This is a genomic window from Rahnella sp. CJA17(1/100) (genome assembly GCF_963881615.1).
Classification (GTDB): domain Bacteria; phylum Pseudomonadota; class Gammaproteobacteria; order Enterobacterales; family Enterobacteriaceae; genus Rahnella; species Rahnella aceris.
This window is the reverse complement of record NZ_CAWOJA010000022.1, coordinates 401,992-459,662: the sequence shown is the minus strand read 5'-3', so window position 1 is coordinate 459,662 and position 57,671 is coordinate 401,992. Positions and strand designations below refer to the sequence as shown.

Sequence of the window (57,671 nt, the reverse complement as noted above, 5' to 3'; positions counted from 1 at the left end):
CGCCCCATGGCGCTTATCCAGACGTCGATCGACAAAGGTGTTGTTGCTTCATTACTCATTTCAACCTCGATATCGAATGCTTCTGGTTTATTCCCGTCCTGTCCGCGCCTTACAGCATCGGGATGGTGTCACCTGTTTGTTTGTGTCTGTCGATGCCTAACATATCGACCAGATTGTCCACGGCGGCGGCGTAGCGCACCGTCGCATCCCAGCCGTCATACAGCGCGCCAATGCGCGACGTATCGGCCTGAAAAACGTCCTGCTCAACGCTGAGCAAATCGTTCAGGCTGCGCTTGCTGAGTTTGTATTCATCCTGATAAACGCTGCGGGTATGCGTCGCGCTGCCGAACTGTTCCTCACCCGCCAGTTGCCGCTGCTGACCGCCGATCATATCGGCATAAGCTGCCGACGCTTTCTGGTTGATGTCCAGCTTGGCTTTTTCGACTTCGGCCTGTGCAGCCTGCCGCTGGCCTTCTGCCGCGCGGACTTTGGCGCTGACCGCCCCGCCCTGATACACCGGCGCATCCACCGCCAGCTGTACCTGATCGTCCCAGTAAGAACCGCCACCGCCGCTGTTTTCATAGCGCGTACGTCCTGCCTGCACTTTCAGGGTCGGCCAGTGCTGAGCTTCGGTCTGATTAACTTCCTCAATCGCCGCCTGCTGTTTAGCCTGTGCGGCACGCACCAGCGTGCTGTTTTCATAAGGGATTTTGTCGAGGGTCACTTTCTGGTCCAGCAGACTTTGCGGCAGATCCGGCAAATTATCGGACACCACGCCGGTCAGCACCGTCAGTTGTGCCTGCGCAGAACGTTGCTGCGCGCGGTATTGCTCAACGGTGGCTCTCATTCCGGCGATACGCGTTTCTGCCTGCAACACGTCAGACTGTGAACTCAGTCCGGCGTCTGCCCGCAGTCTGGCGGTGTCCCGCACACGTTCGAGAGAAGCGATATTGTCGCGCGCCGCCAGGCTCAGCGCCTGATAGCGTTTGACCGAGAGATAGGCTTGCAGGGTACTGAGCGCCACATCAGTCATTGTGCTGTAAAGCGAATAACGATAGGCGTCAGACAGGTATTCCTGCTGACTGATGCTGCCGCCGGTACGACCAAAGTCATACAGCAGCTGGCTGAGCTGGACGCCCGCCGATGCGTTATTACTCAGGCTACCTGCCGAGTCAGTCTGATGTGATTTTCCGGCAGTTCCCTGTAAGGAAATCTGCGGATACCAGGCGCTTTTTGCCTCATCAAGGTTGCCTTTGCCGACGCGAATTTGCGCCGCTGCTTCTGAAATTTGCGGATTACGCGCAAATGCCCGCAGGATGGCATCCTGCAACGTCAGGCTGGCACGCATCTCCTCGGTCGGCGCAGCCTGCCAGTTAAATTCCGGCTGTTTAACCGCCGCCGTCACCCCCGTATTCCCTGTTAAACCGGTCAGGCACAAGGTGCCCAACATCACGGTCAGTGACCGCATCACTCTCTTATTTTTCATTACCGACACCACTTAATTACGCCGATTTATATTTTTGGTACTGCGCCTTCCCCTCTCACGAGGGGAAGGTCGGGATGGGGTATTAATGGCATCGCAGTCGCCAGCAAAACCCCCTCCCCGCCCCCCCCCTTCGCAGGGGGAGGCGCACTCATCAACTTTGCTGAACGTGCAGACCGTGCTGCACCAGAACGTCTCCCAGCGTATTCGAGGCTTCTATTGAGGTATTGTGGTAAACGTCGAACGTCAGGCCATCCACCGTGCGTTGCCCGGTTTCGTTCCACGCACCGTCGGTGCCGATGTGCAGATTCACCAGACTGCCCTCGCCGCCTTTGATGATCACTTCATCGGTCGGGTTATCCTTCACGCTCAGCGCCTCATGCAGGTTCAGCGAGATACTGTTGGTGCCGGAATTGCCCAAATCGAAGATGTCGATATGCTCAACTTTCAGCCCGAGCAGGGTCAGATCCAGATGCTGATTGGTGCCCGCCAGCAGCAAGGTATCGACACCGGTACCGCCGTCGATCAGACCGAAGTCCAGCGTGTGAACTGCAATCACGTCATCGCCGGTGCCACCCAGTGCGACACCGTCCGTTGCCGTCAGATCGATAGTGACTCCGCCAATCGAGAAGGCAGTATCAGCATGCGCGGTGGTTTCTGATGTCGTGCTGGCAGTAGACTCCGTAGTCGCCAGCGATGAGACCAGTGTGCTGGTGGCGTGCGTGGTGTCTGTGGGTTCCGATGTGGAAGTGGTCGTAGAATCGGCTACCACACTGGCGGCCAGCGTATGCGTGTCGGTATCTTCGGCAGACAAAGAGGTCGCCATCAGCGTGGCGGTTTCTGGCGGTAATGATGAACCGACAGTCAGCCCGACATGGGCATCAAATCCGTTACCGGCGGCATCGACGGCTTTCAGTTCAACCACCGATCCCAGTAATGCCGACAGCAGGCCCACCAGTCCGTAGCTGCTCAGCAGCGCACTGCTGAATTTCACCGTCCACGAACCGTCTGCCTGCACGGTACCCGCCAGCGTATTCCCCAGCAGGGTTACGCTGACCAGACCGCCCTGCGCGATATTGCGGCTGGTGCCGCTCAGCGTCAGCCCCTGCCCCCCGAGGATATTGCTCACCAGACCGAGCGTCAGCCCGAGAACCGGATTCAGCGCCACCAGCGGCAGATCATGCGTCAGGACGTTCAGCAGGTTGGAAGACGTCGCGGTGTTACCCACACTGTCTCTCACCACCACGGAGACCTGTGTGGAACCGTCCGCCAGTCCTTGCAATTCAGCAGAGGTGAACGGCACGCTCCAGACGCCATTAGTGACAGTACCGGTGTGTGTAACGGTGCCCACCGTGACAGATACCGTGCCGTTGAGCAGATTAGATGTACCGGTAATATTGGTATTCGCACCGGCTTCTGCGGCATTGAGATACTGGTCTCCGCCAAACAGGGTATTAACCAGCAGCGTCGGCAAGGTATGGATCCCCACCGTTGCTGTAGCACTGCCGCTGACGGCGTTACCGGCGGCGTTAGTCACCGAGGCACCGACGTTCAGCGTACCGTCAAGCAAGCCCGCCAGAGTGAGCTGCGGAATCGCCACACTGAAGGTGCCGTCGGCTTTCACCAGCGCCGTCAGGGTATTTCCGCCCACGTTCAGGGTCACCGTTGAGCCCTGCGCGTTAGTCGTGGTACCGCTGATGGTTTGGGTCAGCAGCGCATCTGCCGCGTTCAGCAGACCATCGCCAAACAGCGGATTCAGCGTGATGGTTGGCAGTGACTGCGATACCACACTCAGCAGGCCGGTGACCGACGCCGCGTTACCGGATCCGTCCGTCAGGCTGGCGACCACCGACTGCGTGCCGTTGAGGATGGCGGTCAGATCGGTCACCGGCACGGTGACACTGAAGACACCGCCCGCACCGACCGTCGCCAGATAATTTTTGCCATTCAGGGAAACCTGCACCTGCGTGCCCTGCGCCACGTTGGTCGCGACACCGCTGATGGTTTGTCCGGTCAGCAGGTCAACCACATTCAGCACGCCATCGCCAAACAGCGGGTTAAGCACAATCGACGGCAGATTGTTAATACCGACATTCAGGCCCACGGTACTTGAGGTCGTGTTACCCACCGCATCGGTGACTGAGGCGACGAGGGTGAGGTTGCCGTCAAGCAGGCCGGATAATTGCAGCGGCGTCAGCGACGCTGAGAATTTGCCGTCGCTGTCTACGGTAGCGGTCAGGTTAATCAGACCGCCGCCGACATTGATATTGACGATTTGCCCGACCTGGCCGTTGGTGACCGTGCCGCTGATGGTCTGAGTCAGCAGCGCTTCAGCGGCGTTAAGAATACCGTCAGCACCAAAGACCGGATCCAGCACAATTTTCGGTACCGCATTGATAATAGCGTTCAGCGTTCCGCTGGTAGTAGCGGTATTGCCTACACTGTCGGTCACAGAAACCCCGACCGTGAAGGTGCCATCCCCCAGCGCGTTCAGGTCACCCGGTTGCAGGGTGATGCTGAACGCACCGCTGGCATCGGTCGCCCCGAGGAAAGTTTTCCCGCCCAGCGTGACCTGTACCTGCGTACCCGTCGCCACACCGGTGACCGTACCGCCAATCACCTGCGTAGTCAGCGCGTCAGCCGCGTTCAGCAAGCCGTCGCCCAGAACTGAGGTCAGGTTAATGACCGGCCTGACCAGATCCAGCACCGCGTTCACGGCCGCGCTGCCAACGTTACCCGCCGCATCCGTTACCGTCACGCTGACCGCAGCGGTCGTGCCGCTCAGCAAACCAAGAACAGACGGCGGGACGGTAACCAGGAAATGCCCCGTCGCATCGACCACGCCATCAATGGTTTGCGTTCCGACCTGCACTGCGATTGCTGTCCCCGCAGCCACGTTAGAGACCGTGCCGCTGATGGTCTGATTCACCAGCAGATCGGCGATATTCAGCACGCCGTCGCCAAACACGGTGTCGAGCACCACCTGCGGCAGATTGTGGATCGCAATCCCCACCGGAATATTCGTTGTAGACGAGTTGCCTGCCGGGTCAGTCAGGGTGATGCCCAGATTCAGGTTGCCATCCAGCAACGCGCCCAGATCACCCGGCTGGATCTGCAGATCCCAGGTACCCGCCGTCACGGTAGTGTTGTAGGTTTTACCGCCAAGCGTCACGGTCACCAGAGTGCCGTCAACCGCTGTCGCGACGCCGCCAATGGTTTGTGCCAGCAGAGATTCCGCCGCATTCAGCAGACCGTTGCCACCAAACAGAGGATCCAGATCGCCCAGAACAGGAAGCGTTTTAATGACGTCCAGATTCAGCACAGACGCTTTCACGTTCCCTGCCGCATCGGTGAGGTTCAGGTTGAGCACCTGCTGACCTTCACCCAGCGCACCGAGCAAGGCCGCCGGAATGTTCAGTGACCACGCACCGTTAGCCCCGACAATCGCCGAGAGCGGCGTGCCGTTGATAACCGTCGAGACCACTGAACCCACGCCCGCACCAATCGCCGTTCCGCTGAGGGTTTGCGCTACCTGCGATTCCGCCAGATTGAGGAAACCATCTGTCAGCCCCAGCCCGCTGGTGACATTCAGATTAAGCAGTTTGTTAAAGAAGATATCCAGACCGGTGCTGACGCTGGTGGTGTTACCCGCCGCATCGGTCACGGAGGCCGCCAGTGTCAGGGTGCCATCGTTGAGTAAAATCAGTTGTTCAGGTGTCAGGTTGAGCGACCATGCCCCGCCCGGCTGGATAACCGCCGTACCGATTGATGCACCACCCAGTGTGACGTTGACGGTCTGACCGTCCGCGCCGCTGGAGGTCCCGCCCACCAGTACGTTGAGCAGTGATTCCGCCAGATTGATGACGTTGTTACCGGCCACCGCATCCAGCGCCAGCAACGGCGCAGACGTATCGACGTTCACCGTATGCGGAACCGCCGTCCCCACGTTACCTGCCGCATCCGTCAGGGTGGCGGAGATCACGTTGGTCGCACCATTCCCTTGCGGTAATGCCTGCAAATCGGCGGCGGGCACGCTGACAGACCAGGTACCGCCTGCCTGCACGGTGCCGCTGTAAGTTTTGCCATTCAGCGTGACCGTAACCACCCGGCCCACCTCGCTGGTATCCGCCGTCCCTGAAATCAGTTGTGCGGATTTGGACTCGGTATTATTCAGAATATCGTCGCCGGTAAAGGCGCTGATAGTCAGGGTCGGTGCGGTGGTATCCACCAGCACGCTTTGTGTGGCATTGGTCAACGGAATAAGCGTTGATGCGGTCACCGTGGTGGTCGTGCCATTCACAAATTCAGTGGCAGAAACAGCCACAGACCAGGTTCCCGCAGTGACAGTCGCCAGATGCGGAACGCCTCCCACGGTGATGTTGACCAATGTGCCATCCGGCACATTCACTGTTTTACCGGAAAGGGTAATGTTCGCCGGATTGCCATCCGCCACGTTAATGATGTTGTCACCGGTGACCGGATCAATGGTGATGGCGAATGTTGGCGGCGTCAGGTTGACCGTGATGGCCTGTGGCGCCAGCAGGTTTGCCGTGTTACCCGCCAGATCATTAACAGAAGCGGTGATGGTGTCCGCACTGTTCAGCGTAGCCAGCTCAGTCGGTGTCAGCGTCACACTCCATGAGCCATCGCCCAGCACCGTTGCCTGATGGCTGATGCTGCCGACAGTGACCGTTACCTGCTGTCCCGCCTGTACATTCACCGTTGTACCGGTGATGGTTTGCGTGCTCTGGCTCTCGGCGTAGGTCAGATCAAAACCGGCACCGGCAAAGGACGTTACTGCTACGGCTGGCAGTTGGGTCACAGCAATGCCAACGTCAGCCGAGGCCGAACCGGTGTTGCCGCCGCCGTCCGTGACCGTCACGGAGATTTGCTGTGCGCCCTGCGGCAGATCGGCGATTTCGCCCGCCGTCACAGGCACCGTCCAGTTACCGTCCGCATCCACCGTGACACCCGGAAGAGGTATTCCGGCAATAGTGACCACCACGGTTTGCCCCGCCCCTGTAATCCCCGTCGTCCCGCTCAGGGTTAGCGGTGTGGCGGCTTCCGCAGCGCTCAGATAGCCATCGCCAAACGGCGTGTTGATGGTGACATCCGGCGCGGTGAGATAGCTGGTGAATGGCAATGCCGCTGGCGTGCTGTTGCCTGCGGCATCGGTCACGGTGACGTTAATGTCATGCAGACCGCTGCCCAGAGAGTTCAGCACGCCTGCAGGCAGACTTACCGACCAGTCGCCGGTCAGCGGATCGACGGTGGCGTTATAGGTGGTGCCGTTCACATCAATGGTCAGTTTAACGTTCTGGTTGTTGCCGGTAATCCCGGTGTTACCCGTGATGACGTTCACACCGGCCGCTTCGGTAATATTCAGGCTACCGTCGCCAAATGGCGTGTCGATAACCGGCACCGGCCCGGACAGATGTGCAGTGAAGCTGATGGTCGTATCGTTATGGTTACCAACAGAATCGGTCGCCGTGACGGTAATGTCGTGGGACGCAGTCAATGGCCCCAGCGTTGCCAGCTGCGCTGGCGTCAAGTTCAGGGTCCAGTTTCCGGTATCCGGATCGACGGCTGCCGCAAACGGACTGCCGGTCATGCCCGCGATCGCCACGCTGACGGTTTGTCCTGCGCCAGTTACGCCGGTGGAACCGGTGAGCGTCTGGCCGCCAACAGCTGCGGATTCCGCAATGTTCAGCGTGCCGTCACCGAATGGCAAATCAATCGTAGGTTGCGGAATGTTATGGATCCGCACATCAACCGATGCCGTCAGCGGCGAGGTGTTGCCCGCACTGTCGGTCACGGTCACGACGACCGGCCATGTGCCATCCTGCAAGCCCAGCAACTGCGCTGGCGTCAGGGTAACCGTCCAGGTTCCGGCAGCAGAATCCACCACCACCGGCACGGCGTTACCATTAATGACCACAGTCACGGTCTGACCCGGCGAGGTGATACCGGTCGTGCCGGTAATGCTGCCGCCCGCGGTCGCTTCATCCAGATTCAGGATGCCATCACCAAACGGCGTATTGATTCCAGCCTGCGGCAGAACCTGCGTTACCGACGTGAAATCAAGGGTACCGGCTGCGCTGCTCGGGTTACCTGCACTGTCGGTTGCCGTCACCGAAATAGTGTGTGTGTCATCCGTCAGCCCCTGCAAGACAGAAGCAGGGACGGTGGCGGTCCAGTTGCCATCCGCGCCGACGGTCGCGGTGACCGCCGTGCCATCTATCGTCACCGTCACGGTCTGACCTGCGCCGGTAATGCCGGTGGTGCCGGTAATCAGCTGCGTTGCGCCCGCTTCAGCGGCATTCAGCACGCCATCGGTAAACGGCGTATTAATGGTTGGCACACCCGGTTGGGTCAGCACCACATTCAGACTGGCACTGGAAGACGCCGGGTTAAGCGCGGTATCCGTCGCGGAGACGCTGACCTGAACCGGCCCGTTGTCCAGCCCGCTGAGCAGACCCGGTGCCACGACGGCTGTCCAGCCTGTTCCGAGGCCGTTCACGGTACCGGTGATCGGATCCGCCAGCCCCGGAATAGTGACCAGCACCGTGGTGCCCGCAACCAGCCCGGTACTGGTACCGCTCAGGGTAAATCCTGCGGCGGCTTCAGCAATATTCAGCACGCCGTCGCCTGCAATAGCACCGACGGTCAGGGTTGGCAGCGAATGGGTTGCCAGCGTGAAACTGCCTGAAGCAGTCACAATGTTACCGGCCGCATCACTGACGCTCACGCCGAGGGTTTTGCTGCCATCGGTGGCGAGTGCCTGCACATCAACGCCCGGTAAGGTCAGCGACCAGACTCCCTGATCGTTGGCCGTGGTCAGGTAATCTTTACCATTGAAGGTCACTTTGACCGTCAGATTAGGATCCGTCGTCCCGCTCACCGGCACACCCAGTGCGGCTTCTGCCAGATTGATGATGCCGTCACCGCCGGTATCCACCTCGACAGTCAGCAGCGGAGGAGTTGTATCAACCGTGGCATCATGGGTGCTGGTTGCTACGTTTTGCGCCACATCATCCGCTGTTGCTGTGAAGGTATTGTTCCCGGCGGGCATCGCCTGAACCTGCGCCGCCGTCATCGGGAAGCTCCAGCTCCCGTCAGCCTGCACGGTAGCGGTATAGGTCGCCGTGTAGTTTTCGCCGGTAATGACCACGGTCACCGTACCGCCCACGGGCACATGCGTGGAGGTTCCGCTCACGATCATGCCCTGATTGTGTTCAGTGCTATTGATGTAATCATCGCCGGAAATGGCGTTGATGGTCAGGGTTGGCAGGTCGCCCGGCTGGGTGATAACAGTGGCGTTGTGCGATGCGGATGCCGGGTTACCCGCCACATCGCTGGCGGTCGCTGTAACGGTAACCGGTCCGTCAGACAAGGTGCCCAGATCAGCCAGCGGCACGGTTGCCGTCCAGTCGCCATTCGCACCGACGACGGCGTTGTAGGTTTTACCGTTAAAGCTCACCACCACCGTCTGCCCGACTTCAAGATTGGTGGATGTCCCGGTGATCGGAATATCCGCGCCTTTCTCCGCCGCATTAATGTAATCATCGCCGGACACGGCTGTAATCGTCAGCGTCGGCAAATTAGCGACATTCGCATCCACACTGAAGGTCTGCGTGGCTGTCGTGCTGTTGCCTGCCGCATCGGTGATCGTGGCGGTCAGCGTATAAGTGGTATCCGTCAGCGACTGCACGACGGTACTTGGCAGCGTGAAGCTCCAGGTGCCATCGGGCTGCACGGTTGCCGTGTAGCTGACGTTGTTGAAACTCAGCACTACAGACACCGTACGTCCGGTATCGTCCAGACCGGCAGTACCGCTGATCACCACCGGTTGCAGGGACTCAGCCGCGTTGATGATGTTGTCGGTCGCCACGTCATTAATACTGAGAACCGGCACCGTGCGATCAACCGTGATTTGCGAGCTGGTGGTGCCAGTGTTACCGGCGGCGTCCGTGACCGTCACGCTCAGCGGCAGACTGCCATTGTCCAGCGCCCCTAAATCAGCCGCCGGAATCGTGACACTCCAGGTGCCGTTCGGGTTCAGCGTCGCCGGATAGTCTTCACCGCCTAAGGAAACCACGACCGTCTGGCCGTCAGCCGTCGCACCAATGCTGCCGGTGATGGTTTGCGACTGGCCGGACTCGGTCAGGTTGAGATAGGTATCGCCAAACGGTGTATCAATGTCCGGCACAGGGACGTTATTGGTCGCGATCCCGATATTGACCGGTGGCAGCGTGGTGGTATTACCCGCTGCATCCGTCAGTGTGGTGGTCAGCGGATAGCTGCCATCCGCCAGACCGTTGAGGGTATTCGCCGGAATGGTGGTGCTCCAGCTACCGTCTGGCTGCACCTCTGCGGTATAGGTTTGTCCGTTAAAAGTCAGTGTCACTGACTGTCCTGCATCGGCCGGATCACTGGTCCCGCTGAGGGTGATCGGTGCCCCAGCTTCAGCAGCGTTAATCACATTGTCCGTCGCCACGTTATCCAGCGTCAGCGGAGGCGGTGTGAAGTCTACATCCACGGAACCCGGTAAGGTTGCGGTGTTACCCGCCGCGTCTGTCACATCAACAGTGATGGTCTTCGTGCCTTCACCGAGGCCCTGCAAATCCGCGGCAGGAATGGTCACGGTCCAGCTACCGTCGGTGGCAACCGTGCCGGTATAAGGGACGCCGTCAAGGGTAACCGTCACCGTCTGACCGTCGCCGGTCAGTCCGGTTTTACCGGTCAGTGTCTGATCGGTGGCGGCTTCCGCGCTGCTCAGCAAACCATCGCCAAACGGGGTGTTGAGCGTTGGCTCCGGCAATGTGGCGTAGATGCCCAAATCCTGGGTGGTGGTCACCGGCCCCTGATCCGTGGTGACAGTCGAGGCAATCACGTGACTGGTGCCATCCGCCAGACTGGCAACGTCAGACGCCGGAACGTTGACTGTCCAGTTACCGTCAGCATCGGTCTGCGTGGTGTAGGTCACCGTACCCAGTTTAACGGTTACCGGCGTTCCTTCCGGTACGTTGGCGGTTTTACCGCTGATATCAAAACCCGCAGCCGCTTCCGTAGCGTCGATTTTGTTATCGCCGGTGATCGGATTGATGGTCACACCGCCCAGCGCGCTGTTAACGGTGAAGTCTTCGCTGTTGTTCGCCGGATTACCGGCTTTATCGGCGACAGAAACCTCAATGGTTGCCGCGCCATTTTGCAGGGTCTGCAAGGTGGCAGCCGGTACGCTGACGCTCCATGCACCGCTGGCCAGCACTGTAGCCTGATAATCAATGCCGCCGATGGTCACGGTGACGATTTGTCCGGCTTCCACATGGGTGGTCGTTCCGCTGACGGTTTGCGGGTTCATACGTTCCGCGCCGTCGAGGGTGCCGTCTCCGGCAAAGAGGTCAATGTCGATTGTCGGCAGCAATGCCGGATCCGCTGTCACAGTGACCGGTGCGGTTGCAGTGCCTGCGTTACCGGCGGCATCGGTCACCGTGGCGGTCAGGGTATAGGTGCCGTTCGCCACGTTTGCCAGCGCATCGGCCGGAATGTTGACTGTCCAGCCGCCGCCTGCTGCCACAGTGCCGGTATAAGTGTGTCCGCCAAGGCTGATGGTGACGGTATCGCCCGCCTCACCCGCTCCTGCCGTGCCGCTGACCGGAATAATCGCCCCGGCTTCTGCGGCATTGATGGTGCCGTCGCCCGCAACCGGCGTGGTGATGGTCACCACTGGCGCCACGGTATCAATAGTTACCGGCGTACTGAGATTGCTGGTATTGCCCGCCGCATCCGTGACAGCCACCAGCACCGCCCCGGGTCCCTGAGGAAGGGTTTGCAAATCTCCGGCAGGGACGGTGGCGCTCCAGTTCCCGCTGGCATCCACCGTGGCGGTGTAATCTGTCCCGCCGACGGTGACGATGACAGTCTGTCCGTCGCCGCTGACCCCGGTGCTGCCGGTCAGCGTCTGGCCTGCTGCCGCTTCACTGGCATTGAGCTGCGTATCGCCAAACGGCGTGTTGAGCGTCGCGTCAGGGAGGGAATGGATGATCACACCGAAGTCACTGCTGCCGGACACCGGATTGCCTGCCGCATCAGTCGCGCTGACTTTCACGGTGTTAGTGCCGTCACTGAGCAGCGCCAGATCGGCGGCCGGGATCTGCGCACTCCAGGCACCGCCGGTGCCGACGGTTGCCGTATAAATTTTACCGTTCAGCGTGATGGTCACCACGCCATTTACCGGCACGTTGCTGGAGGTGCCGCTGAGGGTAATTCCTGCGGCAGCTTCACCGGCATTGAGCTGGTTATCGCCCGCCACCGGATTCACCGCCAGCCCGCTGAGCAGGTTGTTGACGATCAGGGTTTCGCTGCCTGTCGCCACATTTCCCGCTTTATCCGCCACTGACACGCTAATTTGTGTGGTGCCGTTGGCGATGGTCGCCAGATCCGCCGCCGGAACGCTGACGCTCCAGCTTCCGCTTGGCTGCACCACTGCCGTATAAGAATGGCCATTCAGCAGGATCAGGACTGTCTGACCCGCTTCAACACGGGAGGTTGAACCGCTGAGCTGCTGCGCGGTTTGTTGTTCTGCTCCATCCAGCACATTATTACCCGCAAAGGTATTAACGGTGATGGTCGGGCCGTTCGCCGCATCGGCTGCAAGCTGCACGCCGGAGTTAACCGTTGTGCTGTTGCCCGCCGCATCGGACAACTGGACGCTCACCGGATAGCTGCCGTCTTCCACACCATTGAATGCGGTGGCTGGCACGGCAACATTCCACTGGCCGTTTGGCTGCACAATGCCGGTATAGGTTTCACCGTTGAGGGTGACGGTGACGGTGCGTCCGGCTTCCGAAATCGAGGCAGTTCCGGTGATCGTCACCCCCTCAGCTGCTTCAGAGGCGTTGATGTATCCGTCGCCGGAAACCGGGTTAACAGTCAGAAGCGGCGCGGTGAAATCAGCCGTAGCGTTACTGTTTAACGTGGCGGTATTGCCAGCGCCGTCAGTGGCAGTGACGGCAATCGCCACATTGCCCTGTGGCAACGCCTGCAAATCTGCTGCCGGAACCTGAACTGACCAGTTGCCGTCTGCGGCCACTGTCGCGTTATAGGTTTTCCCGCCTAATGTGACGGTGACGGTTTGACCATCACCCGATTTTCCAGTGGTACCGCTGAGAGTCTGCCCGGCGGCGGCTTCAGTCGCATTGAGCAGACTATCGCCAAACGGGGTATTGAGAGTGGGAAGAGGATTGGTGTTATCGATACCGATATTAATACTGTTCGATAAAATTATTCCACCAGGCCCTTCGACAGTGGCAGAAATGCTGTTGAGATCTGGATTGCTCCCTTGAATGTCCTCGATCTCGCCCGTGCTTAACAGCATGAACCATCTGCCGTTCGCCCCTACCGTGGCTGTTTTAAACAGCGAGCCGAATTGCACGGTGACTATGGCGTTTTCCGCTACCCCCAGGGTGGTACCACTGATTTCAATGCCGTTTGCGGTTTCCACTGCGTTGATGACGTTATCACCCGTTACCGGGTCAATCGCAATACCGTTCTGAGAGGTATCAACCTCGAAAGTATCAGTGCCGGTCGCCGGATTACCGGCTTTATCAGACACGCTGACATTGATGGTTTTTGTGCCGTCGGTCAGCGTGACCATATCGGCTGCCGGAATGATCACACTCCAGTTGCCGCTGGCCTGCACCGTGGCTTCATAGGTATTGCCGTTGAACGTAATGGTGACGATCTGACCCGCTTCGACGCGGGTAGTGGTCCCGCTCAGCACCTGCGCCGTCTGGACTTCCGCGCCGTCAACGGCGTCATCGCCGCCAAATGCATTCACTGAAATGCCCGGCTGAAGAGTGGAATCGGCTGCAACATGCAGCGCACTGGTGCTGGTGGTGGTGTTGCCCGCCGCATCCGTCAGGGTGGCGCTGATCGGGAAATCACCGTTCAGACCAGTCAGCGTGCCAGCCGGGATTTGTGTGCTCCATGCGCCGTCATCACCGACAACGGCGGTAAATGTCTGGCCGTCAATGGTGATGGTAACCGTTCTGCCTGCATCTGCTGCCGAGGCGGTACCTGACAGGGTCAGTGCGCCTGCAGCTTCGGCCAGACTGATTTGGCCGTCGCCCGCCAGCGGATTGATAGCAAGGGTTGGGGCGACAGTATCGATGCTGACTGGCGTGGTAATGGTGTTGTGGTTGCCCGCCGGGTCCGTCACGGTGACCACGATATTATTGCTGCCCTGCGGCAGGTTACCGAGTACTGAAGGCGGAACCGTCACGGTGAAGATACCGTCTGTCGTAACCGTGCCGGTAATTTGCTGGCCACCAAGGGTGACAGTCACGGTCTGACCATCGCCGGTGAGACCCGTGTTCCCCGTCAATGTCTGGCTGGTGATGGATTCACTGCCATTGAGCGTATTGTCACCGCCGAAAGCCGGATCAAGCGTCGGCGGAACGCCATGGATGGCAACATTCAGATCTGTCGTCTGACTGATGGTATTGCCCTGACTATCGACCAGGCTGACGGTTACGGTCGTCGGGCCATCAGTCAGCGCCTGCAACTGGGCAGGAGAAAGACTCAGGTTCCAGCCCCCCTCCGCTGTTGTTGTGGTCTGATATGCCACGCCGCCGATTGTCACCGTGATCTGCGTGCCCGCAGGGACATTGGACGTCGTACCGGTGATCACCAGCGCGCTTTGCGCTTCACTGGCATTGAGCTGACCATCACCTGAGATCGGGTTGACCATCAAAATACCGGCGCTGTCGCTGATAACGAAACTTTCCGGCGTAGTGGTCGAGTTTCCTGCGGCATCGGTCAGTGACGCGGTCAGCGTATAATTGCCTTCAGCCAGCGCGGAAACCGTGCTGGCGGGTATTGTCACCGACCAGGTGCCATCAGCACCGACCGTCGTGTTGTATTGCGTGCCATTGAGGGTAACGACCAGTGTGCGCCCGGCTTCAGAGACAGAAGCTGTGCCGGTCACCGTCAGCGGTTGCTGATGCTCAACGGCGTCAAGAATGTTGTCACTGGCGACAGGATCGAGCGAGACCACTGGCGGGGTTTTATCGACGACAACGGTGATCCCCTGAGTGACCGATTTGCCATCAGTACCGGTGACAGTGACGGACACCACGTAAGTACCATCTGCCAGATTTTGTAAATCTACCGTCGGCAGATTGATGTTCCATTTGCCGTCAGTGCCTACGGTACTGGTGTAGGTTTTACCGTTGATGGTCAGGGTAATGGTCTCGCCTGCGGCCACGTTGCTTGCGGTGCCTGAAAAGATTTGTGCTAAACGCGATTCCGCGGCGTTAAGGGTGTTGTCACCGGCAAATGCGCCCAGCGATAACGTTGCGGTCTGGCCGGTGTTTCCGCCACCGGTATTCCCACCGTCAGTGTTTCCGCCGCCATCGCTGCCACCGTTATTACTGCTGCTGCCACCGCCACCACCACCGCCGCCACCTGCGGCAATGGCAATACCGGCACCCAGCGCAACAACGCCCAGAATGGCACCTAAAACAGCGGGATCAAAATTAGAGGAGTCGATGACCAGCGCACCGACGTCAGGAATGGTTTCATAAGCGGGAACAATGGGTACGGCGGCTGCCGTCGCGCCGGTATCGACAAACGCGGCATGTTCGATCGGGTGTACACCGTCGTCAAAAATCAGTTCGCTGTGGTGCCCTTTGCCATCGGTATCAAAGAAGCTGTGGTAGCGGACTGTGCGGCCATCTTTCATGTGGATGACCAGATCGTTGCCGACACGCTCATAGCTGGTGACGGCGTCGCGCGTCGCGTGGACGCGTACTATGCTGATTTGATTAAGAGTTACGTCCTGACTGGCGTTTGAAACCTGGGAGATTACTGCACCATTAGTACGAGAAAGAATATCAATAACAACGCTACCGTTCTGAGCCATGTTGTACCCCTGTTACGCCAGTTGTTGTCCATACACGCTAAACACCGCTCTTCCTTTTCAGGTAAAAGCGGTTGAGCGGGTAATAAAGACCATTAAGAAAAATGGATAAACTTCCAACTGGTGTGAGGTATTGCCACAGGCTACAAAACAAACAAAAACGGCTGTTATTAAATTTATATATTTTTTAAGGGCTTTGGTTAACCATCATTTCGGTATTTCTTCCCGAAACTCCATAAGTTATATGCATGATTTGAGTTAATCGCCATAAAAAAACATAATCATTAAGATTGAAATAATTCATTAAAAAAAGTCAAATCATCAGTTTGACAGATGTTAATTTTTGGTTTAACGCTATGCAGATAATTTTATTTTTATAAAAAACAACAAATTAATAAATTATCCACATAATATACATGGTGTTATTGTTAACAAAATTAAGCAACAGACAGTCAGATAATCGATCAAATTAACTTATCAATTGTGTGATCGCCTTGTAGATTTTATGGCAAAAGGGTATTTGGCAAACACATAATTAGGACTATGCGCAATCACAGCACTTATGCTTTCTGATAAAGTGTCCGCCCAGTGCGTCTGTGGGCGGATAAAGGCTTAATTTTTTAAACGCAAAGGGATTTTCACAACATGTCTCACGGCCCGATAACTGCACCGCCCTCGCAGGAAATGTTCGCTGAACATATTTCGCAACCTGGCTTTAGCGGTTCCTGCGCTGACCGGTTTATCGCGCAGGTCAGCAGTTTATCTGTTGCATCAGGTTGCATTGCGGCAACGATGTTGTGTGCCACTGTTTGTGCAAAAACCGTCGTCCGCTAAAAGCGTCATTACAAGAATGAAGGAAAAAACTCATCATCATGGCTGGTAAATATTTATCGCTGACATCAACCAATATCACGCGATTCTTTTGGTTGTTCATTTTGTTGCTGGCTATGGGGCTCGGCCTTTACGGGTATAACTACACCAATGCTTATCTGAACGACAAACTGCGCACGGTGCAAAATACCGCTGACTTGCTGCAAAATCGCATCGATAAGTATCGCTACATGACCTACCAGATTTACGACAATTTCACCGGCCAGCCGATGGCGGCGGATGCCGTCAGTGCACAGGAAATCCGCCTGCGTCAGGATATGTATTTTGTCTCCAAGCCTCACAAGAAAACTGATGCGCTGATTTTCGGTGCACACGACAGTTCCACGCTGGATTTAACCCTGAAAATTTCATCCTTCCTGGATGACCAGTGGGGCTCAACAACTCACCCTTATTCGCTGTATTACCTGAACGGTCAGGATAACAGCATGTTGTTGATCACCACGGTGCCGCTGCAGTTGCAAGACTCCCGCCTGAAGGAAAACTATTTCACCAGCACGCTGCAATCACGCCGTGCCGAAATGTTGCAGCAGGCGAACACGCTGGACGAACGCGAAAGTTATTCTCCTCTGCGCAAATCGCGCCAGAGTAACGACTATTCCTTCTCCCTGCGCACCACCTTTAATAATCCGGGACATCTGGCGACCGTGATTGCCTTCGATTTACCGATGAGTGATCTCATCCCTTACAGTATGTCGAGAGATAATTTCCAGCTTAATGGCAACACCACGGCGGTCAATGAAGGTGATCCGGCCGATGATAATCCGGCGGCCAGCAGCATTGTGATGCAGGGATGGTCGCTGGTGTTTGATGTGCCGCTGAGAAATTCACCGCTGTCACTCACCTACCACGTTCCGCTGTTCAGCCTTGTGGTTGATCTTTCACGCAATAACTTCTGGCTGATCCTGATTAACCTGTTCCTGATCGGGCTGGCGATGACCAGCATCTATTTCATTCGCCATCAGTACATTCGCCCGAGCGAGAATATGGCGGCACAATTACAGATGCAGCAGGCGCTGAATCAGGAAATCATTTCGGGTCTGCCGCTCGGTTTACTGGTGTATAACTTCAGCAACCACAGCGTGATCCTCAGTAATAAAATTGCTGACCAGTTATTACCGCATCTGAGTCTGAACAAAATTGCCAATATGGCCGAGCAGCATCACGGCACGATACAGGCGACCGTCAATAACGAAGTTTATGAAATCCGCATGATCCGCAGCCAGATTTCGCCGGAAACTTACCTGTTTATGCTCCACGATCAGGATAAAGAAGTGATGGTGAACCGCACGCTGCAACAGGCCAAACGTGAGTTTGAGAAGAACCTGCAGGCACGCAAACTGATGCTGCATAATCTGGGCATTGAGCTGAATCAGCCATTGCAGGAACTGAACGGGCTGGCCGTGGCGTTAGTGGAAGAACAGAAACCGGAAGAACGCCAGGCGCTGGAAAGCAAACTCCTGAGTGAGTCGCGTAACGCGCTGACGCTGGTTGATAACATTACGCTGCTGACCCGTCTGGAAACTCAGGACTGGCAACCGGCGAACGATAAGTACGTGCTTTCAACCCTGGTAGATGAGCTGTTGCTTGAGGCCCTGCCCCGCCTGAATCAGAAAGGCCTTGGGTTGCTGAATCATTTCCAGATTGCCCCTGAAGCGGCCTTTGTCGGCGATATGCAGGCAGTGAAGAAAATTCTGTCCCTGCTGCTCGATTATGCCATTGTTACCACATCGCTGGGTAAGGTGACCCTGACCAGCGAACAGGACGAAGATCGCCCGGATCAGCTGATTTTCCACATAAACGATACAGGTAGCGGAATTTCCAAAGAAGAATTGAGTAATCTGAATTATCCTTTCCTTAGCCAGACGTTAGTCGATCGCTTTAACCACGGTTCCGGGCTGACATTCTTCCTGTGTAATCAGCTGTGCAAAAAACTGGGCGGTCAGCTGGAAATCCGCAGCAAGCTCAACATCGGCACACGCTATACTGTACGTGTTAAACAACGTCAGGAAGCGCAGGAAATCGAAGCGGAAGATGAGAAATTACTCAATGATGTGACGGTATTACTCGATATCACATCAGAGGAAGTTCGCGGTATTGTGACCCGGACCATGAACGCTTACGGCGCGGTGTGCATCGTGGCTGACGATCGTCAGGTCGCGCGGGAATATGATGTTTTACTGACAGATAACCCGCAAAACAGTGACAAATTTACCCTGCTGCTGACTGACGATGAGTCGGGATTCCAGCAGCTTGAAAAGCATTATATTCGCGTCAATTACAACATCAGCAATGCGCTGATAGACGCAACCTTACTGTTAATCGAACAGCAATTTTCTGTATCCGATGACAGTGTTTCACCCGAAGAGCCCGGCGAAGACTCTCTCGACCTTTATGAAAAGCAGCTAAAATCAAGCGATTACTATCAGCTTTTCGTCGAGACAGTACCGGAAGATCTTGAGAAACTGTATAATGAAAACCAACGTCGTGATTTCACATCACTTTCCCAAACAGCACATCGTCTCAAGGGAGTGTTCGCTATGCTGAACCTGACCCCAGGCAAGCAAATGTGTGAATCGTTAGAACAATACATCGCAGATGGCGATGCGTTACAGATTACTGAAACCATCAACCACATTGATTCTTTTGTCTCCAGACTGCTCCAGCAAGGTAGCTAATCACATGAATAATATGAACGTAATTATTGCTGATGACCATCCTATCGTCCTGTTTGGTATTCGTAAGTCCCTTGAACAAATTGAATGGGTGAATGTTGTAGGCGAGTTCGAAGACTCAACTGCACTGGTTAACAGCTTAAGCAAACTTGATGCTCATGTGCTGATCACTGACCTGTCCATGCCGGGCGATAAATTCGGCGATGGCATCACCCTGATCAAATACATCAAGCGCCACTACCCGCAGTTATCCATCATTGTTCTGACCATGAACAATAATCCGGCGATCCTGAGTTCTGTACTGGATCTGGATATCGAGGGGATTGTGCTCAAGCAAGGCGCGCCAACTGACCTGCCAAAAGCGCTGGCCGCATTGCAGAAAGGCAAAAAGTTCACGCCGGACAGCGTGGCAAAACTGCTGGAAAAAATCAGCGCCAACGGTTACGGCGACAAACGCCTGTCTCCGAAAGAAAGCGAAGTGCTGCGTCTGTTCGCAGAAGGTTTCCTGGTGACGGAGATTGCCAAAAAGCTGAACCGCAGCATTAAAACCATCAGCAGCCAGAAGAAATCTGCGATGCTGAAACTGGGCGTGGAAAACGATATCGCCCTGCTGAACTATCTGTCTTCCGTCAGCTCCCAGCCGGTGGATAAAGACTGACGTTTCAGGGTGTTATGTAGGTTAAGACGTGAAAAAGGCACCGGAAGGTGCCTTTTGTATTTTCCGACGTCGTCCGTCAGGATTGTCGCTTTCTGCGAACCAGCGCACTGTAATAACGCAGCGTATCGCGCAGGGTTTCCAGTGTGACTGGCTTGGATAAACAGTTATCCATTCCCGCTTCGAGACAGCGCTGCCGCTGTTCCGCCAGCGCGTTAGCGGTGACGCCGATCACCGGTAAGGTATGACCGAGTTCGCGCAGTTTTGCCGTCAGCCCGTACCCGTCGAGGCGCGGCATGTTGACGTCGCTGAGCACAATATCAATTTCATGCGCACGCATGGCATCCAGTGCGTCAATCCCGTCGTTCGCCGTCAACACGATATAGCCCATCGTGCCCAGTTGATCCGCCAGGAGACGGCGGTTAATCGGATGATCATCCACCACCAGCAAGGTAATATCGCTGTAATCCTGCGCCACAGCCGCTTCCGGCGTCGCTGAGCCGCCCTCTTCCGCTGTCGTCTCGAGACGGTAAATCCGGTTGAGCAGCGCAGTGATTTCCAGTGGTGTGGACGTACTATGAATCCAGTAACCCGGACGCGTTTCGACTGGCGGCCCGATATGGCCGATGGAAAATTCAATCTGTGCGGCCAGTTCGCCCTTATGGATCAGCGGCGTGTCAGTAATCAGCACATCTTCCCGCTGGCTTTGCAGTTCCGGCTCGCAGCGCTGAACATTCGCGCCGTGATAACGCATCAGTTGCATCAGGTAACTTTCCAGATAAGCATTGCGTACATCCAGCCAGACCGTTTTGTCCTGCCAGTTGTCCAGCGGCTCACCCGACGGGAAAGTGGCGTTGTAGAGCGGAATACGCACCGTAAACGAGCTGCCCAGCCCCGGTTCCGACTCCACCTCAATATCGCCATCCATCAGGTTAATCAGCTTTTCACAGATAGCCAGCCCCAGACCGGTGCCCTTGAAATGGCGCTGCACGCCGGTTCCGACCTGGAAGAACGGATCAAACAGGCGGGTGATTTCCCGCTCAGGGATCCCGACGCCGGTATCGCGCACCTGAAACTCAAGATAGTTTCCGCAGGTTCTGACATTCAGAACAATGCAGCCGGTGTCGGTAAATTTAATCGCATTGTTCAGGATGTTGGAGATGACCTGTTGCAGACGCACCGGATCGCCGTTGAATGATAACGGCACGTTGTGTTCGATAAAGCAGTAAAGTCCCAGATGTTTTTTCACTACCAGCGGCAAATAGTTACCGGCAATGTGAGTGATCACTTCGCGACAGGAGAATTCCTGCGGCTCGATTTTCAGCTGCTCGGATTCAATTTTGGAGAAGTCGAGAATGTCGCTGATGATTTTCAGCAGCAGTGCCGACGAGTTATTCATTGCCGTCACCAGACGGTCAACGCCCTGAGGCAACCCTTGCGTTTGCAGTAAATCCAGGTTGCCGATGATACCGTAAAGCGGCGTGCGCAATTCATGGCTGACGGTTGCCAGGAACATTGATTTCGACTGGCTGGCCTGCTCGGCCGCATTAGCCATTTCCTGCAAAGACTCTTCCATTTTCACGCGCGCACTGACGTCGATCAGCACACAAATCGCCACGTCTTCATTACGGTAGCGCGAATGCACGAAACTCAGCTGGATGTTGTTATTGTTCTTGGTGATGACATCGACGAAATTGGTCTGCTGATCGCAGATGATCCGCGTAATACGCTGCCGGTCTTCCTGCGTCAGCATGCTGATATAATTATGCGCCAGTTCATTACTCAGGATGTTAACGCCATCGCTGATACGCAAAATGGAAATACCGACCGGTGCTGAGGCCACGATTTTATGGTTAAACTGTTCATGTTCTTCAAGCCGGAATGCGTTTTCCTCGGCCGGTAAAAACATTTTGCGCTCAAAAACCCAGGCCAGAATAAACAATAACAGGCCGGAGAATATATTCAGTAAAACCGCATTAAAAATCAGGATCTTAAATCGCTCGATCACCGTATTAAACGGCATGGAATACACCACACTCAGCGAGGACGGTGTCAGCGGCTTTTTGTAGACCAAATCTTTATAACCATTTACATACCCGAAGAATGAACTGGCCTGCGGATAATCGCCCGGCGCGGCGCTGTAGTGCCCGTCCTCGGAAATCCCCAGCAGCGGCTGATCGTCTTCATCCAGCAACGTCACGGCGGTGTGCTGTGAATTCGGATTCAACAAATCTTCGGCGCGCAAATTTTGTTGAATACCCATCAGCGCTTCGAGTTTATTGCCGACATAAATCGGGGTCAGCACATACAAATTTCCGGAGTCTTTACTGCCGGACTGCGACACCCAGTACAGGCTGTTTTCTTTATCTGTGCTCTTACTGTTGCGATATTGCATAATTTTTTCATGCAATGATTTCAACTGTTCCTGGCTTTCGCGCTCGAACGGTTCGCTGCTGATACCAAAATCAACCAGACACAAACTCTCGCCACTGATGAGGAACACGCGATTGAGATCGTAGGCATCGGAAAAGTTGTCTTTCCAGTAATGGATCATGTTACCCAGCGAAGCCAGCGAATTACGGTAGCTATCATTAATCTGCGAGCAGTCGGACTCAGGGAACAATGAGAGATAAGACGGCGCCGTGTTTTTAGTGCTGATTATGCCGTTGATGATATCCAGCCCGTTCACTGAAGCGCTCAGGCGATTCTCAGCCATAAACTTAATGCTGTGCATCACATCATTGGAATTTTTGATGTAACTCTGCGCCAGATCGTAATTGAGATTATCCTCGTCGCGGATCTCGGATTCTTTGTTATGGAAAATATTCAGCACATAAAAGGTGGTCAGCAGCACACCCAGTGTCCACAACATAAGCGCCAGCACCCGGAAAAGATAACGGGAGATTTTTAGCGTTGTGCGAAACGAAGCAAGATATTTCAAGGATTAACCATTAGCAAAACGGCTCAGCGAGCGGAATGGGGATCAGGATACACTATTGCCAGACTTTCTAAAAAGCGCCGCATAATGCAGTGTAGGTGAAAGATTTGTTTTAAGACGAATCCAATAAAAAAGGGCATAACTATTGTTATGCCCTTTTGTCTGCTGACTAAGAAAACTTATTCTTCTTCGTCATCAGCTGGCTGATCGTCTTCACTTTCCGCGTCGTCTGGCAGATCGGCTGCTTGTGCCGCTTCCAGTTCGCCCGCTTCGGTGGCTACGCCATCCAGTTCTTCGTCTTCAACCGGTTCTGCAACACGCTGCAAGCCAACCACATTCTCATCGTCTGCGGTACGGATAAGCGTCACACCCTGGGTGTTACGGCCAACAGTACTCACTTCGGAAACACGGGTACGCACCAGCGTACCGGCATCGGTGATCATCATGATTTGATCCGCTTCATCAACCTGAATCGCACCAATAACCGGTCCGTTACGCTCACTCACTTTGATTGAGATAACGCCCTGGGTTGCGCGAGATTTAGTTGGGTACTCGGTCGATTCAGTACGTTTACCGAAACCGTTCTGCGTCACAGTCAGGATACAACCGTCACCGCGTGGGATGATAAGCGATACAACGCTGTCGCCTTCGCCCAGACGGATACCGCGAACCCCCGTCGCCGTACGGCCCATTGAGCGGACGGCTTCTTCAGAGAAGCGCACGACTTTACCGGCTGCAGAGAACAGCATGACTTCGTCTTTACCGTCAGTCAGGTCAACACCAATCAGCTCATCACCCTCGTTGAGGTTGATGGCGATAATGCCGGCGCTGCGTGGACGGCTGAAATCGGTCAGCGCAGTTTTCTTCACGGTACCGCTGGCGGTTGCCATGAACACATGACGACCTTCTTCGTACTCACGTACTGGCAGAATGGCGGTAATGCGTTCGTTCGGCTCAAGCGGCAACAGGTTGACGATAGGACGGCCACGGGCACCGCGGCTGGCTTCCGGCAACTGATAGACTTTCATCCAGTACAGACGCCCGCGACTTGAGAACATCAGAATAGTGTCGTGGGTATTGGCCACCAGCAGACGATCGATAAAGTCTTCTTCTTTAATGCGTGCTGCTGACTTCCCTTTACCGCCGCGACGCTGCGCTTCGTAATCAGTCAGAGGCTGATATTTCACGTAGCCCTGATGCGACAAGGTCACCACAACGTCTTCCTGATTGATCAGGTCTTCGATGTTGATGTCAGAGGTATTTGCCGTAATTTCGGTACGACGCGGATCGTTGTATTGATCACGGATCGCTTCCAGTTCTTCACGAATGACTTCCATCAGACGGTCAGGGTTGGACAGGATGAACAGCAGCTCAGCGATTTGCACCAGCAGCTCTTTGTATTCATCCAGCAGTTTTTCGTGCTCAAGACCGGTCAGTTTCTGCAGACGCAGATCCAGAATGGCCTGGGCTTGTTGCTCAGTCAGGAAGTATTTTCCATCATGAATACCAAACTGCGGCTCCAGCCATTCAGGACGGGCTGCATCGTCACCCGCACTTGCCAGCATTGCTGACACGTTGCCCAGATCCCATGAACGCGCGACCAGGCCAGCTTTCGCTTCAGCCGGCGTCGGTGCCGCACGGATCAGTTCAATGATCGGGTCGATGTTCGCCAGCGCGATAGCCAGTGCTTCGAGGATATGAGCACGGTCGCGGGCTTTACGCAGTTCGAAAATGGTACGACGCGTCACCACTTCACGGCGGTGGCGGACGAACGCTGACAGAATTTCTTTCAGACCGAGAATCTTCGGCTGACCCTGGTGCAGTGCCACCATGTTGATGCCGAAAGACGTCTGCAGTTGCGTCAGGGAATACAGGTTGTTCAGAACCACTTCACCGACAGCATCGCGTTTAATTTCAATCACGATACGCATGCCGTCTTTATCAGACTCATCGCGCAGCGCACTGATACCTTCGACGCGTTTTTCTTTCACCAGCTCGGCGATCTTTTCGATCAGACGGGCTTTGTTCACCTGATACGGGATCTCGTGAACAATGATGGTTTCGCGACCGGTTTTCGCATCGGCTTCTACTTCAGCACGGGCACGGATATAAATTTTGCCACGGCCGGTACGGTAAGCTTCTTCGATACCACGGCGACCGTTGATGATCGCAGCCGTCGGGAAGTCTGGCCCCGGGATGTGTTCCATCAGCCCTTCAATGCTGATGTTTTCATCTTCAATATACGCCAGACAGCCGTTGATCACCTCGGTGAGGTTATGCGGCGGAATGTTGGTTGCCATACCGACAGCGATACCCGACGAGCCGTTAACCAGCAGGTTGGGAATGCGCGTTGGCATAACAGAAGGAATTTGTTCTGTGCCGTCATAGTTTGGCACGAAATCGACAGTTTCTTTTTCTAAATCTGCCAGCAATTCGTGTGCAATTTTTGACATGCGGATTTCGGTATAACGCATGGCTGCTGCGGAGTCGCCATCCACTGACCCGAAGTTACCCTGCCCGTCCACCAGCATATAGCGAAGTGAGAAAGGCTGAGCCATACGAACGATGGTGTCATAAACCGCGGTATCACCGTGTGGGTGATATTTACCGATAACGTCACCGACCACACGGGCCGATTTTTTATAGGCTTTATTCCAGTCGTTACCGAGGACATTCATTGCGAAAAGTACGCGGCGGTGCACCGGTTTCAAACCATCGCGCACATCTGGTAACGCACGTCCGACAATAACGGACATCGCATAATCCAAATAAGAGTTTTTAAGCTCTTCTTCGATGTTAATCGGTGTGATTTCTCTGGCAAGGTCGCTCATGGAGCTGCTATCCCTCTACTGATTATTCATGGCCGCTGCCCACGTAGGCATATATAGCGCAAAGGTGTAAAACTATACCACAAACCAGCCAAACGTGGAAAACAACCGCCCCCTTTTGCCGACTATTATCCAACGCGTTTCAAACCTTTGCACGCAGGGCTTCATTTCGTATAAACATTAACCAAAACGACAAAACTGAGCCAAAGCAGATGGAATATGTATAATCCGCTAATCAAGTTATAAGGAGTTCATCACGCTCATGACAACCACACCCTCCGCAACACCGCAAAACATCGACCATGAAGAAATCGCCAAATTTGAAGCCGTCGCCTCGCGCTGGTGGGATCTGGAAGGCGAATTCAAACCGCTGCATCGCATCAATCCGCTGCGTCTGAACTACATTCTCGAACGCGCCGATGGCCTGTTTGGAAAAAATGTTCTCGATGTCGGCTGCGGTGGCGGCATTTTGAGTGAAAGCATGGCAGTGGCGGGGGCGACAGTCACCGGACTGGACATGGGCGGCGAACCCTTGCAGGTAGCACGTTTGCATGCGCTGGAAAGCGGCGTGAAGGTGGAGTACGTGCAGGAAACCGTGGAAGCGCACGCCGACGCGCATCCGCAGCAATATGACGTGGTGACTTGCATGGAAATGCTGGAACACGTACCGGATCCGGCTTCTGTCGTTGCCGCCTGCGCGCGTCTGGTGAAACCTGGCGGCCATGTGTTCTTTTCCACCATCAACCGCAACAATAAAGCCTGGCTGATGGCCATTTTCGGCGCTGAATATGTGCTGAAAATGGTGCCGAAAGGCACGCACGACATCAAAAAATTCATCAAGCCGTCTGAACTGCTGGGCATGATTGACCGCACATCGCTGTTTGAGCGTCACATTATGGGACTGCACTACAACCCGCTGACCGACCATTTCAAACTCGGGCCAAATGTTGATGTGAACTACATGATCCACACCCAGGCGCTGTAATATTCTGACCGCAAAAAAGGGTACAGCCTGCGCTGCACCCTTTTAATTTCACGGCTAACCGACTGACTTACCAGCGAATACTCACCCCAACTGACGCTTCGGTTTGCGAAAAATCATCTGACCCTTCTTGCTGTCCAACCTTGCCCCAGAGCGTGGTATTTTCGCCCAAATTGCCACTGATCCCGGTACTCAGTTCCGCACTGTCTTTGGCGGTGTTATCGGTGAAATTCACGCCATCCACATTCAGGGAAGTTTCCGCGCTGTTATGGCGGTAATTCGCCTCTACAAAAGGTCTGAGATGCAGCGTCGGCGACGGATGAATATTCCATTCACTGCGCAAGCCTAAGCGCGTCTGAACGTTATTATCTCCCTGTTGTGCCACTTTCGACTGATTCGACGCGGTAAAATCTTTCTGCTTCACCCCCTGATAAATCACCTGCGCCTGGGGTTGCACCGTCCAGTTCCACTGGTTTCCCTGCATCAGGGTAAAACGGTAACCACCTTCCAGTGAGGCGGAAAGGCCGGAAGAGTGATAATTATCATCACCTGTACCGTCTTCGCTGACGCTGTTATCAAACCAGGCATATTGCATCCAGCTGTCGAGATACGCGCCCTGATGATCCTGTGCGTTCTGATACCAGGAAGCGGTCAGTCCGACGGCGTATCCCTGACTGTCATTATCTGATTTGCGCCCGGTCAGTACGCTGGTGCTATCGCCGTGGCTGTTACTGTAACCGCCCACCACACCCGCCAGGATTTCCCCGTCACCTGCGTTATTGCGCAGGAAATTGCTGCTGATCTGAACCACTGACGTGTCATTGTGACTGTCAATCTGGCTGGCAAAGGTTGAGCTGTCGCGCGATGAATCGACCCGCAGCTTAATATTGTCATGACCGGCACCGGCATGATCCTGCGCCGTCATACTGAAGGCATTATTGGCGATGCGCAGGTTGCTCATATAGCCGCCCATTTTAGGGTTCAGCACCGGTGTAAAATCTTCCCCGCCAGAGGCTGGCACAGGTTGCGGCTGCGGTTGAACATCGGGATCAGGCTGCGGCTGGACGTCAGGATCGGGCTGAGGTTCCGGTTGAGGCTCCGGCGTCACCACCTGCGAGCGCAGATACCAGTCCTGATTATCCTGCACCAGAGAATAGTCGTAGGCACCCATATTGATATATTGCTGACCACCGGCCAGATGGAAATCTGCCGCGTTCTGGAAGCTTTGCGGGTCGGCAACAAAATCGACAACTTTGATGCCGGTTTGTGTCGCCTGCCCGATGCCGCTGACCGGCACAACCGCCAGCGCGGTATCACCGGAAGTATTGCCGTTAAGAATCAGCTGGTCGGTCGCCGAGGTATCACCATTCATTTCAGTTTCCAGCACCAGCGTGCCGCCGCCGGTGTAATCACCGTTGACCGTCAGCGTATCCCCGGCCTTGCCATTCTCCAGACTGGCGGTTCCTGCGCTGTTATCAAGGCTGCCGTTGACCGTCACACCGGCTAAATAGGTCAATGCATCCAGGGAAAGGTTCGTGTTCAGCGTGCCTTTAAGCGCCATACCGGACGTAGCATTCACCAGCGTGCCGCCCGTGCCGGTAAACAAGCTGGCATCCAGCGCCGAGGAAGTGTCCTGATTTGTCAGGACCAGCTGAGTGTTGTCGGAAATCAACAGTGTACCGGTGGAATCCGCATCAATGCTGCGCACCTGCTGATCCATGCCGGTGGCAAACGTGGCATTTTCGCCGACGTACAATGAAGAGGCGTCTGCGATGATGTTTTCCGCGCCTCCCTGCAAAGTACCCTGTTCGACCCGGACAGCGGAATGGCTGTTGCCCGAATCTTTCAGAATCAACGTACCGTTACCGGTTTTGGTGAACGTGCTGTCAACGTCTGCCTGCCCGCCGGTACTGTCAGCGGTTAAGCCGCCCCATTGCGTGGTCACGCCGTCGTCCACCTGCATCGTCCCTGAGGCCCGCATTTCAATATCTCGTGCCTTACCGGTTTGTGCTGAAGTGGTATCAACCTGCCCGCTGGTATCGCCCGGCGCAGAAATCTCCAGCGTACTGGCCTGTGCCGGATCGGTAAAAATGACCTGACGGTTATAGGCTTCATCGCCCAACTGAGAGTTACCGGTGACCTGCAATGTCCCGGAAGCGATCTGCGTCGTGCCCAGATAAGTATTGTTATCCGCCAGCGTGACGCGTCCGGCACCGGCATCAATCACCGCATACACGCCGCCATCAACGTGATAGTCGCTGCCCGTCCCCAGCGTCACCAGATCAGCATTACCGATTACCGTACCGCCGGACCCTGTAATCGTCAGGCCGTCGTTAGTCTGATTCGCCTCACCGTTGAAAGTGGTCATGTCCGACAAATCCAGCACACCGCCGTCGAGCACAACAGACTGCGGATCGGCCTGCAATATCGCTAAATCTTCAGCATCGCCCTGAACGCTGAGTACAGCGTTTTGTTCCACCACAATGTCGCCATCCAGCCCCATAGACTGCGCGCCGGTCAGGGTGAAACTGCCATTTTCTGCCACGGTCAGGTCGCCTGCTCCGGTGGTTGTCCCCGCCATATAGCCGCTGTTAACAATGACATTACCGCCAGCATCAATATTCAATGTGCTGTTCTCATGCCCCATAAAGGCATTTTTAAAGGTTTGCTGCGTGCTGCCAACATTCAGTATTGCCGTGTCATTCACATAATTATCGTTACCTAACACAATACCGTGACAGGTATCTGCCGCAGCCTGGCAGTTGGTGTCGCCGACATTGATCAGCGTGTCATCACGTCCCAGCGTGACCGTGCCCTCTAAAATGTCGAATACGCCGGTAAAACCGCTGTTATCAGCATTAAGTACCAGTTCACCAGCACCGCGTTTGAAAATCGCGCCATAACCGGCGATCGAGTCATAAGCGCCGTCGTTGGCGGTATTACCGATGACCAGCGTTTTATCTGCGGCAATATCAAAATCGGCTTCGCTGTGGCCGAGATACATGAACCCGCCGCCAGCGGCATCGGGTGCATCGCCATAATTGCCAGCGACGTTATCGTGGTAATAGGCAACACCATCATTTTCTTGATAGTTTTCATCAATATTGATGTTGATCAGGAATGGCGTAGACGCACTGCTGGTGTAGATTGCGCCTCCCTGTCCTTCGGCCTGATTGCCGGTGAATTCACTGTTAGTGATAAACATGCTGCCGTGGGAGTCAGACGTATTGTCCGTGGCATCAATCGCACCACCGCTACCATTACCTGAACTGGCACTTTTGTTGGTTTTTGCCTGATTATCCTCAAATAAAACATTTGTCAGCTGGACTTTATTATTAAGAGAATAAATAGCGCCGCCTTTCCCCTCACTGGAAATATTCCCTGAAAACACGGCATTAGTAATGGCAAGATCAGTATCACCTTCATCATTGGTGCCATTCATATATATTGCGCCGCCGTAATCATGGGCGACGTTATCAATGAACAGGGTATTTTCTAAGTATACCGTCGAGTTTTCTTTCGCAAAGATCGCGCCACCGTTTCCCGAACTGCTGTTTCCGGTAAATACGCTGTAACCGGTGGTGCTCTCAGGAATAATCTCCAGTGTGGTGCTGTTTCCCAGGTGGAAAGCACCGCCCGAGGAGCCTGAACCGTTCAGGCCGGAGAACTGCATCTCAGCGCCATCAGCCACGGTATAGGTATTGAGGGTTTTATTTTCAAGCGTGGTGGCCGTGGCGTTGCAACTTTCAGTAATTTGCAACCCTGAACAGGCCGGGAGAGTTTCTGCGTAAACCATCGCTGAAAAAGGCAATAAATTAAATGCCAAAAACAAACACGCCGTGATTTTATTGAAGACCATTGAAATTCTAATCCCGCACCTGATGAAAGAGGAGCGAAAGTAATATGCACAGTGCCGGGAGACCACTTAATGATAAATTTAGAATATATAAACAACATCATTTATTCATCATATGTATTTATAATAAGGCTCATTTTTCTCAAAAACGCACTTTTCAGAAAGTGAACAAAAACCTGCTAGCAAGGTTGCCCCGAAGCGGCTTAACGGCTGTACGGCGACGCCAAATCGTCATCGGTTGCAAGTCATTTTTTCCGCTAATCCAGTAGAATTTACGTTAAGAGACGGGGTATGCCGGGGTTAAAACCTTAGTTTTTAGGACGTTGGTTGGCGTGAACACCGCAACATGATTTTTTAGAATAGTTATCCAGATCAATATAGCGTTTTTTTCTAACGTTTAATAAACCGGCAGTTGATCACCTTTCATAAAAATATAAGAAAATCGTATCTGAGATATTGACAGGTTTGTCGCGCCAGCAATGACGGACTTCTCAGGCTTGACGTCAAAATTTCTCCCCAACTTATCCACAAATCTGCCCGTTTTGTTCACTTGCAAAAGGGACATTCAATCACTATCTTGTCATCAGAAAATAACAAACCCACAATATATTGTGTTTATATCCTGACCAGCACACTAGGAACCTCTTGTGCTGCCGCGCATGTTTTACGCGGTCAGGTCAGACCCTTTATAAACCTTTAAGGTATCGCACCCAATGAACCAAAGTCTGCTTGTTACTAAACGTGATGGCCGCACAGAACGCATCAACCTTGATAAAATCCACCGTGTCATTGACTGGGCAGCGGAAGGTCTTCAAAACGTATCAGTTTCTCAAGTAGAACTCCGTTCACACATCCAGTTCTATGACGGCATCAAAACCGCTGATATTCACGAAACCATCATCAAAGCGGCGGCTGATCTGATCTCTAAAGATGCACCGGATTACCAATATCTGGCCGCGCGTCTGGCGATCTTCCACCTGCGTAAAAAAGCCTACGGCCAGTTTGAACCACCAAAACTGATCGACCAGGTGACCCGCATGGTTGAAATGGGTAAATACGACAAACATCTGCTGGAAGACTACACGGCTGAAGAGTTCGAGCAGATGGACAGTTTTATTGACCACTGGCGCGACATGAATTTCTCTTACGCTGCGGTTAAGCAACTGGAAGGGAAATATCTGGCACAGAACCGTGTGACCGGCGATATCTACGAAAGCGCTCAGTTCCTCTACATTCTGGTCGCGGCCTGCCTGTTCTCCGGCTACCCGCGCGAAACGCGTCTGGATTACATCAAACGTTTCTACGACGCGATTTCAACCTTCAAAATTTCCCTGCCTACGCCAATTATGTCCGGCGTGCGCACTCCGACCCGTCAGTTCAGCTCATGCGTGCTGATCGAATGTGGCGACAGTCTGGATTCCATTAACGCGACCTCCAGCGCCATCGTGAAATACGTTTCACAACGCGCCGGTATCGGCATCAACGCCGGTCGCATTCGTGCGCTGGGCAGCCCGATCCGTGGCGGCGAAGCGTTCCACACCGGTTGTATCCCGTTCTACAAGCATTTCCAGACTGCGGTGAAATCCTGTTCTCAGGGCGGTGTTCGTGGCGGCGCAGCGACACTCTTCTACCCGATGTGGCATCTGGAAGTCGAAAGCCTGCTGGTACTGAAAAACAACCGTGGTGTTGAAGGCAACCGCGTCCGTCATATGGACTACGGCGTGCAGATCAACAAACTGATGTATCAGCGTCTGGTGAAAGGCGGCGACATTACCCTGTTCAGCCCGTCTGACGTACCTGGCCTGTACGATGCGTTCTTTGCCGATCAGGACGAGTTCGAGCGTCTGTACGAGAAGTACGAGCAGGATGCCAGCATCCGTAAGCAGAAAGTGAAAGCGGTTGAACTGTTCTCCCTGATGATGCAGGAACGTGCCTCTACAGGCCGTATCTACATTCAGCATGTTGACCACTGCAACACCCACAGCCCGTTTGATCCGGCTATCGCGCCTGTTCGCCAGTCCAACCTGTGTCTGGAAATTGCGCTACCAACCAAACCGCTGGATGACGTTAATGACGAAAACGGCGAAATCGCGCTGTGTACGCTGTCTGCTTTCAACCTCGGTGCGATCGAAAGCCTCGACGATCTGGAAGAACTGGCTGTTCTGGCAGTTCGCGCTCTGGACGCCCTGCTCGATTATCAGGATTACCCGATCAAAGCCGCAAAACGCGGTGCGATGGGCCGACGTACGCTGGGTATCGGCGTGATTAACTACGCGTATTATCTGGCGAAAAACGGTGTGCGTTATTCCGACGGCAGCGCAAACAATCTTACGCACAAAACGTTCGAAGCCATTCAGTATTACCTGCTGAAAGCCTCCAACGAACTGGCGAAAGAACAAGGCGCGTGCCAGTGGTTCAACGAAACCACCTATTCACAAGGCATCATGCCGGTGGATACCTACAAGAAAGATCTGGATGCTATCTGCAACGAACCGCTGCATCTGGACTGGGATACGCTGCGTGAAAATATCAAAACATACGGCCTGCGTAACTCTACGCTGTCCGCGCTGATGCCGTCCGAGACCTCTTCGCAGATCTCCAACGCCACCAACGGCATCGAGCCACCTCGCGGCCACATCAGTATCAAAGCGTCGAAAGACGGGATTCTGCGTCAGGTTGTGCCGGAGTACGAACGTCTGAAAGATCAGTACGAACTGCTGTGGGATATGCCGAACAACGACGGCTACCTGCAACTGGTTGGCGTAATGCAGAAATTCATCGACCAGGCGATTTCGTCAAACACCAACTACGACCCGTCGCGCTTCCCGAACAGCAAAGTGCCAATGAAACAGTTGTTGAAAGACTTGCTGACCGCCTACAAATTTGGCGTGAAAACGCTGTACTATCAGAACACCCGTGACGGTGCTGATGATGTACAGGAAGACATGAAAGCCGATGTGGCTGATGACTGTGAAAGCGGCGCCTGCAAAATCTAATCTTTTGTTTTAACTAAGAATATTATTCAAAACCCCCGTCAGGGGGTTTTTGCCGAGAATTTCGAGGAAGTTATGGCCTACAGTACTTTTTCCCAGAATAAAAACGATCAGCTTCTTGAGCCAATGTTCTTTGGTCAGTCGGTTAACGTTGCCCGTTTCGACCAGCAGAAGCATGAAATTTTTGAAAAACTGATCGAAAAGCAACTGTCCTTCTTCTGGCGTCCGGAAGAGATTGATGTTTCCCGCGACCGTATCGATTTTCAGGCGTTGCCGGATCACGAGAAACACATTTTCCTGAGCAACCTGAAATACCAGACGCTGCTGGATTCCATTCAGGGCCGCAGCCCGAACGTCGCGCTGTTACCGCTGATTTCTATTCCTGAGCTGGAAACCTGGGTCGAAACCTGGGCGTTTTCGGAAACTATTCACTCGCGCTCTTACACGCATATTATCCGTAACATCGTGAATGATCCGGCGATTGTGTTTGACGATATCGTGACCAATGAAGAAATCCTCAAGCGCGCGAAAGACATCTCCGGTTACTACGACACGCTGATCGAGATGACCAGCTACTACCATCTGCTGGGCGAGGGCACGCATCAGGTCAACGGCAAAACCGTTGTAGTTAACCTGCGCGAGCTGAAGAAAAAACTCTACATCTGTCTGATGAGCGTCAACGCGCTGGAAGCCGTACGTTTCTACGTCAGTTTTGCCTGTTCATTTGCCTTCGCTGAACGTGAACTGATGGAAGGCAACGCGAAAATCATCAAGATGATCGCCCGTGATGAAGCGCTGCATCTGACCGGCACTCAGCACGCGCTGAACCTGCTGCGTTCAGGTCAGGACGACCCTGAAATGGCAGAAATCGCGCTGGAATGTCAGCAGGAGTGCCATGACCTGTTCGTGCTCGCGGCACAGCAGGAAAAGGACTGGGCAGAATACCTGTTCAAAGACGGTTCGATGATCGGCCTGAACAAAGACATTCTGTGTCAGTACGTCGAATACATCACCAATATCCGTATGCAGGCTGTCGGGCTGGACGCTCCGTTCAAAACCCGCTCGAACCCGATCCCGTGGATCAACGCCTGGCTGGTGTCTGATAACGTGCAGGTTGCGCCACAGGAAGTGGAAGTCAGCTCCTATCTGGTAGGTCAGATTGATTCTGAAGTTCACGCCGATGACCTGAGTGATTTCGAGCTTTAAATGGCCGACAGAACCATCACACTTTCAGCAAACGGACAGCAACTGGCGTGTAAGTCAGAGCACCGGAATTTGCTGGAGGTGTTTGAACATCATCAGGTTGAAGTGGAATACCAGTGTCGCGAAGGTTATTGCGGATCGTGCCGGATGCGGTTGATTAACGGTGAGGTCGCCTACAGCGAGAAACCCCTGGCCTTTATCTCAGACGGCGAGATTTTGCCGTGTTGTTGCATGCCGGTTGGGGATATTGAGATCGCGTTTTAGACTTTACTCCTCCCCCTGCGAAGGGGGAGGACGGGAGGGGGTTTTAAGGGCTAACATCTCATCAAAGCCAACCTCAACTCTTTGATTTCGCTTTAATACCCCACCCCAGCCCTCCCCTTCGCAGGGGAGGGAGCTAAAGCTAAACCTTCTCAACCCGATCCAACCACGGATAATCCGCCACCGGCTCCCAGCCATTCAGATAGCGCCGCAGCATATCCATCGCCACCATCGCCATGGTCTCCTGACGTAATGCCAGTCCGTGACGCGTGGCGGTATAGCGGATTGTCAGGCCGCTGGTGCCGGTTGGGGTATGCAGTGCCAGACTTAATTCTGCACCTGACAGCGCACCCACAGCCAGCGCCAGTTGTGCGCCGGTGGTTTCGGCCAACGTCTGCGCACGCGCCAGTAAGCCTTCGAGGGATTTTTCAGGTGAGGGTTCGTCGCCTTGCGGCAATAACTCGCCGTTGACCAGCGGAACGCCGGCGCTTTGCAGACGCCAGTTCAGCAGGCCGCCGGTGAAACTTTCACTGACCGCCAGACGTAAATCCTGCGCCAGCAGGCGTTCTGCCAGACGATCCGGCAGGCTACCCAGCCCTTCAAAAATCGTGCTCTCCCCTGCGACTTCACGCACGCGTTCAAACGCTTTGTGCATTGCAGCTTCCTGAGAGCGCGGACCGGTGACTTTCAGCTCGATAATCGGCGATGACGAACGGTAACCCATCACCACGCCTTCCGGCAGTTTGAGTTGATCCAACTCAGTGGCAAGGTCACTTTCGCCACGTCCGAACGTGGTCAGACGTAAACATAACGGGGCTTCCAGCGCCGGAAATTGTTTGTGCAGACGTGGAACGATTTGTTGTTCCACCATCACTTTAAATTCGGACGGTACACCGGGCGTGAAGAAAATCTGACAGCGGTTGAGCTTCACGCTGAAGCCGCAGGCGGTGCCCACCGGATTATCCAGCAGCTCGGCATTGGCCGGGATTTGTGCCTGTTTGCGGTTGGATTCGGCCATCGGACGGCCACGTTCATTGAAGAACGCCTGCATGGTTTCAATCCAGCCAGCATCTTCCACCAGTTCCACATCACAGGCTTTAGCCGCCGCCAGCGCACTTAAATCATCGGTCGTTGGCCCCAGGCCGCCGTTCACGATAAGCACATCTGCGATGTGGCTGCGTTCTTTGAGAACAGCCACCAGCGCGTCCAGACTGTCGCCCACGGTTTCACGACTGGTCATCGGTAAACCTTGCTCAAACAGATAATTCGCCAGCCATGCCGAATTGGTATCCACAATCTGGCCGTGCAGCACTTCATCACCCGTACTCAGCATCTCAACCCTAAGCATCCCGTTCTCCTTCTGTCTTTTTTGTTACTCCACTGTAGAAAGGCTGGGACAGAAAAACAATCTCCGTTCGGCAGAAAACAAAAAGGCCCGCACGAATGCGAGCCTTCAGATTTTGCTTCAGACAAAATCAGAAATTAACAGCGCCACCTAAATACGCACCGTCTGCCACCACGTTATCGCGGTTGCCATCTTTGCCATCCATCGCCATGTAACGGTAACCCACGCTCACGGTAACCAGCGGGATGGCCGTCAGACGAATACCTGCGTTCGCTTCTTCATAGTTAGCAATGCCGCTGGACAGGGAATCCGGGGAATAATAATAGTCGCCGTACAGGGTGAACATTTTCGCGATTGGCAGTTGCAGACCACCGCCGACAGCCGCCGCGTACCCTTCGTCACCGTCTTTAGGATTGGTGTACAGGCCCTTACCGCCGACGGTCGCGATGAACGGACCCAACGGAATGTTGTATCCCAAACCCAAGCCTGCCACATCACCGTCGTCATCGTTATGGGTGTAATCACCGCTCAATGCCAGACCCGGAGATGTGGTGCCGAAGCCCACACCCAGATGCGTGTAATGCTCACCGACTTCACCATTGACACTGATTGCGCTGGCAGATGCCGCGACAAACATCAGACTGGCAGCGGCACCAGCGACAAGTAACTTTTTCATTATTTATCCTAAATAACAGTCAAACGACAATAAATCTTCCACGGGAAGTCTAAAGCAATTCACTCAGTCGTAACAACTTTTTGGAACGTGAATGCATTCACCGGGGTTGTGAAAATTGTAAGAAACATCGTTTTCATTGATGAAATGAACGTTTCCCATCGAAATGATAACTCCCACCTATTTGCCTCTGATCAATATAGGGTTTATTTCTAATCGGTAGAGTTAATTTGACTTAAGTAAGATTAAAGGAACCACCCCAACGTTTTTACTTACATACACACGCAATTACCAGAAGGAATTTTTATGACCAAGAAAGGTTTAACCACCGCCGCTGGCGCGCCAGTCGTCGATAATAACAACGTGATTACCGCTGGCCGCCGTGGTCCGTTGCTTTTGCAGGATGTCTGGTTTCTTGAGAAATTAGCGCATTTCGACCGCGAAGTGATCCCGGAGCGTCGTATGCACGCTAAAGGCTCCGGCGCTTATGGTACTTTCACCGTGACGCACGATATTACCGCTTTCACCCGCGCGAAGATCTTCTCCGCAATCGGCAAACAAACTGACATGTTTATCCGTTTCTCGACGGTTGCCGGTGAACGCGGTGCAGCGGATGCCGAACGTGATATTCGCGGTTTCTCGATGAAATTCTACACCGAAGAAGGAAACTGGGATTTAGTCGGCAATAATACGCCGGTGTTTTATCTGCGTGACCCGCTGAAATTCCCGGATCTGAACCACGTCGTCAAACGTGACCCGCGCACTAACCTGCGTAATCCGGCATACAAATGGGACTTCTTCTCTCATCTTCCGGAAGCCCTGCATCAGCTGACCATTGATGTCAGCGACCGTGGTCTGCCAACGTCTTACCGTCATATCCACGGTTTCGGCAGCCATACCTTCAGCTTTATCAATACTGAAAATGAACGCTTCTGGGTGAAATTCCACTTCCGCTGCCAGCAGGGTATTGAAAACCTGATGGACGATGAAGCCGAAAAACTGGTGGGCACCGACCGCGAGAGTTCGCAGCGTGATTTGTATGAAGCGATTGAACGCGGCGATTTCCCGCGCTGGAAACTGTTTGTGCAAATCATGCCGGAAGCGGACGCGGCAAAACTGCCGTACAACCCGTTTGACCTGACCAAAGTCTGGCTGCACAGCGATTATCCGCTGATTGAAGTGGGTGAATTCGAACTGAACCGCAATCCGGAAAACTACTTTGCCGAAGTAGAACAAGTCGCCATGAGCCCGGCCAATGTAGTACCTGGCATCGGTTTCTCACCTGACCGTATGCTGCAGGGGCGTCTGTTCTCTTACGGCGATGCGCACCGTTACCGTCTGGGCGTAAATCATCATCAGATCCCGGTCAACGCGCCAAAATGCCCGTTCCATAATTATCACCGTGACGGCGCAATGCGTGTGGACGGTAACAGCGGCAACGGTGTGACTTACGAACCCAACAGCGCGGGCTTGTTCCAGCAACAGCCCGATTTCAGCGAACCGCCACTGAGTATTGAAGGCGCGGCAGACCACTGGAATCACCGGGAAGATGATGATTACTTCACTCAGCCACGATTGCTATTCAACCTGCTGTCCGAGGCTGAGCATCAGCGTATGTTTGCACGCATTGCCGGTGAGCTGAAACATGCTTCGCCGGAAACGCAGGCACGCCAACTGGCACTGTTCTATAAAGTCGATCCGGCTTATGGCGCAGGGGTTGAGAAAGCACTGAAAGACTGACTTTTTACCATCAGAAATCATAAAGGCCGCATTATGCGGCCTTTATTGTTTATTCCGGGCTATTGTTTTACGAAAGCATTTCTACCCATTGCCGGACGCTCGCCCGCGAGATTTTAATCCCCCCCTGCGACAAAGCCCCGGGCAGCGGATGATAGGCCACCGGCAACTGGAAACGCGGGATCTTATCGCTCAGCCAGCGATTGAGTTCTTCATACACCAGCCCGGCTTGTGCTTCGAGCACGGCGACCGGTCGCTGACCAAATTGCTCATCTTCCACCGGAACCACAAATGCCTGCGAAACCTGCGGGTGGCTGACCAGCACGTTCTCGATATCTTCAGGTTGGATCCCTTCTCCGCCGCTGAAAAACAAATTATCCATCCGCCCGGCCACCTGCAGTTCATCGTCAATCCACGTGCCACGGTCGCGGGTATGCAACCACCCTTGCGCATCAGTCACCGGTGATAGCTGACCGTTTTTCCAGTAACCACTGGCCATACTGGCGGTACGGATCAGGATCTCCTGATCAACGATTTTGACTTCCTTCCCCGCCAATACCTGACCGACACCGGCGCTGCCATCGGCTCGTTTCGCCGTCACTGTGGACGCAGTTTCCGTCAGCCCATATCCGCACCAGCAGCGTATTCCTGCTCTTTCTGCCTGTTCAGTCAGCGCCAGAGGAATTTGCGCCCCACCAAGCAAAACGTCTGTCAGCTTTTCAGGCACCGGCGTGCCTTGCAGCAGACGCCAGAGTTGCGTCGGTACCAGCGAAGCGTGGCTGCATTCTGCCAGCGCTGCATCGAGCGGTTGGTCTTCGGACAGCATCAGCGTAGCGCCAGCCAGCAGCCAGCGCCAGACGATGCCTTGCCCGGAAACATGAAACAGTGGCAGAGAAAGTAACCAGCTATCATTACGGGTGAAAGGGATCAGGTTCAACACACCCGCAGCACTTGCAAGATGGGCGGCAACCGTATGTGCTGCGGCTTTCGGTAAACCGCTGGAACCCGATGTCAGCGTCAGTGTGGCAATACGCTGCGGTTGCCATCCGGCAGAACTGAGCCAACAGGCATTCTGCATGGTCAGTGCGGGAATATTCAGCGGCAGTTCCGGCTCCGCCAGATCCAGTACAAAAGCGATATCGAGTTGCGAAAGCAGTTCATCACATAATGCCCAAGGCAGTTGCGGATTAAGCGGTAACAGGCGCGCGCCGGTTTGTAATAACGCCAGATAGCTGAGTACGGCATCAAGGGTGTTTTTACTGCGCAAAACCACACCCGCGCCCTCGCCCACACCCTGCGCAATAAAACCGGCTGCCAGCGTGTCGATGCGGTGCTGTAAATCACGCCAGCACCAGGTGATATCTCCCGCTTTCAGCGCTACGGCAAAAGGTGAAAGGTTTGCCCTTTCGCGCCATGGCCAGTCGTTGATCATTTGCTCTGCCACACAATCTCCAGATCAGACACATCCGTTAGCGGTAATTCAGAGCCCGGCCAGCGACGGATCAGCTGCGTCCGCATGAGATCCAGCGTATCCAGCCCCGGAATGGCGTCCGGCGTCAGCCATTGGGCAATGCGCGCCAGTTGTGTCAGCCCGAGACTCGACTCGATGGAGGAACTGATCACAGCTTCCAGCCCTGCGGCATGTGCCTGCGCGATCAGCTGACGGCAACGCATCAGACTGCCGGTCAGCGTGGGTTTGATGATGATCGCCGCCAGCCCGGGTTCGGCCTTCACGGTAAAACCGGTTTCGCGCACGCTTTCATCCCAGGCGATCGCAATACCGGTCAGACGGGCGAAATCGCGGGACTGCTCGCGGGTCAGGCACGGTTCTTCGATAAACGCGATGCGTGAACGCAGTTCGGGCGCCACATGACGGGCAAACCCTTCGGCTTTGACCGGCGTCCAGCTGCGGTTGGCATCAAGGCGCAAATGCAGTTCCGGCAAGGCTTCCAGCAACATACTGACATTCAGACCATCGCCGACGGATTCGTACAATCCCACTTTCACCTTAGCCACTTTCCTGCCGCGAAAATCGCCCGGCAGCGCACCCAGACGCGCATAAAGTTCATTCGGATCGCCATGACACAACGGTGCACAGCGCGTGCTCAGCACTTCGGGCAATTCGCCGCGTAATTCGGCGTCCGCACAACTCAGCCCGAAAGCCACCGAAGGTAGAGCACTGAACGCAGAGGCAACGGCAGCCAGCGAGGCCCCCTGCACCCACTGGCTCAGGCCATGCTGAACGGCATCCTGCGCCTGAGACACATCTTCCACACTAAAACCGGGCAGCGGCGCAACCTCGCCCCAACCCGTTGCTTCGTCCTGCCACAGTGACACCAAAAAACCGTCGCGGGTTTTCAGGCGCTGATTGCGCAGCACCACCCCAGCCTCCATCGGCACGCTGTACCGGTACACCGTGGCGCGACGCATTATGGATTACGCTTAAATTTGCTGAAGTCCGGCTGGCGTTTTTCATTAAACGCGTTGCGACCTTCCTGACCTTCATCGGTCATGTAGAACAACATTGTGGCGTTCCCCGCCAGTTCCTGAAGCCCTGCCTGACCGTCGCAATCGGCGTTCAGTGCGGCTTTCAGGCAACGCAGTGCCATCGGACTGTTTTCCAGCATTTCACGACACCAGCGCACGGTTTCTTTTTCCAGATCAGCCAGAGGAACTACGGTGTTGACCAGCCCCATATCCAGCGCCGCTTTGGCATCGTACTGACGGCACAGGAACCAGATTTCACGGGCCTTTTTCTGACCGACGATACGCGCCATATAGGATGCGCCCCAGCCGCCGTCGAAAGAACCAACTTTCGGGCCGGTCTGCCCGAAGATGGCGTTATCTGCCGCAATGGTCAGGTCACACATCATATGCAGAACATGACCGCCGCCAATGGAATAACCGGCAACCATCGCCACGACTGGTTTCGGACAGGTACGGATCTGGCGCTGGAAATCCAGCACGTTGAGATGATGCACACCGCTGTCATCCTGATAACCACCGTAATCGCCACGCACTTTCTGATCGCCGCCCGCACAGAAGGCTTTTTCGCCTTCACCGGTCAGCACGATCACGCCGATGCCTTCGTCGTTACGGGCATCGTCGAGTGCGCGGATCATTTCTTTGACGGTCAGCGGACGAAACGCATTGCGAACCTGCGGACGGTTGATGGTGATTTTAGCGATGCCGTCGGTAGATTTGTGGTAACGAATATCTTCAAACTCGCCGGTACAATCACGCCATTCGACTGGCGCGTACAGTTCTTTTTCATCAGGATAAATCATGTTCAACTTCCTTTAAGACAGGTGAAGTAATAAATGCCAGCGCCTGACGGGCAAACTCCGCCGGGTTATCACGGTGGGCGTTATGCCCGGCATTAGCGACAGTGCGTAGCCCGAAACCGGATTGCTGCGCAAGATGAATAAATTTGGCGTCCTGACTGCCACACAACCACACAACCGGCAGGGAAAGCCGCAGCAATTGTGCGCGTAAATCAGGCTGTACCGAAAGCGACATGGCCGCCAGCATGGCAGAGACAGTGTGCGGGTTGTTGTTCTCACGCAGCACGATCATTTGCTGGCGTTGCGCATCAGTCAGGCTGGAAAACACCGGCTGGCGATACCAGCTTTCCAGCGCCTGTTTCCACGGTACTTGCAAAAAGCGAGCCGCCCATTGCTGATCATGATGGCGGCGTTGTGCGCGTTCAGCCTGACAGGTCAGCCCCGGATGTGCGCCTTCCACCAGCAGCCCCTGCAATCCGCTGCAATCACCCTGACAGGCGTGATACAGACTGATGCGCCCCCCCAGCGAGTAGCCGATCAGCCAGTACGCAGTGACGTTATTTTCGTGCAGGGTATCGGTTAACAGCTGGCTGACATCCGCAAATCCGGTAGCGGTCAGCGACGCGGAACGACCATGTCCCGGTAAATCCACAAACAGACAAGGCCAGCCTTCAAGCGCAGGAAGTAAGGGTTGCCAGTCATCTGCACTGCCCAGCAGGCCGTGGAGAAACACCAGCCACGGACGGTCTTTAACCTCTGGGTTGAGTGTGTGACAGGCCAGCGTCATGATGCGCTCATCTCCTTCACCAGCGAACGCAGGCATTCTGCCCCTTCTGTCTCACTGACTTTCAACTCGATCAGTTTCACGCCGCCATGCTGCCAGCATTGTCTGACGGCATGATGAAGCTCAGACAACGATGCCGGACAGGCATAATCCAGACCAAACATCGCTGCCGCATGGCTGAAGCTGACGTTCTGCGGCATGCAGTAAAAACGCTGCCGCTCGGCTTCGGGCGTTGGCAACAACGAGAAAATTTGTCCACCATTGTTATTCACCACAATAATCACCGTCGGCGCGGAACACTGACGCATCAGCGCCAGCGCGTTTAAATCATAAAGTGCAGAGATATCACCCAGCAGCACCAGCGTCGGTTTGCAGGTCGCACGCTGCACACCTGCGGCGGTGGACAGCAGCCCGTCAATACCGCTTGCCCCGCGATTGGCGAAAACAGGATAACCGGCGGGGAGTTGGGCAAAGGCATCCACCAGACGAACAATCAGACTGTTGCCGAGAAATAACTGGCCGTGCTCAGGTAATAAAGCCGGAAGCTGCCACGCTGCGGCGGCCTCGCCAAATACACCGTCGAGACGGATTTCAACCGCATGTAACGCCCGCTGCGAGCAATGCTCAAGGGCTTCTGCCCAGTCAGGCTGAGGCTGTGCCGGGTGAGCCTGTAACCATTCACTGACGCGGGCCTGTAGACGACGACCGCGATGCTGCGCCGGATCCTGACGGCCTGACAGCGGGTCAACCAGCCAGTATTCATCGGGTTGACAGGTCGCCTGCCATTGCAGCAGGCGCTTACCGGTCAGACCGCCACCGAACTGGATAACCAACTGGACGTGCGCCAGTATCGCCTGCGCCTGCGGCGATGCCAGCCACAAATCTGCGCAGGGAAGCGGATTGCCGGTTGATGCCTGCACATCACTGATCAACGGCCAGCCCAGTTGCGCCGCCCACTGTGCCACCTGTTCACTTTCGCAGGCAGAAAGACGGCCAGCGATAATGACGCCGCGCTTTTGCCGCCAGGAAAACCAGTCCGGCTGCGCGATTGCAGGCAAAACCTGAGAATAACTCAGCCACGGCTGATGCCCCTGCCACCAGTCGCCCAGCGCCAGCAACCAGTCCTGATGCTCGCCGTTGTCCTCGCCATACAACGGTTCGGCGAACGGACAGTTAATGTGCACGGCACCGTGCGTCTGCTGCGCCAGCGTATTATCCAGCGCAGAAACCAGCCAGCGCGCACTGATTTCAGGCGTCGGACGCGGTAAATCCAGCGTCCCGACGGGGTGACTGGCAAACATGCCGGTCTGGCGGATAGCCTGATTCGCACCGCAATCGATGAGTTCCGGCGGACGATCAGCCGTGAGCAACACCAGCTTTTCGCCGGTCAGCCCGGCTTCGATCAGCGCCGGATATAAATTTGCCACCGCCGTGCCGGAGGTGACGATGATCGCCACCCGCTGCCAGCTGGCTTTTGCCAGCCCGAGAGCCAGATGGCCAAGGCCGCGTTCATCAAAATGGGTGTGGCAGATAAGGTGCGGATGCGCGGCGGCGGCAAGGGTCAGCGGTGTAGAGCGGGAACCGGGCGCGATGCACACATGCTGCACCTGATGTCGGGTTAACGCTTCGAGGATAAGCGTCGCCCAGCGGCGGTTAAAGACGGCAACAGACATGTTCAATTCACTCCGGCAAGGGGTTATCCGGCCTGAACGGCAGGCGTGTAATGCTCTTCCAACAAAGTGCGTAAACCAGCGGCTTTGTTTTCGATTTCCTGCCATTCCTGTGCAGCGTCAGAACCGGCGACAATCCCCGCGCCTGCGTAGAGTTCAAGATGATGTCCTTTCACCGTCGCCGAACGTAACGCGACGGTAAATTCACTTTGTTCAGCGCTGAGATACCCGGCGGAACCGGCATACCACTCGCGGTCAAAAGGCTCAAATTCGGCGATAAATTCACGCGCGGCCTGACGGGGTAATCCGGCCACTGCCGCGGTCGGTTGCAGACGTTGCAGACAAGCAGCGTCATCGGGGTCGGTCAGCTCACCGTGAATATTGCGGCGTAAATGCTGCACCTTGCGCAGACGTAAAATCTCCGCTGGCGTCACATCCAGCGAATGCGCCCCGCCCTGTAAGCGCTGGCAGATATCGTCGACGACCAGTAAATTTTCGCGTTGGTTTTTGCCATCGCTGAGCAGCCAGTCCCCCAGCGCCCGCGCTTCCCGGTCATCGGGATGATTGGCCACGGTTCCCGCCAGCGCTTCGGTATAGAGTTCGGTGTGATCACGCAGGAATAAACGTTCCGGGCTGGAGCCCAGAAACGCCTGTTGCGGGGTAAAAGCCAGCATGAAATGGTAACAGTGATGATTAACGTCGCGGCTGGCGGCAAGAAATGCGCAGGCATTCAGCGGCTGGCTGAGCGTTAAGGTGGTTTTTCGCGCCAGCACCACTTTGTCGAACTGATGCTGCTCAATACCCGACAGCGCGCGGTCTATCAACTGTTTCCACTGAGGCTCGTCCGGTAAATGATGATGTTGCAATACACGGGAAGCGATCGACGGTAAGGCGCGGCTGACGACCAGTGAACGTAAAAATAAGCGGGTGCGGCGTGCCTCATCGCGTAAAGAATGTGGGCTGAAAACGGTACACCGCAGCCAGTAACTGTTTCCCTGACGGCAAAGTTCGATGCGCGGAAGAAACAGTGCGTTGGCAGCTATTGCAGCCCCGTCAGCCCCGTTAAACGCATTCAACCCCCAGATATGCAAATCGGGTTCATCCTGGTGCTCGCGGATGAACGCCTGTGCCCGGGCGGTATCGCAAAATGAGTAGGCATCACCACAAACAGCGGCTTCTTCATTGCCATCACGATGTTGCCAGTAGAATTTCGGGTAGCAGGGTTGCGCAGACAACCATTCCAGCAGGCCGGTGTCAGGCTGTTTTTGCAGGGAATAACTGAACTGCCGGATCCCCGCCGCATCAGGCCATTCGCCTGCCAGCGTCGTATCAAGCTGCTCAATGATTGCTGATATTTGTTTCACCGCTACCTCAGGCCATACCGGATGTTTAGTGACGGGCAGAAATACCCTTCTGGATCAAAAAACGGGTTGGATCAATTACGGATGAATTATGCGGCGATACGAAAAATGAAAATATGCGACAGATCAAGCTGAAGTGAGTGCCATTAGCTAAGAAGGAGTATAGGCAGGGAGAAAGGAGTAAGCAAACCGGGAGAAACAAAACAGGAGCAGCACACGCTGCCCCTGTTCAGTCAGATTAGCGACGCAGAAGCAGGCCGACAACCAGACCTACGGCAGCACCGACACCCACACCATGCCATGGGTTTTCATGCACATAGTCGTCAGTTCTTTCCGCTACCAGACGGGCTTTCTTGCAGTAAGAGCGTGCAGCCGGGTCAATACGTGATTTGATGTCTTTCAGCGCATTTTCTGCGCGTGCTTTGACCTGAATGTACTTCTCATCCGCTTTGTCACCAGAGGACTTCAGTACTTCTTCCAGCGTTTCAGTCAGCATGCGTAAATCGTCGTCCAGCGAATTTTGCTGTGTCTCAAATTGGTCAGCCATGGTTATCTCCTTATGATGTGTTCGTGTAAAAGCATAGACTGCTTTTAACCCTAGCGTATATCAGGAGTAATTGCCTGAAGGATCCGCCCTAAACTGCAGAAAAACCGAGGAATTAAGAACCTTCTGACCCTTTCGTTTCAGTGAAAACCGCCCCTTTCCTGGCGTCGCTTTGCTGCTTTTCACGCTGTTTTGCCAGCCATAATCCGCTGTTTTTCATTGCATAACCGAATACCAGCCCGACCATCAAAGATACCACCACCTGACGCCAGTCACCTTGTGCGGCGAAAGTCGCGCAGGCACCAATAAAGGTACCCGGTACAAAGGCCAGCCACTGCTGACGCGCCTGAATACACATCAGGAATGCGACGATGCCGGTCAGCAGATAACCAAGAATGCTCCATTCCGGACGCATTGCGCTTCCCGCGATGATCACGACAGCCCAGAATACACCGCTGAGACAGGTCAGCGTGCTGATCAGCAATCCGCGTAATCCGCCCTGCGGACACGCAAAATATGCCGTGCATCCAAGAAAACCCGCCCAGCTTATCAGGCCAAAGCTAATCGCAACCCAGCCCCAGATGCCGGAGAGGATACCGGTGGTAATGGCGATCATCACTAAAACATTCATGGTGTGAACCTGTACTAATCTGAACAAGCGCGCAGTGTACGCATTGGCAGGAATAATGAAATGGGAGAGATCACAAAACCAATGTAATAATTTATTGAACGTACATATAAATGTGATTCATATCACATAAAACAATCAATACGATTAAAAAAGCCGCTCATGTGAGCGGCTTCGTCATGACTTAATGTTTTCTTAAAGCAGCGGTTGCGCCATCTGTACCAGCGAAATCAGCGGTTGCGGGAAGATACCCAGCAGCAGCACCAGAATCGCGGAAATCAGTACGACTACCCCACCCGCCGTGAGCGCCCAGTTGTTTGGCGTATCACGAACCAGCGTTTCAGGCGCGCTCAGATACAGGCTCACGGTGACACGCAGATAGTAGTAGAGACCAATCGCAGAACCGACAACCACAGCACCGGTCAGCCACCACAGATGCGCGGTCACACCGGTCGCAATCACGTAGAACTTACCGATAAAGCCGAGCGTCATCGGAATACCGGCCAGTGACAGCATCATCACGGTCATCACCGCAGACAGAATTGGCTTATGCCAGAACAGACCACGATAAGAGAACAGTGATTCAGCATCCGGCCCTTTGTACGGGCTGGACATCAGACTGACCACACCGAAAGCGCCGAGGCTACTGAACAGATAACCCGCCAGATATACGCCCACAGTTTCCATCGACAACTGGTGCGTTTGTACCGCAATCAGTGCCACCAGCAGATAACCCAGGTGCGCGATGGAGGAATAACCGAGCAGACGTTTGATGTTGCTCTGACTGATGGCCATCAGGTTACCCACCAGAATCGAGCAGAAGGCAATAATGCCCAGCACGATGCGGATGGATTCGCTGTCAGCTACCGGCGCATACAGGAACAAACGCATGACCACAGCAAAGATCGCGATCTTGCTGGCGGTTGCCAGGAAAGTCGAGACCGGTGCAGGTGCGCCCTGATACACATCTGGCGTCCACAGGTGGAACGGAACCAGCGACAGCTTGAAGCCCAGCCCCACAATCATCATGCCCAGACCGGCCATCAGCAGCGGCTGGTGCAGCATCACGCCGTCGCCCAGGTTTTTGCCCAGTGACGCAAAGGACAAATCACCGGACTGTGCGTACAGCAGCGCCATACCAAACAGCAGGAAGGATGATGCGGCAGCCGACAGCAGCATGTATTTGATGGCAGCTTCCAGCGAGCGTTTCTGGCGGTAGGCGTAACCAATCAGGCCGAACAATGGCAGGGAAATCAGTTCGATCCCGAGGAACATTGACGCCAGATGGTTAGAGCATGCCAGCAGAATGCCGCCCATCGCCGCAATGAGAACTAACAGATAGAACTCTTCGCGGTTGTCCGGATAACCGGCCAGCCAAGGGTAAGCAAACGTGCTGGTAGCCAGGCTCGCCAGCAGCACCAGCCCGATGTAGAACATCGAGTAGCCGTCAACGCGCAGCAGCGGTGTGACGTCCTGCGGGCCGACCTGCCCGACGTAGTAAAGGGAAAGTAAGGCAACGTTCAGCCCGATGACTGTCAGTGTGGCATTAAGAAAATGGTCGCGTCGCCACGCAATGGACAGCATCACCACCACCACCGTCAATCCGACGATCATCAGCGGTAATAGTGCGATCAGATTTTGAAGTGTAAATGTCATGGCGAGTTACGGCCTTGTCGTTGAAATAGTGGAAACTGAAGACCCGAACCAGTGCTGAATGTTGCTCATCGCAGCACTTGAAGTATCCAGAATTGGCTGCGGGTAGAAGCCCAGCGCCACCAGCAATACAACAAGTAACAAGATGATCGACAGTTCGCGTGAGGTCATGCCCGGCAGCGGTTCGTCAGATTTTGCTTTGCCATAGTAAGCGCGCTGCATCATCACCAGTGAGTAAACCGAAGCGAACACCAGACCAAAGGTTGAGATGACAGTGATCACCGGCACAACCGGGTAGCTGCCGAACAGGATCTGGAATTCACCGACGAAGTTACCTGTACCCGGCATCCCCAAAGTAGCGACGGCGAAGAACAGCGACAACGCTGGCAGGTATTTAATCCGGCCCCACAATCCGCCCATCTGGCGCATATCACGGGTATGCAGACGTTCGTATAGCTGACCACAGATGATGAACATGCCGGCTGCGGAAAGACCGTGTGCAATCATCTGGATAACCGCGCCCTGGTACGCCAGCTGGCTGCCGGTGTAGATGGCAATCAGTACGAAGCCCATGTGCGAAACGGAGGTGTACGCAATCAGACGTTTAATATCGGTCTGGCAAAACGCCATCCACGCACCGTAGAAGATACCAATGACACCCAACCACATAGCAATCGGTGCGAACTGGTGAGACGCTTCCGGGAACAGAGGCAGACAGAAACGCAACATCCCGTAGGCCGCGGTTTTCAGCAAGATACCGGCTAAGTCAACGGAACCTGCGGTCGGTGCCTGACTGTGTGCATCCGGCAACCAGCCGTGCAATGGCACAACCGGCATTTTCACCGCAAAGGCGATGAAGAAGCCAAGCATCAGCAGATATTCAACACCGTGCGACATTGGCGTTTTCAGCAGGTCGGCATAGTTGAATGTCCATACGCCAGTGGCATTGTAGTGCACAAACACCAGGCCGAGGATAGCAATCAACATCACCAGTCCGCTGGACTGTGTATAGATGAAGAATTTGGTTGCTGCGCTGATACGCGTTTTACCGTCTGACGCTTTGTGACCCCACAAGGCAATCAGGAAGTACATCGGCACCAGCATCATTTCCCAGAAGAAGAAGAACAGGAACATGTCGATGGCAAGGAACACACCGATGACGCCGCCGAGGATCCACAGCAAGTTCAGGTGGAAGAATCCCTGATACTTCTGGATTTCACGCCAGGAACAGAGGATCGCCAGAACACCCAGCAGACCGGTCAGCACCACCATCAGCAGGGACAAACCGTCCAGTGCCAGATGGAAGCTGATGCCAAAACGTGGGATCCATGGCAATGAAAACTCGGATTGCCACTGTGGAATACCCGCAGGCGTCGTTAATGAATATCCTCCCTGCAACCACAATTGCACGGAAAGAGCCAGCGTCAGCCCCATCGCAATCAACGCGATCCAGCGCGGTACTTTGCTCCCAAAGCGCTCAGTCTGCCAGCACAGCAGCCCGCCGATAAAGGGGATAAATATTAGCCAAGGTAATAGCATGGCGTGTCGTTCCCTTCTTTTATGCCCGAAGGCTATTTCACTTGCTGGCCAGTTACGGGAACAGGCCAGCATTGATAACTACACCTGTAATGCAGGCTTAAATCACCAGCAGCAGCGTCAGAACAACGACTGCACCGAGCCCCATTGACGCGACGTACCAACGTACCTGACCGTTTTCGCTGAGAGTCAGACCACGGTTACCCAGACGGGCAAACAGCGCAGGCAGATTCATCATTGAGTTCAGCGGATCACGTTGCAGGAGTTTCGCAACCAGCAGATAAGGTTTGACGAAAATCATGTCGTACAGCCAGTCGAAGCCCCAGGCATGGAACCACCAGGTCGTGAAGAAACGTCCCGGTGCGCTTTTCGCAATGCTGTTGACCAGCGAGCGTTTACCCAGATACAGGGCTGCCGCCAGCAGAATGCCAGCAATTGCAATCACGCCTGATGTGATTTCCAGCGTCAGCACGCTGCCGTGCGCCAGCTCAGTGGTATCCGGCAGTACGCCTTTCAGTGGCGGAACAATCATTGCGCCAATGAAGGTGGACAGAACCAGTAACACCAGCAGCGGCAGGTGGTGAGTGATGCCTTTACCCGCATGGGCTTTAATTTTTTCTTCGCCGTGGAAGACGATGAAGATCATGCGGAAGGTGTACAGCGAGGTCATAAACGCACCGACCAGACCGGCAACCATCAGATTCAGGTGGCCGTTAGCCAGCGCACCCGCGAGGATTTCGTCTTTACTGAAGAAGCCCGCAGTGATGATTGGCAAGGCGGACAGCGCCGCGCCACCGACCAGGAAGCAGAGATAGACAAGAGGAATGGATTTACGTAATCCACCCATTTTGAAGATGTTCTGCTCGTGGTGGCAGGCCAAAATGACCGAACCGGAAGAAAGGAACAACAGTGCTTTGAAGAACGCATGCGTCATCAGGTGGAAGATGGCGGCATCCCACGCCTGAACACCCAGCGCCAGGAACATGTAACCAATCTGGCTCATGGTCGAGTACGCGAGAACACGTTTGATGTCGGTTTGCACCAGCGCAGCGAAACCTGCCAGAACCAGCGTGACCGCACCAATAATACCCACCAGATGCAGAATTTCCGGCGCCATCAGGAACAGGCCGTGCGTGCGGGCAATCAGATAAACACCGGCAGTCACCATGGTCGCGGCGTGGATTAGCGCGGAAACCGGCGTCGGACCGGCCATGGCGTCTGCCAGCCAGGTCTGAAGCGGAAGCTGTGCGGATTTACCCACTGCGCCACCCAGTAACATCAGGGTCGCCCAGGTGATCGCCGTATCGCCTACTGCCAGTTTCTGCGGTGCCAGGATCATCAGTTCACGGAAGTTCAGCGTACCCAGCTCGCGGTACAAGATGAACAGCGCGAAAGCCAGGAACACATCACCCACACGGGTCACGATGAACGCTTTCATCGCAGCCGCACCGTTCGCCGGATGGGTGTAGTAGAAACCGATCAACAGGTAACTGCACAGGCCCACACCTTCCCAACCGAGGTACATCAGCAACAGGTTGTCTGCCAGTACCAGAATCACCATGCTGGCGATAAACAGGTTGGTGTACGCGAAGAAGCGTGAATAGCCTTCTTCACCGCGCATGTACCAGGAAGCGAACATGTGGATGAAGAAACCGACACCGGTGACCACAGACAACATGGTCATCGACAAACCGTCGAGCGTGAGTGTGACGGGAATATTGAAATCCCCGACCTGCATCCAGTTCCACAAATGCTGGTTAAAGACTTCAACACCCGCCGCTTTCTGGCTGAGGAAATTGATACCCACATAAATAGTGGTCAGCGCTGCCAGACCAATCGACCCGACACCAATGGTAGCGGAGGTATTTTCAGACCAGCGACCGCGTGAAAAGGCCAGTAACAGGAAGCCAATCAGTGGGAACAGAATTGTTAAATAGAGTAAGTTCATCCGCGCATCTCACTGACAGTATCAATATTGAGAGTGTGGCGACGGCGATACAGTTGCAGCAACAACGCCAGACCAATACTGGCCTCCGCCGCAGCCAGGCTGATAGCCAGAATATACATCACCTGACCGTCCGCCTGACCCCAGTAGCTTCCCGCCACGATGAACGCCAGCGCTGCCGCGTTGATCATCACTTCGAGGCTGATCAGCATAAACAACAGGTTACGACGAACCAGCAGCCCGGTAAGCCCCAACACAAAGAGGATCGCGGCCAGAATAAGACCATGTTGTAGAGGGATCATGCTCTCTCCTCCGTTTTTCTTTTTGTTGCCATTTCGGTCGTCACCGGTGCGTCACCAAAGACTTCACCGGGTTTGTGCTCACGACCAATATGGAATGCCACGACCAGACCGGCCAGCAGCAACATTGATGCCAGTTCAACCGCCAGAACGTAAGGTCCGAACAGTGCGATACCGACGGCTTTCGCATCAACCATGTCACCTTTGATGCCGTGATCGTGTAACCCGAGGATTGACATGATCATCACCACCAGCAGGATGACAGACAGAACCGAAGGCCCGATCCAGGTGGCAGGTTTGAGCCATGCGCGTTCCTGCTCCTGGACGTTGCCAAGGTTGAGCATCATCACCACGAACACGAACAGCACCATAATGGCACCGGCGTATACGATGATCTCCAGGGCACCGGCGAAATACGCACCGAGCGAGAAGAAGACCGCAGCGATCGCCAGTAAAGAGACGATCAAATACAGCAGTGCGTGTACCGGGTTGGTATGCGTGATCACACGCAATGTCGCCAACACGGCCACCAGGGCTGCAATATAAAATGCAAATTCCATGCTTGCGGCTCCTTAAGGCATCAGACCTTTGACGTTGATCGGTTTGGCTTCGTTTTCAGCTTCGCCTTTCGACTTGCCGTCAATCGCCATACCGGCCATCCGGTAGAAATTGTATTCCGGATATTTACCCGGCCCCGAAATCAACAGATCTTCTTTTTCATACACCAGATCCTGGCGTTTAAATTCGCCCAGCTCAAAGTCCGGCGTCAGCTGAATGGCTGTTGTCGGGCAAGCTTCTTCACACAGACCGCAGAAAATGCAGCGTGAGAAGTTGATGCGGAAGAATTCCGGATACCAGCGGCCATCTTTCATTTCTGCTTTTTGCAGAGAAATACAGCCTACCGGACAAGCTACTGCACACAGGTTACAAGCAACGCAGCGCTCTTCACCATCCGGATCGCGCGTCAGCACGATACGGCCACGGTAACGCGGAGGTGGATTGACCGGAACTTCAGGGTACATCTGGGTTTCGCGCTTGGCGAAGGCGTGCATGCCTATCATCCACAAGCTGCGAACCTGGGTACCGAACCCGACCACTATGTCTTTCAATGTCATGGTTACATCACCCCTTATTGCGCGTTGTACAAAATGACCGCAGCGGTCGCCAGCAGATTAAGTAATGTCAGTGGCAGGCAAACTTTCCAGCCAAATGACATCACCTGGTCGTAGCGGGGACGCGGCAAAGCAGCACGGATCAAAATGAACATCACCATGAAGAAAGCAGTTTTCAACGCAAACCAGATAAACGGCGGCAGGAACGGCCCCTGCCAGCCACCGAAGAACAAGGTGACGATCAGCGCAGAGACCGTCACGATACCGATGTATTCCCCCACGAAGAACAGACCGAATTTCATACCGGAATATTCAATGTGGTAACCATCGGCCAGTTCCTGCTCGGCTTCCGGCTGGTCAAACGGGTGACGGTGGCAAACAGCAACGCCGGCAATCGCAAAGGTCACGAAGCCAAAGAACTGCGGAATGATGTTCCACACATGCGCCTGAGAATTGACAATATCTTGCAGATTGAAAGAACCCGCCTGCGCCACAACACCCATCAGCGATAAACCGAGGAATACTTCGTAGCTCAGCGTCTGAGCGGATGCACGCATCGCCCCCAACAGCGAGTATTTGTTGTTACTGGACCAGCCAGCGAACAACACCGCATAGACGGTCAGACCGGCCATCATCAGGAAGAACAAAATACCGATGTTCAGATCGGCGGCGAACCAGGTCGGGCTAACCGGAACAATCGCAAAGGAAATCAGCAGGGACGTAAACGCAATCATCGGTGCCAGCGTAAAGATGGCTTTGTCGGTGAATTTAGGTACCCAGTCTTCCTTGAAGAACATCTTGATCATGTCAGCGACCAGTTGCAGGGAACCGCCCCAGCCGACACGGTTTGGCCCGTAACGGTTCTGGAACAGGCCCAGCAAACGGCGCTCGCCGAAGCTCATGAAGGCCCCGCAGGTCACCACAACCAGCAGGATCACCACCGCTTTCAGAATGGCGATCAACGAATCGATGACTACAGGTGTAAACCAGCTCATTGTGCTGCCTCCCGCAGATTTTCAACCGTTGCGCCAACCAGCACCGGAGGAATACCCGGTAAGCCCAGCGGCAGGCCAACCTGGCCCTGACTCAATGTTTCGCTCAGACGAACCGGCAATCTGAGGGTCTGACCGGCACAGATGAATTCCACCTGAGAACCTGCGTTCACCCCTAACTGCGCGGCATCTGCCGGGTTAACCATCACGTAGGCTTCTGGCATACGTTGCTGGATAACCTTCGAGCGCTGTGTCATTTCTTCGCTGCCGAACAGGTGATAGTAAGGCGCGACACGCCAGTTATCGCGCTGTGCAGTAAAGGCAGCCGGAATAGTGGTGAAGTAATCGAGTGTCCCCTCACCGGCTTCAATCAGACGCACACCCGGATCACCATGGCGCAGACTGCCGCCAACTTCGCTCTGGAATTTGTTCCAGGCTTGCGGTGAGTTCCAGCCCGGCGCCCAGGCGAATGGCACCTGATTGCGGTTAGCTGTCGGGCTGTTGTTCCCTTCCATCGAGAAGGCAAACATGGTGTCTTTATCTTGTGGCTGACGCGGTTCATGCACGCTGATGTTCGCGCGCATGGCAGTACGACCACTTGAACGTGCCGGAGAACGAGCCAGTTTCTGACCCCGAATACGGAAGCTGGCGTTTGGCGCAGCTTCTACCATGCCTTTCAGCTGTGGCAGTGCTTCAACACAGGCTTCGATCACGTGATCCAACTGAGTCCAGTCAACATGACGGCTGTTGATGGTGGAATGCAGCGAGTGCATCCAGCGCCAGCTTTCCAGCATGGCAACCGTTGTGTCGTAGTAAGCCGGGTCGTAAACCTGGAAGAAGCGCTGTGCGCGACCTTCCTGATTCACCAGCGTACCGTCGCTTTCAGCAAAACTTGCTGCAGGCAGGATCAGGCTGGCTCTATCCATAATGCGCGTACGCTGATGGTCAACAACCAGCAGATTCTGCACCTTGGCTAATGCGGCATCCACTTTCGCTTCCGGCGCCTGACGGTAAAGGTCATTTTCCATCACGATGGCGCTGTCAGCATCACCACGGGTTAGCAACTCAAGCGCTTCATCCAGCGAACCGCCGCCAATCATCGAAAGACCGATGCTGTTGGCCGCAGAGGCCACGAACGTAATGCCTACATCGCTGCCTGCTACTTTCAGCGCTTTGGCGATATTGGCGGCCGCTTCGATGATGGCGTCAGAACCGGCGCTGGTGCCGGTAATGATCAGCGGCTTGCGCGCACCGCTCAGTGCCTGCACGATCACGTCGATTTTCTTGTTCAGGCCATCAGCCAGATCGCTGACCGCGGGCGCAGAATTATCCAGCGCATGGGCGATAGCAAAGCCGAAACGCGCCTGCTCATCGACCGGTGCACGGTAATTGTAAGCCGCGATGTCGTCGAGTTTGGTGTTATCCACGTTGGTGATAAACAACGGATGTTTGGCATGCTGACCGATATTCTGGACTGCCGCGATCTGCCAGTCGGCAACACGCTGCGCCGCCGCCATCGCGCGGGCTTTGCCTTTAACGGCCTGACGCACAGACAGTGCGATACGCGCGCCGGTCTGGGTTAAGTCTTCGCCCAGCACCAGAACCGCATCGTACTCTTCGATTTCACGCAGCGCCGGTGTGTGAACACCGCTGTTGCGCAGAATGTTCAGCATCAGTTGCAGACGGCCCTGCTCTGCTGCGTTGATACCGGTATAGAAGTTTTCGGCACCGACCAGTTCACGCAAAGCAAAGTTGCTTTCAAGGCTGGCGCGCGGAGAACCGATACCGATGGTTTTCTTCGCCTGACGGATAATATCTGCTGCGCCCTGCATCGCCTGTTCAGCGTTAAGTTCGATCCAGTCGTTACCACGCAGCTGCAATGGTTTCTTCGGACGATCTTTCAGGTTCACGTAGCCATAACCGAAACGACCGCGGTCGCACAGGAAGTAATGGTTTACGGTACCGTTATAACGGTTTTCGATACGACGCAATTCGCCGTAACGCTCACCCGGGCTGGTGTTACAACCAACAGAACATTGCTGACAGATGCTTGGCGCAAACTGCATGTCCCATTTACGGTTATAACGTTCAGAGTGCGTTTTATCGGTGAATACGCCGGTCGGACACACTTCGACCAGGTTACCGGAGAACTCGCTTTCCAGCGGACCATCTTCCGGACGGCCGAAATAGACGTTGTCGTGTGCGCCATAAACACCCAGATCGGTGCCGTCCGCGTAATCCTTGTAGTAACGGACACAGCGATAACAGGCGATACAGCGGTTCATTTCGTGTGAGATGAACGGGCCGAGATCCTGGTTGTTGTGGGTACGTTTGGTGAAGCGGTAACGGCGCATACTGTGGCCGGTCATGACTGTCATATCCTGCAGGTGACAGTTACCGCCTTCCTCACACACCGGACAATCGTGCGGGTGGTTGGTCATCAGCCATTCCACGACGCTTTCACGGAATTCTTTCGCTTCTCCGTCGTCGATGGAAATGAAGGTGCCATCAGACGCTGGTGTCATACATGACATCACCAGACGACCGCGCGTGTCTTCCGCATTTTGGTATTGCTTAACCGCACATTGGCGGCAAGCGCCGACGCTTCCCAGCGCCGGATGCCAGCAAAAATAAGGAATATCGAGGCCGAGAGAGAGGCAAGCCTGTAACAGGTTGTCCGCTCCGTCTACATCGTATTCTTTGCCGTCTACATGAATCGTAGCCATAGTCAGCATGCTTCCACGTGGCCCGCCTGACGGCGGGCGTTAATCAAAAATTCTTGCCGGGTTGGCGTATATCACTCGACAGCGCGTCCCTTGTTCCGGGAATTCGCGCACAGCGGGCTCACGTCCGCTGCCTGTTGCCCTCACTACCAACGCTCTTTCAGCAGATTGTTTGGCTGAATGCCTGCAATCGCACGCGCGTTGTTGTAATGCTGTTTGGCGATACCCGCCTCAAACTCTTCCCGGAAATATTTAATCGCACTCTGCAATGGCTCCACAGCACCCGGCGCGTGTGCGCAGAAGGTTTTGCCCGGGCCAAGCTGGCGGCAAAGCTGTTCGAGAGTTTCGATATCCCCTGGCTGGCCTTCACCACGTTCCAGCGCACGCAGGATCTTCACACTCCACGGCAAACCATCGCGGCACGGTGTACACCAGCCACAAGACTCACGGGCGAAGAATTCTTCCAGGTTACGCACCAGCGGAACCATGCCAATTTCATTGTCAACGGCCATCGCCAGTGCAGTCCCCAGACGACTACCAGCTTTACCAATACTGGCAAAGTCCATCGGCAAATCCAGATGATCGGCGGTCAGGAAGTCTGTCCCCGCCCCGCCCGGCTGCCAGGCTTTGAATTTCAGGCCATCGCGCATGCCACCGGCATACTCTTCAAGAATTTCACGTGCGGTAGTCCCAAACGGCAGT

General features: G+C 54.7%; 33 protein-coding genes (2 of these 33 only partly in view). 8 read left to right on the top strand and 25 right to left on the bottom strand.

The features are described 5' to 3' along the window. From AACU55_RS13520 to AACU55_RS13510, 3 genes are all read right to left on the bottom strand, one after another. Window positions 1-59: the start of a type I secretion system permease/ATPase gene (locus AACU55_RS13520; protein ID WP_134705610.1), read on the bottom strand. The gene continues 2,119 nt to the left of window position 1, outside the view; only the first 59 of its 2,178 coding nucleotides appear in the window; it begins with the start codon at window positions 57-59; the stop codon falls past the left edge of the window. Between the two features lie 50 nt (window positions 60-109). Then, a complete protein-coding gene (locus AACU55_RS13515) occupies window positions 110-1,486 on the bottom strand; it encodes a TolC family outer membrane protein (RefSeq protein ID WP_041673044.1) in 1,377 nt (458 codons plus the stop codon). Between the two features lie 151 nt (window positions 1,487-1,637). Then, window positions 1,638-15,407, bottom strand: coding sequence for an Ig-like domain-containing protein (locus tag AACU55_RS13510; RefSeq protein ID WP_134705609.1), 13,770 nt, complete (start codon window positions 15,405-15,407; stop codon window positions 1,638-1,640). Between the two features lie 642 nt (window positions 15,408-16,049). Between AACU55_RS13510 and AACU55_RS13505 the strand changes: the two genes are divergently transcribed. The 3 genes from AACU55_RS13505 to rcsB are packed head-to-tail and all read left to right on the top strand — an operon-like array spanning window position 16,050 to window position 19,625. Next, window positions 16,050-16,238: a hypothetical protein gene (locus tag AACU55_RS13505; protein ID WP_134705608.1), complete on the top strand. Its 189-nt coding sequence runs from the start codon at window positions 16,050-16,052 to the stop codon at window positions 16,236-16,238. 38 nt (window positions 16,239-16,276) lie between these two features. Continuing rightward, window positions 16,277-18,970 (top strand): phosphotransferase RcsD, encoded by a 2,694-nt coding sequence (gene rcsD / locus AACU55_RS13500; protein WP_037036176.1) that lies wholly within the window; start codon window positions 16,277-16,279, stop codon window positions 18,968-18,970. Between the two features lie 4 nt (window positions 18,971-18,974). Continuing rightward, complete coding sequence (rcsB, locus tag AACU55_RS13495; protein WP_013574620.1) at window positions 18,975-19,625, top strand: response regulator transcription factor RcsB; 651 nt, start codon at window positions 18,975-18,977, stop codon at window positions 19,623-19,625. Between the two features lie 76 nt (window positions 19,626-19,701). Here the strand turns inward: rcsB and rcsC are convergent, their stop codons facing one another. Beyond that, window positions 19,702-22,563 carry a two-component system sensor histidine kinase RcsC gene (gene rcsC / locus AACU55_RS13490; protein ID WP_134705607.1) on the bottom strand — a complete coding sequence of 954 codons (2,862 nt, stop codon included), beginning with the start codon at window positions 22,561-22,563 and terminating at the stop codon, window positions 19,702-19,704. Window positions 22,564-22,739: 176 nt separating this feature from the next. After that, window positions 22,740-25,391 carry a DNA topoisomerase (ATP-hydrolyzing) subunit A gene (gene gyrA / locus AACU55_RS13485; protein WP_013574618.1) on the bottom strand — a complete coding sequence of 884 codons (2,652 nt, stop codon included), beginning with the start codon at window positions 25,389-25,391 and terminating at the stop codon, window positions 22,740-22,742. Between the two features lie 259 nt (window positions 25,392-25,650). Here gyrA and ubiG point away from each other — a divergent pair, with 259 nt between their 5' ends. Continuing rightward, complete coding sequence (gene ubiG, locus AACU55_RS13480; RefSeq protein ID WP_013574617.1) at window positions 25,651-26,373, top strand: bifunctional 2-polyprenyl-6-hydroxyphenol methylase/3-demethylubiquinol 3-O-methyltransferase UbiG; 723 nt, start codon at window positions 25,651-25,653, stop codon at window positions 26,371-26,373. Between the two features lie 67 nt (window positions 26,374-26,440). On the opposite strand, the gene yfaL is transcribed toward ubiG, so the two are convergent. Continuing rightward, window positions 26,441-30,229 (bottom strand): AIDA-I family autotransporter adhesin YfaL/EhaC, encoded by a 3,789-nt coding sequence (gene yfaL, locus AACU55_RS13475; protein WP_134705606.1) that lies wholly within the window; start codon window positions 30,227-30,229, stop codon window positions 26,441-26,443. Between the two features lie 710 nt (window positions 30,230-30,939). Between yfaL and nrdA the strand changes: the two genes are divergently transcribed. The 3 genes from nrdA to yfaE all read left to right on the top strand — a co-directional run bounded on the left by nrdA (window position 30,940) and on the right by yfaE (window position 34,686). Beyond that, entirely contained in the window at window positions 30,940-33,222 is a 2,283-nt protein-coding gene (gene nrdA / locus AACU55_RS13470; RefSeq protein WP_037036183.1) for a class 1a ribonucleoside-diphosphate reductase subunit alpha, read from the top strand. A gap of 72 nt (window positions 33,223-33,294) precedes the next feature. Next, window positions 33,295-34,425, top strand: a complete 1,131-nt coding sequence (gene nrdB / locus AACU55_RS13465; RefSeq protein ID WP_013574613.1) for a class Ia ribonucleoside-diphosphate reductase subunit beta — start codon at window positions 33,295-33,297, stop codon at window positions 34,423-34,425. Further along, window positions 34,426-34,686, top strand: a complete 261-nt coding sequence (gene yfaE / locus AACU55_RS13460) for a class I ribonucleotide reductase maintenance protein YfaE (RefSeq protein WP_013574612.1) — start codon at window positions 34,426-34,428, stop codon at window positions 34,684-34,686. It abuts the gene before it with no gap. A gap of 139 nt (window positions 34,687-34,825) precedes the next feature. Here the strand turns inward: yfaE and AACU55_RS13455 are convergent, their stop codons facing one another. Both AACU55_RS13455 and AACU55_RS13450 read right to left on the bottom strand, forming a co-directional pair. After that, window positions 34,826-36,031 (bottom strand): nicotinamide mononucleotide deamidase-related protein YfaY, encoded by a 1,206-nt coding sequence (locus tag AACU55_RS13455; RefSeq protein ID WP_134705605.1) that lies wholly within the window; start codon window positions 36,029-36,031, stop codon window positions 34,826-34,828. 127 nt (window positions 36,032-36,158) lie between these two features. Continuing rightward, window positions 36,159-36,704, bottom strand: coding sequence for a YfaZ family outer membrane protein (locus AACU55_RS13450; RefSeq protein ID WP_013574610.1), 546 nt, complete (start codon window positions 36,702-36,704; stop codon window positions 36,159-36,161). Window positions 36,705-37,007: 303 nt separating this feature from the next. Here AACU55_RS13450 and AACU55_RS13445 point away from each other — a divergent pair, with 303 nt between their 5' ends. Then, the gene (locus tag AACU55_RS13445; RefSeq protein ID WP_013574609.1) at window positions 37,008-38,441 is read left to right on the top strand and encodes a catalase; all 1,434 of its coding nucleotides are present in this window, start codon (window positions 37,008-37,010) and stop codon (window positions 38,439-38,441) included. Window positions 38,442-38,508: 67 nt separating this feature from the next. Here the strand turns inward: AACU55_RS13445 and menE are convergent, their stop codons facing one another. The 17 genes from menE to nuoF all read right to left on the bottom strand — a co-directional run. Further along, window positions 38,509-39,882, bottom strand: a complete 1,374-nt coding sequence (gene menE / locus AACU55_RS13440) for an o-succinylbenzoate--CoA ligase (RefSeq protein ID WP_134705604.1) — start codon at window positions 39,880-39,882, stop codon at window positions 38,509-38,511. Beyond that, the gene (gene menC, locus AACU55_RS13435; RefSeq protein ID WP_013574607.1) at window positions 39,867-40,868 is read right to left on the bottom strand and encodes an o-succinylbenzoate synthase; all 1,002 of its coding nucleotides are present in this window, start codon (window positions 40,866-40,868) and stop codon (window positions 39,867-39,869) included. The genes menE and menC overlap by 16 nt, the downstream gene beginning before the upstream one ends. Then, the gene (menB, locus tag AACU55_RS13430) at window positions 40,868-41,725 is read right to left on the bottom strand and encodes a 1,4-dihydroxy-2-naphthoyl-CoA synthase (RefSeq protein ID WP_037036189.1); all 858 of its coding nucleotides are present in this window, start codon (window positions 41,723-41,725) and stop codon (window positions 40,868-40,870) included. Before menB ends, menC begins: the two co-directional genes overlap by 1 nt. After that, complete coding sequence (gene menH / locus AACU55_RS13425) at window positions 41,712-42,509, bottom strand: 2-succinyl-6-hydroxy-2,4-cyclohexadiene-1-carboxylate synthase (RefSeq protein WP_134705626.1); 798 nt, start codon at window positions 42,507-42,509, stop codon at window positions 41,712-41,714. The genes menB and menH overlap by 14 nt, the downstream gene beginning before the upstream one ends. Next, the gene (gene menD, locus AACU55_RS13420; RefSeq protein ID WP_134705603.1) at window positions 42,506-44,179 is read right to left on the bottom strand and encodes a 2-succinyl-5-enolpyruvyl-6-hydroxy-3-cyclohexene-1-carboxylic-acid synthase; all 1,674 of its coding nucleotides are present in this window, start codon (window positions 44,177-44,179) and stop codon (window positions 42,506-42,508) included. Before menD ends, menH begins: the two co-directional genes overlap by 4 nt. Before the next feature lie 23 nt (window positions 44,180-44,202). Continuing rightward, a complete protein-coding gene (menF, locus tag AACU55_RS13415) occupies window positions 44,203-45,540 on the bottom strand; it encodes an isochorismate synthase MenF (RefSeq protein WP_037036193.1) in 1,338 nt (445 codons plus the stop codon). 235 nt (window positions 45,541-45,775) lie between these two features. Then, window positions 45,776-46,084: a stress response protein ElaB gene (gene elaB / locus AACU55_RS13410; RefSeq protein WP_013574602.1), complete on the bottom strand. Its 309-nt coding sequence runs from the start codon at window positions 46,082-46,084 to the stop codon at window positions 45,776-45,778. A gap of 112 nt (window positions 46,085-46,196) precedes the next feature. Further along, the gene (locus AACU55_RS13405; RefSeq protein WP_037036195.1) at window positions 46,197-46,712 is read right to left on the bottom strand and encodes a DUF1097 domain-containing protein; all 516 of its coding nucleotides are present in this window, start codon (window positions 46,710-46,712) and stop codon (window positions 46,197-46,199) included. A 192-nt stretch (window positions 46,713-46,904) separates the two neighbouring features. Further along, window positions 46,905-48,365: an NADH-quinone oxidoreductase subunit NuoN gene (nuoN, locus tag AACU55_RS13400; RefSeq protein WP_013574600.1), complete on the bottom strand. Its 1,461-nt coding sequence runs from the start codon at window positions 48,363-48,365 to the stop codon at window positions 46,905-46,907. Window positions 48,366-48,371: 6 nt separating this feature from the next. Next, window positions 48,372-49,901: an NADH-quinone oxidoreductase subunit M gene (nuoM, locus tag AACU55_RS13395; protein WP_013574599.1), complete on the bottom strand. Its 1,530-nt coding sequence runs from the start codon at window positions 49,899-49,901 to the stop codon at window positions 48,372-48,374. Between the two features lie 97 nt (window positions 49,902-49,998). Beyond that, window positions 49,999-51,846: an NADH-quinone oxidoreductase subunit L gene (gene nuoL / locus AACU55_RS13390; protein ID WP_013574598.1), complete on the bottom strand. Its 1,848-nt coding sequence runs from the start codon at window positions 51,844-51,846 to the stop codon at window positions 49,999-50,001. Next, the gene (gene nuoK, locus AACU55_RS13385; protein WP_004936014.1) at window positions 51,843-52,145 is read right to left on the bottom strand and encodes an NADH-quinone oxidoreductase subunit NuoK; all 303 of its coding nucleotides are present in this window, start codon (window positions 52,143-52,145) and stop codon (window positions 51,843-51,845) included. Before nuoK ends, nuoL begins: the two co-directional genes overlap by 4 nt. After that, the gene (gene nuoJ / locus AACU55_RS13380; RefSeq protein ID WP_013574597.1) at window positions 52,142-52,702 is read right to left on the bottom strand and encodes an NADH-quinone oxidoreductase subunit J; all 561 of its coding nucleotides are present in this window, start codon (window positions 52,700-52,702) and stop codon (window positions 52,142-52,144) included. Before nuoJ ends, nuoK begins: the two co-directional genes overlap by 4 nt. A gap of 12 nt (window positions 52,703-52,714) precedes the next feature. After that, complete coding sequence (gene nuoI, locus AACU55_RS13375) at window positions 52,715-53,257, bottom strand: NADH-quinone oxidoreductase subunit NuoI (RefSeq protein WP_013574596.1); 543 nt, start codon at window positions 53,255-53,257, stop codon at window positions 52,715-52,717. Window positions 53,258-53,271: 14 nt separating this feature from the next. Continuing rightward, entirely contained in the window at window positions 53,272-54,249 is a 978-nt protein-coding gene (gene nuoH / locus AACU55_RS13370) for an NADH-quinone oxidoreductase subunit NuoH (RefSeq protein WP_013574595.1), read from the bottom strand. After that, complete coding sequence (nuoG, locus tag AACU55_RS13365) at window positions 54,246-56,972, bottom strand: NADH-quinone oxidoreductase subunit NuoG (RefSeq protein ID WP_037036585.1); 2,727 nt, start codon at window positions 56,970-56,972, stop codon at window positions 54,246-54,248. Before nuoG ends, nuoH begins: the two co-directional genes overlap by 4 nt. 143 nt (window positions 56,973-57,115) lie before the next feature. After that, window positions 57,116-57,671: the 3' portion of an NADH-quinone oxidoreductase subunit NuoF gene (nuoF, locus tag AACU55_RS13360; protein WP_013574593.1), read on the bottom strand. It continues 806 nt past the right edge of the window; only the last 556 of its 1,362 coding nucleotides appear in the window; the start codon falls outside the window, past its right edge — the gene reads right to left on this strand; the stop codon is at window positions 57,116-57,118.

Bases quoted from the DNA above. Each gene is read 5' to 3' on its own strand.
- AACU55_RS13450 (WP_013574610.1), bottom strand. From the start codon at position 36,704: ATGAAAAAGTTACTTGTCGCTGGTGCCGCTGCCAGTCTGATGTTTGTC.
- AACU55_RS13515 (WP_041673044.1), bottom strand. From the start codon at position 1,486: ATGAAAAATAAGAGAGTGATGCGGTCACTGACCGTGATGTTGGGCACC.
- AACU55_RS13445 (WP_013574609.1), top strand. From the start codon at position 37,008: ATGACCAAGAAAGGTTTAACCACCGCCGCTGGCGCGCCAGTCGTCGAT.
- nrdB (WP_013574613.1), top strand. From the start codon at position 33,295: ATGGCCTACAGTACTTTTTCCCAGAATAAAAACGATCAGCTTCTTGAG.
- rcsD (WP_037036176.1), top strand. From the start codon at position 16,277: ATGGCTGGTAAATATTTATCGCTGACATCAACCAATATCACGCGATTC.
- menB (WP_037036189.1), bottom strand. From the start codon at position 41,725: ATGATTTATCCTGATGAAAAAGAACTGTACGCGCCAGTCGAATGGCGT.
- rcsB (WP_013574620.1), top strand. From the start codon at position 18,975: ATGAATAATATGAACGTAATTATTGCTGATGACCATCCTATCGTCCTG.
- nuoM (WP_013574599.1), bottom strand. From the start codon at position 49,901: ATGCTATTACCTTGGCTAATATTTATCCCCTTTATCGGCGGGCTGCTG.
- nuoN (WP_013574600.1), bottom strand. From the start codon at position 48,365: ATGACATTTACACTTCAAAATCTGATCGCACTATTACCGCTGATGATC.
- nuoJ (WP_013574597.1), bottom strand. From the start codon at position 52,702: ATGGAATTTGCATTTTATATTGCAGCCCTGGTGGCCGTGTTGGCGACA.
- menC (WP_013574607.1), bottom strand. From the start codon at position 40,868: ATGCGTCGCGCCACGGTGTACCGGTACAGCGTGCCGATGGAGGCTGGG.
- yfaL (WP_134705606.1), bottom strand. From the start codon at position 30,229: ATGGTCTTCAATAAAATCACGGCGTGTTTGTTTTTGGCATTTAATTTA.
- AACU55_RS13510 (WP_134705609.1), bottom strand. From the start codon at position 15,407: ATGGCTCAGAACGGTAGCGTTGTTATTGATATTCTTTCTCGTACTAAT.
- elaB (WP_013574602.1), bottom strand. From the start codon at position 46,084: ATGGCTGACCAATTTGAGACACAGCAAAATTCGCTGGACGACGATTTA.
- gyrA (WP_013574618.1), bottom strand. From the start codon at position 25,391: ATGAGCGACCTTGCCAGAGAAATCACACCGATTAACATCGAAGAAGAG.
- menH (WP_134705626.1), bottom strand. From the start codon at position 42,509: ATGACGCTGGCCTGTCACACACTCAACCCAGAGGTTAAAGACCGTCCG.
- ubiG (WP_013574617.1), top strand. From the start codon at position 25,651: ATGACAACCACACCCTCCGCAACACCGCAAAACATCGACCATGAAGAA.
- nuoG (WP_037036585.1), bottom strand. From the start codon at position 56,972: ATGGCTACGATTCATGTAGACGGCAAAGAATACGATGTAGACGGAGCG.
- AACU55_RS13405 (WP_037036195.1), bottom strand. From the start codon at position 46,712: ATGAATGTTTTAGTGATGATCGCCATTACCACCGGTATCCTCTCCGGC.
- nuoK (WP_004936014.1), bottom strand. From the start codon at position 52,145: ATGATCCCTCTACAACATGGTCTTATTCTGGCCGCGATCCTCTTTGTG.
- nuoH (WP_013574595.1), bottom strand. From the start codon at position 54,249: ATGAGCTGGTTTACACCTGTAGTCATCGATTCGTTGATCGCCATTCTG.
- nrdA (WP_037036183.1), top strand. From the start codon at position 30,940: ATGAACCAAAGTCTGCTTGTTACTAAACGTGATGGCCGCACAGAACGC.
- AACU55_RS13455 (WP_134705605.1), bottom strand. From the start codon at position 36,031: ATGCTTAGGGTTGAGATGCTGAGTACGGGTGATGAAGTGCTGCACGGC.
- AACU55_RS13505 (WP_134705608.1), top strand. From the start codon at position 16,050: ATGTCTCACGGCCCGATAACTGCACCGCCCTCGCAGGAAATGTTCGCT.
- nuoI (WP_013574596.1), bottom strand. From the start codon at position 53,257: ATGACATTGAAAGACATAGTGGTCGGGTTCGGTACCCAGGTTCGCAGC.
- nuoL (WP_013574598.1), bottom strand. From the start codon at position 51,846: ATGAACTTACTCTATTTAACAATTCTGTTCCCACTGATTGGCTTCCTG.
- yfaE (WP_013574612.1), top strand. From the start codon at position 34,426: ATGGCCGACAGAACCATCACACTTTCAGCAAACGGACAGCAACTGGCG.
- menD (WP_134705603.1), bottom strand. From the start codon at position 44,179: ATGTCTGTTGCCGTCTTTAACCGCCGCTGGGCGACGCTTATCCTCGAA.